We start from the raw sequence: 57,671 nt of genomic DNA on the forward strand, positions 1-57,671 counted from the left end.
CGACAGCTGGAAACCTGCCTCGTCCCCGGACTGGCCGATGCCCACGCGACCGGAACCGCAAATGACCTGGCGTGACGCGAAGAAGGGCGTCAAACCGGCAACGATGTCCGTGAACGGGGTCGCCCGGGAGCACAGGTAGTTCTCGTGGGTGCCGTACGAGGCCCCCTTGCCGTCGACGTTGTTCTTGTACAACTGCAGGCGCGGCGCGCCGGGAACACTCGAGGCGTGGCGAGCAGCTGCTTCCATGACCCGCTCACCGGCCTTGTCCCAGATCACCGCGTCGAGTGGATCGGCCACTTCAGGTGCCGAATACTCGGGATGTGCGTGATCGACGTACAAGCGGGCACCGTTGGTGAGAATCATATTTGCCGCACCGATTTCGTCGGCGTCGATCACCGGAGCCGGCCCGCTGAGTCGCCCCAGGTCGAATCCACGGGCGTCACGCAGGGGCGATTCCACCTCATAGTCCCAGCGTGTACGCCTCGCTCGGGGTACACCCGCGGCGGCGGCGTACGCCAGTACCGCCTGGGTTGATGTGAGTATCGGATTCGCCGAAGGCTCACTGGGTGAAGATATTCCGTACTCGACCTCGACACCGATAATCCGCTGCATACGTTCGAGACTATGCGATCGAGCGTCAGTACTTGCAGTGGTGGCACAGTAGGAGGAATGCAGCATCCACCTGACACCGACACAAAACGATCAGATGAGGGTGTTGCGGTGTACGACCAGTTCGGTAAACCGATCGGCCAGGCGCCTCGCAGCCTTGTCTATCGAGACGGACTCTGGCACGCCAGTTCAGGAGTTCTCGTGCGCTCCACGGACGGCGAGCGCGTGTACGTTCATCGCCGAACTACAAGCAAAGCGGTCTTCGGTGGCCATCACGACTGCATCGCCGGCGGCGTCGTCGACCCCGGTGAATCACCACTCGACACGGCTGTGCGTGAAGTCGGTGAAGAACTCGGAATCTTCGGCACCGAGGACACTCCACTTGCGCTGACGGAAATCGCCAGAATCTCCTGGGACGGAGAATGGGGCGGTCACGCATTGCGATGTCATTTGTTTGCCTTCGAGCTCCGCTACGACGGTCCCGTCATCCATCAACCGAGCGAAATTTCCGACGGAGGGTGGTGGACCCTGGCTGAGCTCGACGCGCATCTGAAGGACCCGTCGTGGCCCTTCGTCCCCGATACCCGGGTGTTGTTGGCCGACTACCGATGGAGCCAACTCAGCAGCGAATGATCGGGACAGGTTCGGGTTGGGCGTGCGTATCGGCACACGACCAGCGCTGAGATGTCACATCTGGCCATATTCGACGCGGTTGTGTGCAGTCAGGACCGAGTTGGCATGCGCTCGAATACAGATCGGGCCGGCACTCTTGCGAGTGCCGGCCCGATTCTGCTGCGGCGTCCTACAGGTACTGACCCGTGTTGGACTCGGTGTCGATAGCGCGGCTGGCACTGGCGTTCTTGCCGGTGACAAGGGTGCGAATGTAGACGATCCGCTCACCCTTCTTACCCGAAATACGGGCCCAGTCATCAGGATTGGTGGTGTTCGGCAGGTCTTCGTTCTCGGCGAACTCATCGACGATCGAATCGAAGAGATGCTGAACCCGCAATCCCGGTGCACCGGTATCGAGTACCGATTTGATGGCGTACTTCTTCGCCCGGTCGACGATGTTCTGGATCATGGCACCGGAGTTGAAGTCCTTGAAGAACAGGACTTCCTTGTCACCGTTTGCGTAGGTGACTTCGAGGAAACGGTTCTCCTCGCTCTCCGCGTACATGCGATCCACAACGCGAACGATCATCGCCTTGAGGCATGCTGCGCGATCGCCACCGAACTCGGCGAGGTCGTCGGCATTGATCGGCAGACCGTCGACCAGGTACTTCGAGAAGATGTCCTGCGCGGATTCGGCGTCGGGGCGCTCGATCTTGATCTTCACGTCCAGACGACCCGGCCGCAGAATGGCAGGGTCGATCATGTCCTCGCGGTTGGACGCACCAATCACGATGACGTTCTCTAGGCCTTCCACACCGTCGATCTCACTGAGCAACTGCGGAACCACTGTCGTTTCCACATCCGAGGAGACTCCTGAACCGCGGGTACGGAAAATGGAGTCCATCTCGTCGAAGAACACGATGACCGGGGTGCCTTCGGACGCCTTTTCGCGGGCCCGCTGGAAAATCATCCGAATGTGGCGTTCGGTTTCGCCGACGAACTTGTTCAGAAGCTCGGGGCCCTTGATGTTGAGGAAGTAGGACTTTGCGTCCTTGCTGTCCTGCCCGCGGGCTTCGGCGATCTTCTTCGCCAGCGAATTGGCGACTGCCTTCGCGATCAGGGTCTTACCGCAACCGGGCGGACCGTAAAGCAGTACACCCTTCGGTGGACGCAGTGAGTACTCGTGGAACAGGTCCTTGTGCAGGAAGGGCAGTTCGACGGCGTCCCGGATCTGTTCGATCTGCCGACCGAGGCCACCGATGTCGTCGTAATGCACGTCCGGCACCTCTTCGAGGACCAGATCTTCGACCTCGGCCTTGGGAATACGCTCGAACGCATAACCGGCTTTGGCGTCGACCAGCAGGGAGTCGCCCGGGCGCAGCTTCCTGGTCGGGGAATCGGCGTCATAGGCGATGATGTCGGCCTGGGGATCGGCGAACACCGCTGCCAGGGGCGCAGCGAGCCACACGATTCGCTCTTCGTCGGCGTGCCCGACTACCAGCGCCCGCAAGCCGTCGTCGAGTACCTCACGCAGAGTGCTGATTTCGCCGACCTGCTCGTAACCACCGGCTTCCACGATGGTGAGGGCCTCGTTGAGCCGCACGGTCTGACCCTGAGTGAGCGTGTCGGTGTCGATATTCGGTGAACACGTCAGTCGCATTTTGCGGCCGGACGTGAAAACGTCCACCGTTTTGTCTTCGTGAACTGCGAGCAGCACGCCGTAGCCACTCGGCGGCTGACCGAGTCTGTCGACCTCTTCGCGTAAAGCGATCAGTTGTTGACGGGCCTCCTTGAGAGTGTCCATCAACTTGCCGTTTCGGATTGCGAGCGAGTCAAGTTTCGACTCCAACTCCCGCACCTGCTCCGGCGACTGTGCGAGTTGACGCCGCAGAACCTGCAATTCCACTCGTAACGCGTGAAGCTCTTCTGCTGCCGCAACCGAATCCGGGTTCTCTGTCGAGCTCATATGCGTCTCCTCCCAGTGCGATAGATCAACGCTACCGGCATCGCGGCCCAAGTGTCGCCAGACACGGTGCGCGAGTTCGATTTCACAGCCGCGACTGCCACACCGAGACCGCTCCTGAACCAAAAGTAAGCCATGTTAGCCTTGCCTACAATGCCGAGACAGTGCCTGTCTCCCCCAACGAAAGGTCACGCTGTGATCATCCGCAAGACACTCGTCAGCGCCTGTGCCGTCGCCGCTGTCCTCGCTCTCGGAGCCTGCAGCTCGGACGACAGCTCCGATTCGTCGGCCACGTCCACCTCTGTTGCCGCTACGTCGAGCGCTTCTGCCGCCTCGAGTGCAACGACGTCCGCAGCCGCGGCCGCAGCAACTCCGACGGCAGACGAGCTGAATGCACAGCTGGTTGCGCTTATCGATCCGGCCAAGCCGATCGCCGAGAAGACCGCCCTTGTGGTCGACGGAACGAACCGTCAGGCCAACATCGAGACCATGGGTACCGCTCTGGGTGGCAACCCGGCGTACAAGATCACCTTCACCGTCGAGAACGTCAAGGTCGACGGCGAGACGGCCACCGCCGATGTTGCAGTGGTGAGCCCGCACGGCGCGATGCCTGCCGCTCCGTGGACGTGGGAGCTCGAAGACGGCACCTGGAAGCTGTCCGACACCTCCGCCTGCGTGCTCTTGGAAATGGGCCGCGCTTCCTGCGCCGGATAATTTCTCCGCAAACAAAACGAGCGGCGATCCGATTTTTTCGGATCGCCGCTCGTTTTGTTTGGAGTCAGTGGCTACTTGGCGGCAGTGTTCGAGCCCTTGCCGGCGCGGCGCTGAGGCTTCGGGGTCACAGTGCCCTCGGCCAGACGACGCGCACTGATCAGGAACGCGGTGTGCCCCTGCATGCGATGTTCGGGACGAACGGCCAATCCGACGACGTGCCAGCCGCGGACGATGGATTCCCACGAGCGCGGCTCGGTCCAGCATTCCTGCTCACGCATCGCCTCGACCACCTTGGACAGCTGCGTCACCGTCGCGACGTACACGATCAGAACGCCGCCGGGAACCAATGCCTTCGACACGGCGGGCAGAACATCCCACGGCGCGAGCATGTCGAGAACCACCCGGTCGACCTTGCCGCCGTGCGCTTCCGGATCGAACTCCGCGAGATCCGCGATCGTCAGTTCCCAGTTCGGCGGACGCTCACCGAAGAACGTCTCGACGTTGCGAACCGCGTGTTCGGCATGATCGTCGCGCACCTCGTACGAGATGACCTTGCCTTCGGGTCCGACCGCACGAAGCAGTGAACACGTCAACGCGCCGGAACCGGCGCCTGCCTCGAGTACCCGGGCACCCGGAAACACGTCGCCCTCGTGGACGATCTGCGCCGCGTCCTTGGGGTAGATAACCTGCGCGCCTCGTGGCATCGACAGCACGTAGTCGACGAGCAGAGGACGCAAGGCGAGGTACGGCGTCCCGTTGACGGACTTGACGACGCTGCCCTCGTCCGCGCCGATGAGGTCGTTGTGCACGATCCCCCCCTTGTGGGTGTGGTACTCGCGGTTGGCCTCGAGCACGATCGTGTAGTGCCGTCCCTTGCCGTCGGTCAGCTGGACGCGGTCGCCGACACGGAACGGCCCGGAGGGGCGCTTACCGGGTGCTGTTTCCTCGACCTCTGCAACGACCTCGGCTACTGCCTGGCCGTCTGCTACAGCTACTACAGCGTCGAGTTCCGGTTCGGTGACAGCAGACTGCGCAACCTCATCCAACTCGGTCGTGATTTCTTCGGGTTGCGTATCGTTCACCATGCGTGAGTAATCCCTGTTCGTTTTGCTCCGGCGTCCTCGCCACCGGCCCCGACGGAGTTGTCGGGCCAAGCGTCTAGCCTGCCAGGTGTGAGCTCTGTAGAACTGCCAGCCCCCTCGTTAGCGGGTGGAACATCACACGATCGCCCGCGTAGTCGGCCGGCGCTGTCGCCTTCTCGTGCGGGTGACTACAAACAGTGTCCGCTGCTCTATCGGTTCAGAGCCATCGATCGAATCCCGGAAACACCGACAAGAGCACAGGTCAGAGGCACTGTTGTCCATGCTGCCCTGGAAGCGTTATTTGCGCTACCCACCGGTCAACGGGTTCCGGATCGAGCTGCGGAGTTGGTTCGCCCCGCTTGGGAGCGGGTGAGCGCCGACTCCCCCGACGCGGCCGAGTTGATTCCCGACGAGGACCTCGACGGTTTTCTCTCCGAAGTGGGCAAGCTGGTTCAGACTTATTACAGCCTTATTACAGCCTCGAGGATCCGACGCGGTTCGACGCAGAAGCCTGCGAGGTCTACGTCGAGACCGAACTCGAGAACGGCGTTCGACTTCGCGGATTTGTCGATCGCATCGACGTCGCCCCCACCGGCGAAGTGCGCGTCGTCGATTACAAGACCGGCAAGGCCCCGCGAGAATTCACGGAGTCCAAAGCGCTGTTCCAGATGAAGTTCTACGCACTGGTCCTACTGCGTACTCGCAAGATCGTGCCCGCTCAACTCAAGCTGATCTACCTGGCGTCGGGATCGATCCTCACATACACCCCGGATCACGACGAACTGGTGCGTTTCGAGCGGACATTGTCCGCTATCTGGAAGGCAATACTGGCGGCAGGTGCAACGGGAGACTTCCGACCCAAGCCTGGCAAACTGTGCGACTGGTGCGATCACAAGGCCCTCTGCCCCTCGTTCGGCGGCACACCGCCGCCGTATCCTGGGTGGCCGGACTTGCGGGACGCAGAAGTTGTTGCGGCAAAGGAGAATACGTAATGGCAGACACTTCGTACTACCAGTTCTTGGGCACTACCGCGGAAGGCCACGAACGCTTCGCGACTACGCAGGCAACGGTCAGTATCTGGGGTCCGACGCTCCAACACGGCGCTCCCCCGTCGGCACTGTTGGTGCGTGCACTCGAGCGCTGTGGCGCCCGCGAGGGAACTCGTCTGACTCGGGTGGTCGTGGAGATTCTCGGGCCGATCCCGATCGCGGACATCGAGGTTCGCTCGTGGATCGAACGACCCGGTCGCAGAATCGAATTGATCGTCGCCGAATTGTGGGCAACCGCGCCCGACGGATCGTCACGGGCCGTGGCACGTGGTACGGCGTGGCGCATGGAAACCGCAGACACCACCGGCGTTCTCCACGTGGTCGATCCACCGCTGGAACCGCGCGAAACCGGCACGCCGGGTGTACTGGGTGGCATGTGGAACATCGGCTATCTCGAGACGCTCGATTGGTCGTGGATTGCCGAAATTGGTTGCGAGGGAACAGGAAAGGTGTGGGCACGGCCGAAGCCCGTATTGGTCGAGGGTGAAGAGATGACAGCCCTGGAGAGGCTGTTTGCGATTGCCGACATCTCCAACGGCGTCGGAGCGAAACTCGACCCCGCGCACTGGACGTTCCTGAACACCGATCTGACGGTGCACATCTTCCGGGTTCCCGAGGGCGAATGGGTCGGGGTTTCCGCGGAAACCACCACCGGACCCGATGGCGTCGGAATGTGCGCCGGAGTGCTCTATGACGAGCAGGGTGCAGTCGGGCGCATCGCCCAGACCTTGCAGATTCGTGCCCGCTCCTGATTGCCGCAGGCGAGACAGCAGCGCGTCGACTATCTACGCCGGTCGACTTCGACGGCCACACAAATTAGGGGACCGACGACGCCGGCAAAACGCCAACTGCAACATCGACACTTACACATCGATCATACATGTAAACATTGCGATGTGGTAACCAACTGGTCAGTAACCTCTGACGCCGGTCACTCCGTTCGGGAGCGATAGCGCAAAGTTAAGCGGGCGCAGCGGCAGCAAGACGTGCGAGCGAGTATTCAGTGACGGTGATCAATGCCTGCACCGCGGACGCGCGGTCGCGGGCATCAATCTCGATCATGGGGATTTGGTCGGATAACGCCAGCGCCTGACGAAGATCGTGTGCCGAGTGAATCGGGGCACCGTCGAAACGGTTGACTGCCACGATGAACGGCAATCCGCGGGCTTCGAAGAAGTCGACCGCGGCAAAGCTGTCTTCGAGGCGGCGTGTGTCGATGAGGATGACGGCTCCGATGGCGCCGGTGATGAGGTCGTCCCACATGAACCAGAAACGCCGCTGTCCTGGTGTGCCGAACAGATAGAGAACCAGGTCGTCGGCCAGCGTAATGCGGCCGAAATCCATTGCGACTGTTGTGGTGTCCTTGTTCGGTGTCGCGCCGAGGTGATCGATGCCGTCACTGGCGTCGGTCACCATTGCTTCCGTGCGCAGGGGGACGATTTCGGAGACCGTCCCGACAAGCGTGGTCTTTCCGACGCCGAATCCTCCGGCAACTACTATTTTTGTCGATGTGACGCGAGATGGCGCGTCAGAGTGCCCGAAGTCCACGGAGGGTCCTTTCGATCAGGTCGAGGCGTTCGACCGCAGTCGCATCGCTTCGCAGAGTGGCTTGCACTTCCAATGCCCCGGCAACAACAAGATCTGCGACCAGGACCCGAGCCACCCCGATCGGAACCCCGAGGTATGCCCCGATTTCCGCGATCGAGATTCGCTGCCCGCAGAGAGCGACAATCGACGCGCGAATGTCCTCGGGCGCAAGGCTTTGTGCGATGGCGTCCTCTACCGTTGCGACGATCGCTTCGAGCGGAAGGTCGATGGACGGCTTCGTTCTGCCTTCGGTGAGTGCGTACGGTCGAACGAGACTCGGTTCAGGATCAACCTGCTCGGAGTGATGATGTGGCATCGAGTTCACATATCCCGACCTGATCTGGGAGCGATGTCCATGGTTGTTCCGACGCGATCGACCAGGGTTGCCATTTCGTAACCGATCTGACCGATGTCGCATCCCGCAACGGCAAGTGCAGCGAGGTAGGCCCCGCTACCGACGCCCATGAGGAGGAGGTACCCGTTCTCCATCTCGACCACCGATTGCAGAACGGCACCGCCGTCGAACAACCGTGATGCACCGGCGGAGAGGCTGGCGAGTCCCGAAGTCACAGCGGCCAATTGATCAGCTCGATCGAGCGGAAGGTGGGTGCTCGCAGCACTCAACAATCCGTCGGCCGAGACGATGATCGCGTGGCTCACTCCCGGCACGTCTCGGGCGAAACCCGACACCAACCAGTCGAGTGCGCGAGGAGTTTCTGGGGCTCCGACAGTACTCACTGTTCTCCTTCGTCTTCCTGCACATGCGTGGTCGAGTGCAGGGATGTGGTGTTCTCACTGTTAGCGTGCCGCCGTCCGCGGCTGACGCCGGATTGGTAGTCGCTCCATCCCCGTCTGATGTTCTCCGGCTCGGTGCTCTTACGGTGGGATCCGGAACGGAAAGTGGCAGTAGTGGTTCCAACCGTTCCGGGAACCAACCGCGCACCGCGGTCCCTCATCGGGAGACCCGAATCGGAGATCCTGGTTACGGGCATGTCCGTTGACGCGCGGGCAGCAACCCAACCCTCGTCTGCTTCGGTTGTCCAGATGATTCCGCTTGCGGCACTGGAGTTGTCGTCTGTGGGATCGACCAGCCACTCGGACACCATCCGGGCAAAGATCGGGGATGCAATCGGTGGAGTCTCGGAGGTAGCGTCGGGAGCATCCGCGCCGAATACACCCACACGCGGCGGTGTCGAATCGCGCGGGCGGGAGGAGAAGAACGCCGCCGTGTTGGTCGGATTGGGGGCGCCGAACAGGTGCCTCGGCGCAGGTTCTCGGGCGGCGGACACGCTGGTATCCGGTTGAGTGGCAGTAGTTTCCGGGCCGGCTGGCGTTGTAGCTGCCGGTTCGGTGGCGAGGGTGCTACCAATGCCGGGTACCCCACTGTTCCCTGGAGTGCGGCGAGGAAGCGTATTCCCCGCGGGAAGCGCACTGGCGTGCGGCTGTGAAACGACTGCAGCGGGAGCGCCTGAAACAGGTGGCGGCAAGGTGACCGCACTGATGTTTCGAGGTTGGCTGTTTCGAGGTTGGCGCTGCGGCAACCCGCTCGCTGATACTGCCGGTGCATCAGCCGCCGGACTTTCGGGGCGATCGACAGTCACCTGAGAAGCTGTACGGACCGGAGCAACACGCGGCGCCATCGGCGTTCGAACCACATTGTCGCGTGGTGCGTCGAGCAGTGCCACCGGCAAGTGAACCATGGCGGTAATGCCACTGTGTTCGGATGTGCTGCCCGACGGGCGTAGACGCACTGAAATATTGTATCGACGGCTGATACGACTGATGACAAAAAGTCCCATGTGGCGGGCGGTATCTGGGCTCATCTCGCCTCCCGAAGACAGGCGCCTATTGGCGTCGAGTAGTTCGGCCGACGACATTCCGATACCGAGATCGGCAATCTCCACCAGCACGGAACCGTCGTTCGTGCGTGCGGCGTCGATCGTCACCGTTGTTTCGGGCGGCGAGTAGCGCAGAGCATTATCGAGGAGTTCGGTGATGAGGTGCACGACATCTGCACTGGCCTGGCCACTGACAACAGCAGACAGAATCTGTCCGAGTTCGACACGCAGATAGTCTTCGACTCCGGAAACCGAAGCGCGTAGAGCGTCGGCAAGAGCGATCGGTGCGGTTCGTACGCGTCGCCCTTCGGTGCCGGACAGGATCAGGAGATTATCGCTGTTGCGTCGCATTCGGGCGGCAATGTGGTCGAGACGAAAGAGATTCTCGAGGCGATTCGGGTCGTCTTCGTCTTGTTCAAGTTGCTCGATGAGACCGAGTTGCTGTTCGACGAGGGACTTGTTGCGGCGGGAGAGCGTTTCGAACATGTCGTTGACCTGGCGACGGAGTGTTGCCTGCTCGCCGGCCAAAGTGATGGCCTGCCCGTGCATGTCGTCTACAGCGCGTGCGAGTTGCCCGATTTCCTCGTGGGTGTCAACAGGTACTCGAGGTACTTCGAGGTCGCTTACCTTCTCGCCGGCGCGGATTCTTTCGATCGCCTCGGGTAGTCCCCGTCGCGCTGCGTGGAGAGCGGCAAATCGCAGGCGTCGGATGGGTTCGACCAGCGAGCGGCTGATGATGAGCGCGAGAACAAGGGCTGCGAGGACAGCGCCGAGAACGAGCGCGGTGTCTCGAAGGGCGGCGGATCGGGCTGAGTTGGCTTCGGTGCCCACTGTCGCGGCGAACTTGCTTGATGCCGCGTTGGCCAACGTGTCGTAATGATCACGACTTGTCTGCAGCCCGACGTCGATCTGGCTACTCAGCGGGGACGTCGATGCTGTGGCACCGATTTCGTCGACGCGCCCCTGTGCGGACGCGCGAAGTGCGTTCACAGCGGCGACGGTATTCAGAGAGCTCTCCGATTCATCGCGCGGGAGCACTACACCGCGCAGGGCCGCGAGTTCTGCGCCCGCAACGCCAACCAAAGCGGTTCGAGCTTGCTGATCGAGGCGCCCGGAACCGAACAGAATGCGCTGGTCGGCGAATGCTCGACGAGCTGACCACAAGGCAGAGAACTCGCCTCCACTCTGACGCATGACCGGCTGCGGGGAATCGCGCATGATGTCGGCGAATATGGTCCAGATGTCGATGGATGCTTCGTTGACGCGGGTGACCAGTCGAGCGGGTGCGACTGCGCCGGCGGAAACTTCGTCGATGATCGACTGGCTGTTCTCCAGAGCGCGGGTGACCTGGTCACCGATTGCCCCGTCAGTGTGGAACATTCGACCGGCCGCGGCGAACTCTGCCATGGCCGCTGTCGTTGCTGCCGTGGCGGTCTCGAGTTCGGTGCCGGAGGAGGACGCGACTGCAAGGTCGTCGAGCGCCTCTTCGAGCCGGAGAGCCGCGGGGGAAGCAAGCACGCGTTCCGAGGACGACGTCAGTTTTGCAGCAGTGGAAAGCTCGCCCTGGATCCGAAGTGCGCCGAGCAGGATGGCAACGAGCATCGGAACTGCAAAGACGGCGACAACCTTCCAACCTAGGCGCCATTCGCCGATCGACCACCACGAGGTTGTGTGTGCATCGTGTTTCATGCGGACCAATGCCTCTTCGCGTCTGCTATTAAAGTCTGTCAACCCCCCGATCAGGGAATCGCCCGAGCTCCTTCGACTACGTGCAATCGAAGGAAAGCGATTGAACGGTAACAGAATGATCTTTATCGCATTGCGCCGATAGTCCCTATTGTCCAGATTTTTTGTCTGCTATGTAGGTTTCATGTCGATTTTCAAGGCACGACGATAGGGATCAGCAGGCGACGCCGACATTGAGATTGAAATCAACCTCATGTCAGCACCGCCCGACTAAAGATGGATGAGGCCCGAAAAGTCACATCCGAAAATCTGTTCGGCGAGGCCCTGACCTGAATCCTTCGGTTCAGTCTCTCACTGCAAATTCCCGCGCTTCCGATGCCAATTCATCGGCAGCGGATTCCATATGTGCGGTCACAGGATCCGGAGCGGTCAAGACTGCCACAATCGGAATAGCCAGTGCCAAGAGACCGAGCACGAAGACGGGAAACAGAAACGAGAACACCTCGAGACCCTCGGGAGTAGTTGCCGACGGATCGTGAACAACTTCTACAGCGGCCATTCCCGTGTAGTGCATGCTGACTACTGCAACGCCCATGATCACGCCGGCGAATAAACGCAGCACCGTGGATTCCACAATCATCGTGAACCACAACGCAACGGTGCCGGCAACGACGGCAATCAGGAGCGAGAGTGCGACAAAGTACACGTCGTAGTGGATCTCGCCCTGAAAGCGCAAGGCGCGCATACCTGTGTAGTGCATGACATTGACCGCGACGCCCATGACGAGGCCACCGGCGAGGAGTCGACTCAACCGGAACTCGGTGCCGATGATCACCAATCCAACGAAAACCGCGGTCACGGAAATCAGTGCCGAGACCACTGTCCACATCAGGCTGTATCGAATGGGGCTTCCCGGCACGGAGAACCCGAGCATCGCGATGAAGTGCATCAACCATATGGCGACACCACCGATCGACAGTGCAGCCATGAACAACCAGCGCATCCGCGATTCGCGGGTCGTGGCATTCATGGAATGACGCGTGCACGCCAAGCCGATAACCGATCCGGCGACGGAAACAACGAAGGCGAGTGCGAGCAGCCAGATTCCCATCGAGAAGTGGTGCATTTCATCCGACATGCCAGATCCTTAGGATTGTTGTGGACACTTTCAATTGATGCACTCTCTCACAGAGATTTCAGGTGGCAGCAGTACCACTACCAGACGAGGCGCAGCGTGCAGGACAATCACGATGTGCTGATTCGATAAACGATTTTCGGAGAAACGAGCAATACCGATGCCGCTTCGTAACGACTTCGAGCCCACGCGGGCAAATTGCGGCGAATTCGCCCGCTACTCGTGGACTCAATGCTCGAATGCTTCAGTGTGATTGGCACCACATTCCGTTGTGGCTATCGAATTCCAATTTCTGCACGTATATCGAATCGTCCGAAGGCTATTACTCACGCCCGATTCTGCTCAACTGAAACGAAGGGCAACGACCATTTGTGATAACGACCGCCGCCATGATGGTGCGGCTAATTCAAACGACGGAAGAGAATTGGGGATGACCACGATAGAGACTGCGTCCACACGCCCACCACATCTATCGGGCGCTCGAACATGACATTGGCCAATTCGATCCTTGCTTCTCAACCCTTCCATCAACATCTTGAATTGCGTTCAGCCCCAGAGCGATTCGACGCCGATCATTGGTCTGGTTGGTCACATCCGGCAATGGGTGGCCGTGCCTACAGACCGGATGGCCGTTAGACAGCCACCGATCGACCCGGCAACGCGTCAAGTCTCGAACAGTGGGCGATGCAGACTCTCGGCGACCTCCGGATTCGAGTGGCGTTACCGCCTGCTCCACATCGCAAGCCTAGGATTGCGGGTCGAGTCGGATACGCCCAATGGCGGCAAGACCCATCGCCAGGCCGCGCGACGCGACAACGCACTGCATGCTTGTTGTAAGACCATTCTCGTAGACAAGATGGACGCTCTCAGTTTGCTGCGTTGAATGACCTGACACACACAGGCACTACAGACGAGGGCGGTATGCGTCCAGGCGATACAGATTCGCGCCCGTTCCCGATGTTCCGGAACGGGCGCGAATACACGAGAACTAACTGATCAGAACGCGCGTACCGAACGAATGTTGGACGCAAGAATGGCCCGGGCGCCAAGTTCAGCGAGAGCATCCATTACCTGGTTGTGTCCCTTGATGGGAACCATGGCGCGCACGGCGACCCATTCCGGATCGGCCAGCGGAGACAGAGTCGGAGATTCCATGCCCGGCGTCATCTTGATTGCTTCGTCGAGAATGCCGCGCGGGCAGTCGTAGTCGATCATCAGGTTCTGCTGAGCGAACACGATTCCGCGAACACGCTCGATCAACTGGTTACGGGCCGCGTCGTCCTGCGGGGCGCCGGTGCGCTCGATCAGGACACCTTCCGAGTCGCACAGAGAATCGCCGAAGGCAACAAGGTTGTGCTGACGCAGAGTGCGGCCGGAACCGACCACGTCGGCGATGGCGTCGGCGACACCGAGCTGGATCGAGATCTCCACGGCGCCGTCGAGGCGGATAACGGAAGCGTCGATGCCGCGAGCGGCGAGGTCACTGCGAACCAGGTTCGGGTACGACGTCGCAATACGGAGGCCGGCAAGATCTTCGACGGTCCAGTCCTTGCCGGCAGGTGCGGCGTAACGGAAGGACGAGCGACCGAAACCGAGCGCCAAACGCTCCGAAACCGGTGCACCGGAATCTCCGGCGAGGTCACGACCGGTGATGCCCAGATCGAGTTCACCCGATCCGACGTAGATGGCAATGTCCTTGGGGCGCAGGAAGAAGAACTCGACCTGGTTGGAGGGGTCCAGAACAGTCAGGTCGCGGGAATCGGTGCGACGACGGTAGCCCGCTTCGCTGAGGATTTCGGCGGCGGACTCGGACAGCGAACCCTTGTTGGGAACTGCGACGCGCAACATCAGTGAACGTCCTTTCGGAAGGTGTGGTCAGACGTGGGAAAAGGGAACCGGAATTGTCGGGTCAGATCCTCTTCACAGATGTCGGTACACGTCTTCGAGGGTCAGCCCGCGGCCGACCATCAACACCTGAGTCCAGTACAAGAGCTGAGAAATTTCTTCGGCTAGCTGCTCATCGCTCTGGTACTCCGCAGCGATCCACACTTCACCGGCTTCCTCGATGACCTTTTTGCCCTGTGCGTGAACACCGGCATCGAGGGCGGCGACGGTGCCGGACCCCTCGGGACGGGTGGCAGCACGCTCGGTCAACTCGGCGAACAAGGATTCGAAGGTCTTCACAGGTAGCTATTCTTTCACGAGTGCGGAACGGATTTTCACAGGCCTACAGGCTGGCCCGTCACAAGCCCTGATCGAGAGCGCGTGTGCTGACGAACCGGCGAGTGTGGCCGGTGATCGGGTCCGGGTATTCCAGTGCCCGGGCGAGGAGTCGCAACGGTGTGGAGAAGTCACCAGGTACCGCCGGACGGTAGTGCGGGTAGTAGTTGTCACCGACGATGGGAATGCCCATCGAGTTCAGATGCAGTCGCAGTTGGTGGGTGCGCCCGGTTTTCGGGAACATCCGGTATCGACCGAGCGTGCTACCAGCAGAATCAGTGAGTAGCTCGACCAACTCGACTCGGGTTTCACTGTTCGGTTCGCCCTCGACTTCGGTGGCGGTCATCTCCCCGTGCACCTTGTTGATCCGGCTACGGACGATGCGTGGAAACGTCAATTCGGGATCGAATCCCGCGATGGCTTCGTACTCCTTGACGATCTTCTGCTCCGCGAAGAGTTCCTGATAAGGCCGTCGCAGGTCCGGAGTCACGGTGAACACGATGACACCGGCGGTCATGCGGTCCAGTCGATGTACCGGCGCCAGATCAGGGAGATGAAGGTCACGACGCAGACGGACGACCGCGCTTTCGACGATGTGCGCGCCGCGCGGGATGGTCGCGAGGAAGTGCGGTTTGTCGATGACCAGGATCTGCTCGTCGCGGTACAGGATCTCGATCTCGTGCGGGACCGGGATTTCGGGTGGTGGTTCGCGGTAGAAGTAGACGAAGCGGGTGGGCTGATACGGAGTCTCGCTCGAAATGATCCGCCCGTGCTCGTCGACAACGTCACCAGCAGCGACGAGGGCGTTCCACAGCTCGTGCTCGCCGGGAAACTCACCGACCAGAAACTCGAGGACGGTACGCGCGTCGGATGTCCGGGGCATCCGCAACCGATCCGGCCCGAGCCCGTCTCGGATCGGTAGCGGAGCCTTTGGCACGCCTCTAGACCTGTTCGAGATCGGGTGAGCAACTCTCGCACAGCAATTCGAGGGTCCTTCCGTCTCCGTCGATTCTGTTACGGAAGCGCGGCGTCGGCGTTCCACAGTCGACACACACACCGAGAACCTTTGCCTCGGGCGAGAATTCGATGTTCATCCGCTTGTCGAAGACGTACAACGATCCGTCCCACAGGCCCTTGTCGCCGAACGTCTCGCCGTAACGCACGATCCCGCCGTCAAGTTGGTACACCTCACCGAAACCGCGTGAGCGCATCAACGACGACAACACTTCGCAGCGCACTCCCCCAGTGCAATAGGTGACCACTGCCTTGTCCTTGAGGTGGTCGTACTTGCCGCTGTCGAGTTCGCTGACAAAATCCCGTGTTGTTGTCACGTCCGGAACAACGGCGTCGCGGAAGCGTCCGATTTCGGCCTCGAAGGCATTACGGCCGTCGAAGAAGACAACATCGTCACCGCGGTTGTCGACCAGTTCGTGCAGTTCCTTCGGTGCCAGGTGGACGCCGCCGCCCACCACACCCTTCTCATCGACCGCGAGTTCGTCGGGCGCACCGAACGTCACGATCTCGCTGCGCACCTTGACGGACAAGCGCGGGAAATCGTTGCCGAGTCCGTCCGACCACTTGATGTCGGCCATGCGGAACGGTTCGTACCCGCGGGTGCCACGCACATACCGCTTGACGTCCTCGATATCGCCGCCCACCGTCGCGTTGATTCCGTGCTGCGAGATCAGGATTCGGCCGGTCAGATTGTTCGACTCGGCGAGGCTGTGCTGCCACAACCTGATCGCTTCGGGATCGGCCAACGGCGTGAACTGGTAGAACAGAACAATTTTCGGAATGGACACTTTTGCTACACCAGCCTAACGTGCCGCACGCGCATGAACGTCGTGGAGATGATGAATCGACAAGTCCGTCAACGACTCCCGGAAGATACGTCCCGGCCCCGCCGGAACATCGACTTCACAGGGAACAACAAGCACGCCGCAGCCCGCAGCGGTGGCCGCAGCCGTGCCTGTCGGCGAATCCTCGATCGCCAGACATTGTGACGGTTCCAAACCGAGAAGCGCAGCACCCCTCAGATACGGATCCGCGGCAGGCTTGCCGTTGGCTACCTCGTCGCCGCAGACGCTGTGGTCGAAGAACTCTCGTCCGAGCATCCCGAGTGCGCGATCGACCAGTACCCGCTCGGTATTGGTGACCAGAGCCGAGAGAAGTCCCCCGTCGCGAACAATCGCCAGTGCATCCTGCGCGCCGGGACGCCAGGTCACACCGTCCTCGAACAGATCGCCGACGCGGGCGTACATCCAGTCCTTGGCCTCGGCGACTGCCTCCGGGTGCTGCTCGAGCCCCAGCGAATCGAACACCGTTGCCAGGGCAAACGGACTCGACGCGCCGATGACGGCAACGCGCGTCGCCTCCGTCATCGGCCCGCCCAGGCGTAGCGACAGCTCACGCAGCGCAACGTCCCACAACTTCTCCGAATCGAGCAAGGTGCCGTCCATGTCCCACAGGACACCACCCAGCGTCGTCTCGGATACCTCGGTCAACAACTCAGACATTGAAGTACTTGGCTTCCGGGTGGTGCAGGACAAATGCGTCGGTGGACTGTTCCGGATGCAACTGCAGTTCCTCCGAGAGGTGGACGCCGATGCGCTCCGGCTCGAGCAACGCGACCAACTTGGCGCGGTCCTCGAGATCCGGGCAGGCCCCGTATCCGAAGGAGTAACGCGCGCCGCGGTATTCGAGGTCGAAGTAGCCGGACACGTCGGTGGGATCCTGCTCGGCAACCGAATGGCCGCCAGGCAGAACCAGTTCTTCACGAACCCGGCGATGCCAGTACTCGGCAAGCGATTCCGTCAGCTGAACTCCGATGCCGTGAACTTCGAGGTAGTCACGGTACGAATTCGACGCGAACAGCTCGTTCGCGAAGTCCGCGATCGGCTGCCCCATCGTGACCAACTGGAACGGGAGAACGTCGACCTGGCCGGTCGCTTCTGCTTCCTTACGCGAGCGCACGAAGTCCGCGATGCACAGGAAACGGTCCCGGTGCTGACGCGGGTACGTGAACCGGAATCGTTCCGGCGCATCCGGTTTCGGCTCGGTGAGCACGATGACGTCATCACCCTCGGACACCGCCGGGAAGTAGCCGTAGACCACGGCGGCGTGCGCGAGAATGCCCTCGGCCGTCAACCGGTCCAGCCAGTACCGCAGTCGCGGCTTGCCTTCGGTTTCGACCAACTCTTCGTACGTCGGACCGTCGCCCTTACGCTGACCACGAAGTCCCCACTGCCCCAGGAACAGTGCGCGCTCGTCGAGCAGACCGGCGTACTCGGACAGTGCCACGCCCTTGACGATGCGGCTCCCCCAGAACGGCGGGGCCGGAACAGGGATGTCGACTGCAACATCGGACCGTTCCGGCAGAACAACGGGAGCTGCTTCGGCCTTACGCTTTTCGGCGATCCGCTTGGAACGCTCATGACGAGCCTTCCGCTCGGCAACCTTCTCGCGCGCGGCGATCGCCTCAGGGCTGTCCGGCGCGGGTCCGCCGCCACGCTTTTCGGTCATGATCTGATCCATCAGATTCAAACCCTCGAAAGCGTCGCGTGCGTAACTCACGGTTCCGTCGTACACCTCTTGAAGGTCGTTCTCGACGTACGAACGCGTCAGCGCGGCACCGCCCAGCAACACCGGGAACTGTTCCGAGACACCGCGAGAGTTCAGTTCCTTGAGGTTGTCCTTCATGACCACTGTCGACTTCACGAGCAGTCCGGACATGCCGATGACATCGGCCTTGTGCTCGATCGCAGCATCGAGAATGGTCGCGATGGGCTGCTTGATGCCGAGGTTCACGACGTCGTAACCGTTGTTACTCAAGATGATGTCGACAAGGTTCTTGCCGATATCGTGGACGTCGCCCTTGACCGTCGCAATGACGAGGCGACCCTTGCCGTCGTCGTCCGTCGCTTCCATGTGGGGCTCGAGGAACGCAACTGCCGCCTTCATGACCTCGGCGGACTGCAGAACGAACGGCAACTGCATCTGTCCGGAACCGAACAGTTCACCGACGGTCTTCATGCCCGAAAGCAGTGTCTCGTTGATGATTTCGATCGGGGACTTGACCGTCATCGCTTCGGTGAGATCGTCGTCGAGGCCATTGCGCTCGCCGTCGACGATGCGACGCTCGAGGCGATCGAACAGTGGCAGACCGGCAAGTTCCTGAGCGCGTGACTCACGGGCCGACGCTGCCGAGACACCCTCGAACAGTTCCATCAACTTCTGCAGGGGGTCGTACCCTTCGCTGCGACGGTCGTAGACCAGGTCGAGTGCGGTTACACGCTGTTCTTCCGGAATCCGTGCCATCGGCAGGATCTTGGAGGCGTGCACGATCGCGGTGTCGAGGCCGGCCTCGGTGCATTCGTGCAGGAACACCGAGTTGAGCACCTGCCGGGCGGCGGGGTTCAAGCCGAAGGAAATGTTGGAAATACCCAGTGTGAAGTGCAGTTCCGGGTACGCAGCCTTGAGCTGACGGATCGCTTCGATGGTCTCGATGCCGTCGCGGCGCACTTCTTCCTGACCGGTGGAGATCGGGAAGGTGAGAGCGTCGACGATGATGTCGGACTCTGCGAGACCCCAGTTGCCTGTGATGTCCTCGATCAGACGCTTGGCGATCGCGACCTTGGTCTCGGCCGTGCGCGCCTGGCCCTCCTCGTCGATGGTCAACGCGACAACGGCAGCGCCGTGCTCCTTGACCAGCGTCATGATCTTGTGGAAACGAGACTCGGGACCGGCGCCGTCCTCGTAGTTGACGGAGTTGACGGCACAACGTCCACCGAGGTGCTCGAGTCCGGCCTGCAGAACTGCAGGTTCGGTGGAGTCGAGCATGATCGGCAGCGTCGACGCCGTTGCCAACCGGCTGGCGAGTGCGGACATGTCGGCAGCGCCGTCGCGGCCCACGTAGTCGACGTTGAGGTCGAGCATGTGCGCGCCGTCGCGAGTCTGATCCTTCGCGATGTCCAGGCACTTCTGGTAATCCTCGGACAGCATTGCTTCACGGAAAGCCTTGGAGCCGTTGGAGTTCGTGCGCTCGCCGATCATCAGGATGCTGGCGTCCTGTTCGAACGGAACAGCCGAGTACAACGACGACGTGCTGGCCTCGTGAATCGGGGTGCGCTGCGCCTTCTCCACGAGGCGAACCGCGTCGGCAACTGCCCTGATGTGGTCTGGGGTGGTTCCGCAGCAGCCACCCACCATGCCGAGACCGAATTCGGAGACGAATCCGCTGAGGGCTTCGGCCAATTCGTCTGCGGTCAGCGGGTACTCGGCACCGTTGGGGCCGAGCTGCGGCAAGCCGGCGTTCGGCATGACGGAGACCGGCAGCGTCGAGTACTTGGACAGGTGGCGAAGGTGCTCGCTCATCTCTGCCGGACCGGTTGCGCAGTTGAGTCCGATCATGTCGATGCCGAGCGGCTCGAGTGCCGTCAACGCGGCACCGATCTCGCTGCCGAGAAGCATGGTTCCGGTGGTCTCGACCGTCACGTGCGTGATGATCGGAATCCGCAAGCCCAACTGCTCCATCGCCCGCTGGCTGCCGAGAATCGCAGCCTTGACCTGAAGGAGGTCCTGGCAGGTCTCGACGAGGATGGCGTCGGCGCCGCCTTCGATCATGCCGAGGGCGGATTCGGTGTACGCGTCACGCAGGATGGCAAACGGGGCGTGGCCCAGGCTGGGCAGCTTGGTTCCCGGGCCCATCGAGCCGAGAACAAAGCGGGCCATACCGTCGCGGCCTGGCCCCATCTCGTCAGCTACCTCACGAGCGAGGGCAGTGCCCTTCTCGGAAAGCTCACGGATTCGATGCGAGATGTCGTAGTCGGCGAGGTTGGGCAGGTTGCACCCGAAAGTGTTGGTCTCGACAGCATCGGCACCGGCGGCAAAGTACGCGCGGTGGATGTCTTTGAGCACGTCGGGGCGGGTGTCGTTGAGGATCTCATTGCACCCCTCGAGTCCGAGGAAATCATCTAGTGTGAGGTCCGCGGCCTGCAACATGGTGCCCATCGCTCCGTCGCCGATGACAACGCGCTGATTCAACGCATCAAGCAGGGCAGAGTTAAATGGGGCAGACATGCCGTCCAGAGTAGTGGGCGCTCTCCGATGCTCTGGCCGTAGGCTGGGTGGGTGAGTCCAAGTGAGTTCCCCGTCACTCCCGACGGCCCGGTCGATTTCGATGATTCCGCGGCCTTCGAGAGCCCTGATCGCCCCCAAGGCGATATCCCCGTGCTCCGCGATCCCATTCTCGTGGCAGCCTTCGAAGGCTGGAACGACGCAGGTGACGCCGCCAGCGGCGCCGTCGAGCACCTCGAACTGATCTGGGATGCCCAACCGCTCGCGGAACTCGATTCGGAGGACTACTACGACTATCAGGTCAACCGCCCGACCGTACGGCAGGTCGACGGCGTCACCCGAGAAATCGTGTGGCCTGCCACACGTTTGTCCGTCTGCTCACCGCCTGGCAGCGAGAGCGACATCGTTCTGCTTCACGGTATCGAGCCGAACATGCGTTGGCGCAGCTTCTGCGAGGATCTCCTCGAGCTGATCGACCAACTGAACGTCAAGACGGTGGTCATCCTCGGAGCACTTCTCGCGGACACACCGCACACCCGTCCGGTACCGGTGACCGGAACCGCATACAGCAGCGAATCCGCAGCTCGATTCAACCTCGAGCAGACTCGCTACGAAGGCCCCACCGGTATCACCGGAGTTCTTCAGGACGAGTGCGTCCGGGCCGGCGTACCAGCCATCTCGTTCTGGGCAGCGGTGCCGCACTACGTGTCTCAGCCGCCCAACCCCAAAGCCACGGTGGCACTGCTGCAGCGCGTCGAAGACGTTCTCGACATCGAGGTTCCCCTGGGCGAACTCCCCTCTCAATCCGAAGACTGGGAGGAAGCGGTCAACGAAATGACTGCAGACGACGAGGAGATCGGCGAATACGTACGGACTTTGGAAGAGCGCGGCGACGCTGAGACAGACATCACAGAAGCAATCGCCAAGATCGACGGCGATGCGATCGCTGCCGAATTCGAGCGTTACCTGCGGCGGCGAGGCCCCGGTAGCTTCGGGCTGTGAGCAACACTTCTCCCGACGAAAACACGCACAACCCCAGACCGCTTCGCCTTCGCCTCCAGTTGATCGCGCTGTACGCCGGCGGGTTTCTCGGCCCGTTCGGCGGCGGCGTGGTGGCGTCCGTTCTCCCCGAGATCGGCGACGACCTGGGGGTCGGGGCGTCCGCGGCCGCGTCGTCGCTCACTGCGTACCTTCTACCTTTTGCGGCATTGATGTTGGTGTCGGGAACTCTCGGCTCCCGGTGGGGCAAAGTGCGGACCGTCCGCATCGCGTATGGCGTGTACGTGGCCGCGTCGTTGGCATGTTTCCTGGCTCCGACGCTGGACATCTTCCTTGCAGCTCGGGTCCTGCAAGGTAGCGCCAATGCCTTCACAACTCCCCTCTTGCTTGCATCATTGGCAGCAGCGACGCCACAGGCCCGACTCGGCCGCGCACTGGGCGCCTTCGGTGCGTTTCAGGCCGCCGGCCAGTCGTCCGCTCCCCTGATCGGCGGCCTCGCAGCCGAATTCGATTGGCGCCTCGCATTTCTCGTCATCGCGGTTGTAGCTGGAGTTCTGGGCGCCGTCGGGTTACCCAAAACCACGGCGCCTCCGTCTGCCGCGCCCGCCAGACTCCGTGACGCACTGCGTCCGGAAGTGCTGCGGATCGGCGTTGCCGCCCTCCTCGGTTGGGGCGCACTCGGCGGTCTGAGCTTCCTCCTGGCATTCCGGTTCGAGGACGAGTTCGGTCTCTCGCCCACAGCCCGCGGTCTGATGCTGACGCTGTTCGGTTTGGCCGGCATTATCGCCGCCCGACGAGCGGGAATCCTGATCGACCGCATCGGCGCCCGGAAGGCAGTGACCATCGGCGCAATCAGCGGCGCTGTACTCGTTGCAGTCGTAGGACTCGCATCCGCCATCCCGGCCATCGCCTTCGCCTGGTTTATTGCCGGTGTGTCCAGCCAGTTCGTACTCGTCGGCGTCAACGCGGCGGTGCTCGGCTCGCAGGGTCCGAATCGCGGCGGTGCGGTATCCGTCGTCCAGGCAATGCGCTTCGGCGGCGCGGCACTCGCTCCCCTCGCTCTCACCCCGATCTACGACGCCTCGTCCATCGCAAGTTTCCTGATACCCGCCGCTCTACTTGCTGTTGTGGCTCCGCTGATCATGCCTCGGCAGAAACCGTCGAATACCGCGGAGGCTTAGCCCCCTCCGTCGATGATTTTATGATCGTTTGGGTTGCTGAAGTGCGGCGACTTGGTGAATTGAGGTCGTTGGTTCGGATAGAACTGACGACAAATATTCGGAAAATTTGGTGTTTCCGTCAACGACAGATATTGATACAATGGAACAATGAGCGAATCCGAGTCGGAACCCGAGCGCCCCATCGACATTTTTCGGCGATCCGTCGCGATCATCGAAGAAAATCTGCCCGCCACCTGGTCACTGTCGACGCAACGCTCCCCCGATCTGTCCGAAGCACCCATTCGCCTCGACCTGCGCTCCCCTGACGGGTCGGTCGCGAAGTTCGGCGTCTACGCCGCACATGGAGTTCTCAGCAGCGACGTTCCCGGTATCGCCGACCGCTTCCCCACCGGGCAAACCGGATTCGTCTGCGCCAAATATCTGTCCGAACCGGTGCGCCGCCAACTCGACGCCCATGCACTCTCCTACGCCGATGCGACGGGCAACGTCTCTCTCACCGCCGATCGCCCTGCCGTCTGGGTGCGAGGCAGGGGCGCCGACGCCGATCCGTGGCGCGGCCCCGGCCGGCCGTCGGGCCAACTGGCCGGCGATCCGTCGGCGCGGGTCGTGCGGGCGCTCGCAGATTTTGCTCCGCCCCTGGCGATCACCGCTCTGGTCCGTTTGGCCGGGGCATCAACGGGCGCAACGTATCGAGTAGTGCAAACCCTCGCGGATCGGGAATTGGTGACCAGACTCCCCCGCGGCGGCATCGCCGACGCCAACTGGCAGAAAATGCTCCGGGAGTGGGCACAGGAATCCATCGCCAAAGCACCCACACCGCACGGCTTTCACGCTCCAGACGGACTTGAAGCGCTCTTCGATCAGCTCCGCCAACTCAGCGGACACATCTATGCGGCAACGGCATCCGTCGCTGCCGCGCCGTTCGCCCGGTATGCGCCCACTCAGCGGGCTCATTTCCACGCCGACAACGTCGACCAATTTGCCGACGCGTTGGGCCTGCGGCGCGTCGAGACCGGTGCCGATGTGTGGGTCACCGCTCCCCTGTCTCCGTCGGTGTTCGACCGAATTCTCACCCGCGACGGCATCCGGATCGTGTCTCCGAGTCAGGCCTACGCCGATCTTCTCGTCGGTCCGGATGCCGACGAAGCAGCGGCCGATCACCTCATGGGCTGGATGATCGAGAACGAATCGCAGTGGCGACGCGCCGCCTCCCCAGCCAAGGATCGACCGTAGGGAAATTCGGACGACACTCTCGCCTACGCTGTCATGGTGAATGAAACGCATATCGCGGGCGTAGCGACGGCGTACGCGGATACCCATCGACTGAAATTGTTTTCGTTCACGGTCGCCGAGAAGCGCGCCGAGTACCTGTGGGTACTTCGCGCATTCGACCACGCCCGCGCCAATTACACAGTCCTGCTCCATGCGGGGACGGTCGCTCAGATCCTCGAGAAGATCGGTGGCTCGGATCCCGCCGCTCAGCTGTCGTCGACCGAGATTGCGCCTCTGCTGGACCAGTTGCACGTGTGGGAGATTCTCGAACGCAGCTACGACGGCACACGCGCCGCGTCGTTGGCCGAGTATCGGAACCGCCATTTTGTGTACCAGTTCGGCCAGGCCGGGTATCAGGTGTACCGGTCCGTCGAGGACGTACTTGCCGCCAGGCTCGACAATTCGTCCCTCTCACGACTGGCGCTGGCGGACCTTCTGGCCGACATGTCGGAACTGGCCGAAGCCAATCGAACGGCAGACGGCGACCTCATCTTCCGCAAACTCAAACGCCTCGACTCGACACTGTCCGACATGGCCGATCGTGCCGCGCACTTCTATCTCACGCTCGGCGATCTGGTTCGGACGACGGAAGTGACGCCGCAGGCATTCCTGAACCACAAGGACGCCCTGCTGACGCACATGCGCGAATTCAGCTCCGACCTCGCGCGGTACGCCCCGAAACTCAAGGAAGCCATCGAGCACGTCGAATCGACAGGGGTCGACCGGATGATCCGGCTCGCTGCCGCCAGCGACGAGCGAGTGTTCGTTCCGATCGCCGAACGCGAAGACGACTGGATGGCCCGCTGGCGCGGTTTGACCGCGTGGTTCGTCTCCGCCGAGACCGGGATCAGCGAGTCCGAGCGACTGCGCGAAGGCACCATGAGCGCGATTGCCGCAGTGCTTGCTCTGTTGCGCCGCGTCACGGAAACCCGTCGAGGCGGGGTCAGCCGCGAAAGTCAGCTGCGCCATCTCGCGGGGTGGTTTGCCGCCACACCGTCCGAAGACGCGGCTCATGCACTGTTCCAGGCCGTGTTCGACCTCGGTCGCCCGCGCCACCTGTCGATGGTCCACCCGGACGCCGACATCATCTCGCACCACCGATCCTGGTGGGAGGCACCGCCCGTCGAGATCGCCCGCACCCTGGCGGAAACAGGGCGCCCACCGTCGCCCGGCTTGCCCAGCAAGGTCGCCCGCAACGACGGAAGTATCCGACGGCTGCGCGAAGAACAGCTCGCGGCGCAGCGAACCCGCAGTGCCGCAGCACAATCCCTGGCCACCAACGGTGTGTATCAACGTGAGCTCAACGAGCAGGAGACCGAAGTTTTGCTGAGTTTGCTCAATGCCGCACTCACGGCCCGCGTGCCGGTCGTCGGCCGCGTCAAGAGTTCCACCGGTAGCGAGAACGGGGTGAAATTGACGCTGAGCCCGTCGGACGGTTCCACCACCATCACCACCGCACGTGGCCGGATGCACCTCGACGGCATCGAGGTCAGCGTTCGATGAGAGCTCGCGAGATCACTCCCCTTGCGCTCGATTCGTATCAACGCGCGGCAAGGGTCATCCTGTCGAATCACCTGGTCACCACGTCGTATCCGGATCGGGCGGCGTTGCCACTGCTACGCCGGTGGGCCACCGAACTGCGAGATGACCTCCTCGACCTCTTCGGTTACCGCCTCGAGGTCACCGAGACAACGGCTCGGTTGTTCACGGTCTCCGATCGCCTCAACCCGTCGGCACCCGCCCAGACGGCAACCGAGCGCACGTTCGACCGCACCCGCTATTCGTACCTGGCCCTGTGCCTCGCCGCCTTGGGCCGCGCCGGCAACCAGATCACGTTGTCGGAGTTGGCAGATCACGTGGCCGCCGACGCCGCACAGGTGGACGGCGTCGAACTGTCCACCGATCGCGGCGCCGATCGCGACGCGTTTGTCGACGCCGTCGGCTGGCTCGGTGTGCGCGGCGCCATCGCACTCGCCGACGGTGACGCCAACGGCTGGGCATCCAATCCCGAAGCGGGAGAAGCGCTCTACGACATCGACCGATCCGTCGTCGTGGCACTGTTCCGCCCACCGCGCGCGCTGCAGCACCTGCATTCCATTCGCGGACTCCTCGCTGCCGAAACATCCCAGGCGGCTGAGGAAGACGGGGTTCCCGTGGACGCCAAGGCAATCGGGCGGCGAGTGCGTCGGGCTCTCGTCGAACGCCCAGTGGTGTTGGCCGGTGAACTCGATCAGCATGAACTGATCGCGTTGGCCCAACCCAAGACCGCGTCCGACGTCGAAATGTTGACCGGACTCGTTGCCGAGCGCCGGGCCGAGGGAATCGCGATGATCGACCCCACCGGGCGCCTGTCTGACGTGCGTTTTCCCAGCACCGGCACGATCGCCCAGGTCGCACTGCTGCTGGCCGGCGAAATCGCCGATCGGATACTCGACGTCGACGCGCCGGAACTGCCGAAACTCCCGCTTCCTCCCGAGTCCGACGACCACCTCATCGAGCAACTCGATGCAGCGATCCCCGAGGCCGGAATCTTCGAGGATCTTGCCGACGAGGATGCCGAACCGGTCGAACCTGCTGCGGAGCCTGCCGATCCCGAGGAACCGGCGACATATCCCCTGATCGACGACACGTGGCTGGCTGACAAGATCACCGAATTGGTGGATCAGTTCGGCCGAACGTTTGCGGCCCAGTGGCAGGCGGACCACAACGGACTGCGTAAACAGTCACTCGGCCTGCTACAGCGACTGCGCCTGACACACGCGGTACCCGGCGGAGTGCTCGTTCTGCCCGTACTCGCGCGCTACCGCGACGTTGTGGTCAATGTCCGCGAACGCGATCCCCTCATCGACTTTGCGGTCGACAACTCCGCGCCCGAGCCCAGTTCCGAATTTTCCGGCAGCACAGAAGAACCAGAGGTAGAAAACGCATGAACAGCGCCCGTTTCCGACCTACCCGGGCCGGCATCATCAACCTCTGGGATTACCGCGACCAGGAATTCTCCTTCGCCGACGGCCGCCTTGTCCTGCGCGGACCCAACGGATCCGGCAAGACCAAGGCACTCGAGGTGTTGTTCCCGTTTGTCTTCGACGGCCGCATCGAACCGCGTCGCCTCAATCCGTTTGCCGGCGAAGAACGCACCATGAAGTCGAACCTGCTCTATCGCGGGCAGGACACCGCACACTCCTATGTGTGGATGGAGTTCTGCCGCGGCTCACTCGACGACCCCGAAGCCGTCACCGTCGGCATCGGCATGCGTGCGAGCCGAACCAACGACAAGGTCACACGCTGGTACTTCGTCGCCGACGGCCGAGTGGGTGTCGACTTCTCGCTGATCGGCGCCGACGATCGCCCGCTGACAAAGAAGCAGTTGGCCGAGCAACTGGGCAGCGACGCGATCACGGACCGTCCCCTCGACTACCGCACCGCCATCGACGCGCGCATGTTCGGCCTCGGCGTGCAGCGTTACGACCAGCTGATCAACCTGATCCTGACGCTGCGCCGGCCGCAGCTCGCGAAGAACCTTGACCCCAAGGGTCTTTCGCAGGCGCTCACCGACGGACTGCGCCCCCTCGACGATCAACTGGTGCTCGAAGCTGCCCGCTCGTTCAGCGACATGGAAGAAGTGGGCCGCGCGCTCGAGGGGCTGGCCGCTGCCGACGGCGCGGCCCAGACTTTCATCGGCGTCTACACCAAGTATCTGCGCCAGCAGTCGCGGGGCGAGATCGAACAGGTCGGGGCCCGTCTGGCCGCGGTCACCAAAGGTGTTGCCGCCATGGACGAATCGGCTGTTGCCCAGCTGCGGAGCCGAGAAGCGCGCACAGCAGCCGAAGAACGGTTCAATGCCGCCGAACAGGCACTCGATCACGCACGCGCCAATGTCGAAGCGCTGCAACGCTCGAGCGCGTACGAAGGCAAGCAGCAGCTCGACGACCTCGCGCAGGCCGTCGCAACGCTGAAACTGTCCACCGAGCAGCAGGCCGACAAGTCCCGCAAGGCGCAGGCAACATTGGCGCAGCGCGGCGACGAAGCCGAAAAGGCCACCGCATCGGTACGCCGCGGTGCCGAAGCACTCTCGCGGGCCGAGGACGAACTGCGCGTCGCCGCCGAAGACGCCGGTATCGTCTGGACACCGCTGCCGGACGGTTCCCGCAGCGATCAGATCACCGCTGCCGTGCGTGGCCACGCCGAAGAGCGCGACGGAGACGTTCGTGTTGTGCGCGCCGCCCTCGCCACCGTGGAGAAAGCCACCACCGAGCGGACCCGCGCCGAGAATTCGTCGCGTCGTGGCCAAGAGCTGCTGGAATCAGCCAAGGCTGCAGTCCTCGAGGGCGAAGCCGCCGTCGAATTGGCTCGCAGTGAATGTGCGACCGGCCTTCGCTCGTGGTGGACCGGGCATTCGGAGCGCTACGCCGCTGCCGGCGCCGATACCTCACTGTTCGAGGCACTGGACGGTGCACTGTCGGCAGTCGGTGACGAAGACGCTCCGACGCTGGCTGCCGTACTCTCCGAACACACCGAGGCCGGAATCGAAGCCTTGCGGGAGCGTCGACGCAGTGCGGAAGCGGAAATCTCAGCCGCCCGCGCCTCCGTCACCGCACTGAAAGCCGAACGCAAGGCCGTCTCGGCCGAGCACGACGATGCTCCGCCCGCATTCCACGCCCGCACCGACAGCCGCAAGGACCTGCTAGGTGCGCCCTTCTGGAGCCTTGTTCGGTTCGCCGAGTCTGTCGAACCCGACGTGGCCACGGGAATCGAATCCGCACTACAAGCGGCAAATATGTTGGACGGCTGGGTAGTGCCCGGCGAGCAACTGCCCGAATTCGTCAGCGAGCAATTCCTCACAGCACTCCCGACAAAGCAGCGGCCCAAGGGACGCACCCTCGCCGATGTTCTCGAGGTCGAGGGCAACTCCGACGTCCCCGACGCACAGGTCAGGGGAATTCTCGCCTCGATCAGCCTGGTCGAGAACGCGGACACCACCACCGCCGCAGTTGCTATCGGCGTCGACGGCCGATTCTGGCAGGGTGTTGTCCACGGACGGCACGTCAAGACCGATGCCGAGTACATCGGCACAACGGCTCGCGCGCGTCGTCGCGCTGCCCGGATCGCCGAAATCGACGTTGCCCTCGACGAACTTGCCACGGCAATCGACACCGGCACAGCACTCGTGGCGCAGACCAACGAGCAGTTGGCTCAACTTGCCGCGGCCGCAAAGGAACTCCCCAAGACCGGCTCGATTCTCCGCGCACTGAAAGCTGTCGCCGAATCGGCGGGCGCCCTGCGCACACGGTCCGAAGCAACAGACAGCGCGCAGCGTGAACTCGACGCGGCGATAGCGGATCTCGCGGCCAAGGAAAAGCAGTTGCGCGCGACGGCGTCGACGCATCGCACCCCGCACGCCGGCCGGGAACTCGACTCGTTGGCGGCGGCGATCCGTCACTTCGAGAAGCAAGGCGACGTCGCCCTGCGATGCCGACGCGAGTACGCCAAAGAGGTGGAACTCGAACGCGAATCGATCGACCGCCTCGACGAATCACGCACCAACGCCGAGGAATTTGCCGAAGAAGCGGCCATCGCGGAGGAGAGTCTGCTCCAGCAAGTCCAACGCCTGGAAACCCTGCGCGACACCCTCGGCGCGAGTGCCGAGCAAATCGATCTCGACCTCGCCAAGGCGCGCGCAAAGATCGAGGAATGCAAAGTCGACCAACGCGCCGCCCGTAAGGCCTACGACGCGGCCGTACTCCACATCGGCACCGCCGAAGGCGCTTACAACACCGCCGTCGAGACCTTGCGGCACACCCTCACCGAAACGCGCAGCGACGCCGAGCAACTCGCGCCGTACGCGCGACCCGATCTGCTCGAGCTGCTCGGCATCACCGAACCGCTGAGCTGGCCTGCCAGTTCCGCAGCGTGGATGAGCCCCGATCAACTCGTCTACCGGATCCAGAACGAGGACCGGACCGACGACGCCCCGCACCCGCCGGTACTGCCCGAAGACGTGGACAAGCTGTACCGGGCACTCGACGCGGCGACCTCGACGGTTCGCGTCACCGACGGTGCGCGCAAGGCAACCCGCACGGCCCTGACGTCCGCGCTGCAGGAATTCGACGCCCAACTCGCTGCCGCCGGCCAGGATTACCGCCTGCAGTGGGACGCACCGGACGGGCTCACCGTCGTCCGCGTGCAGGACGAGCAGGGACACTCTTCGATCGGCGAGTTCGCAACCCGCATCCACGAAGCGCGCGGAGATCAGGAGCAACTGCTCACCGAATCCGAGCGTCGCATCCTCGAAGATGCCCTGCTCACCGGACTGGCCCAACAGATCCACGAGCGTACCGTCGACGCCCGCGAACTCATCGCGCAGATGGGCACCGAGATGCGCGAGCGGCACATGTCGTCCGGCAACACCATCGGCGTCCACTGGGTTCTGGCCGACAACCTCGACGACAGCTCCCGCGCCATCTCCAAACTGCTCGATCGAGACGCGTCGGCGCTGGGCGTGGACGAGTTGGCGACACTGCGCGCACATTTTGCGACGCAGATTCGCACTGCCCGGGCGGCGCACCCCGAGCGGTCGTACCCGGAGATCCTGTCGTCGGCACTCGACTACCGGCAGTGGCGGTTCTTCTCCTTCACCCTCATCAGCGGCGAAGGCAAGGAAGACAGACTCACCGTCGCCCGGCACAGCGCGCTGTCCGGCGGCGAGCAGTCGGTGTCGCTGCATCTGCCACTCTTCGCGGCAGCGCACGTCATGCTCGATTCAGCCGATCCGCATGCGCCGCGGCTACTTGCACTCGACGAGGCATTTGCCGGCGTCGACGACAATGGTCGAAGCGAGTTGTTGGGATTGAGCGTCCAGTTCGATCTCGACCTCTTCATGACGGGATACGACCTCTGGATCACGTACGCCGACGTCCCCGGGTGCGCACACTACGACCTGGCTCACTCGACGGCCGAGCAAGCCGTCAGCGCCGCGCTGCTGGTGTGGTCGAACGGTGAACTGCTCGCCGAACACGACGGAACGGACTTGGCCAGAGCGCTCGGATCTCCGCTGCGCCGTAGGGTGCCCACCCCGGCCGAAGGTGCGCTCGACTACGCCTAACACCGTGCGCCTCGAGGTCGATGGAATGGGAAGCGCCCGGGTTGGGTACCACCGCACCACCCGCGCTTTTCATCCATGGGCCGAAACTTGCGAGCGGAGACGACATGAAGAAAGCCATCGCGACAATCATGATCGCGGGCGCAGCGTCGATGATGTGCGCCTGCGGAAACGACGACGGTGACCAGAACCAGGGCAACGGTCACACCACCGGTCAAGAAACCATGCGAATGCCCGCCGGAACGTCGACGGGCGAGATGAGCGCTGTCGATCAGGGAAAACTGACTGCATTTGTTGTGGCGTTTCGCACCCGCTACCCGGATCTTTCACAGGATCGAGACGATGCTGACATCAAAGAGATCGTGCTCGATACGTGCGACGACATCGCCGAGGGTGCCTCGGAGCAACAAGTCAGCGACGAAATCCGCGATCAGGCCGAACACAACGGCGTTATCCCGACCCAAGCCCAGGTCGACGAGATCTACGACATGGTGACGCCGGCGTGCCCGTGAAAGCACTGTGCGCCTTTGTTAACCGCCCGCGGTTGACAAAGGCGCACAGCTAGTACATCAGCGCAGCGAAATCCCCAACAGGGCGTCGACGGCATCGGCGAACTCGCCCGGTGCCTGTGCGTCGGATCCGCCACCTTCGAGTGCACGACGCGCCCAACCGTCGAGGGCGTCAAGAGCCTTCGGGGTGTCGAGGTCGTCGGCGAGATGCTGACGCAACCGTGCAACTGTGTCGGTGACGGACGCAGCGGAACTCAGGGCCGCGGCAGCACGCCACACCTTGAGACGATCCTGCGCATCCTCGAGGACCTGTTCGGTCCACGCCCGGTCCTGACGGTAATGGCCGGACAGCAGTCCGAGACGGATCGCTGCGGGGTCGACCCCTTCGCCACGAAGCTTCGAGACGAACACGAGGTTGCCGCGACTCTTCGACATCTTCTCGCCGTCCAGACCGATCATGCCGGTGTGAACGTAGTGACGCGCGAAACGACGGTCACCCGTGGCACATTCGGCGTGCGCTGCCGAGAACTCGTGGTGCGGGAAGATGAGGTCGCTGCCGCCGCCCTGGAGGTCGAAACCGGAGCCGATGCGGTTGAGTGCAATGGCCGCGCACTCGATGTGCCACCCGGGGCGGCCCGGTCCGAACGGTGACGGCCAGGACGGCTCACCCGGGCGCACAGCCCGCCACACCAGTGCGTCGAGCGGATTGCGCTTGCCGGCGCGATCCGGATCGCCGCCGCGCTCGGCGAAGAACTTCTCCATGGTCTCGCGGTCGTAGCCGGACTCGTAACCGAACTGTTCGGTGGCGTCGGCCCGGAAGTAGACGTCGGGGAAGTCGGCGTCGTCGACGATGTAGGCCGCGCCGGATGCGACGAACTTCTCGACGAGTTCGACAACTTCGTTGATCGATTCGACAGCGCCGATGTAGTCCTTGGGAGGAAGCACGCGCAGCGCCTCCATGTCTTCACGGAAGAGCGCCGTCTCGCGCATTCCGAGAACAACCCAGTCTTCACCGTCGCGGTTGGCGCGTTCGAAGAGCGGGTCGTCCACGTCGGTCACGTTCTGGACGTAGTGAACGTCGTGTCCGGCGTCGCGCCAGATACGGTTCACGAGGTCGAAGGTGAGGTACGTGGCGGCGTGCCCGAGGTGGGTCGCGTCGTACGGTGTGATGCCACAGACGTACATCGTGGCGGTCTTCCCGGGGGTGACTGGACGAACCTGACGGTCGGCCGTGTCGTACAGCCGCAACGGCGGCCCCTGACCGGGTACGGACGGGAGTGCGGTATCGGACCAAGACTGCATACTGGCGAGCCTAGTGGAGACTGGTCGAGGGCTCGGAAGGTGCTGGCTGATCCGGTGTCGGTTCCGGCGTGGACGCCAGCTTGCTCGGCCACCAGATCTTCTGCCCGATGTCGTACGTCAACGCCGGGACCAGCAGTGATCGGACAATCAACGCGTCGAGCAGCACACCGAACGCAACGATGAAGGCAATCTGCGCGAGGAACAACAGCGGAATCACAGCCAACGCCGAGAAGGTTGCTGCCAGAACAACTCCGGCTGAGGTGATGACGCCGCCGGTGACGGTCAGTCCCCGGAGCGCGCCTGCCCGTGTACCGATCTTCTGTGCCTCCTCCCGAACCCGGGTCATCAGGAAGATGTTGTAATCGATCCCGAGTGCGACGAGGAACACGAACGCGAACAACGGCACCACCGGATCTGCGCCGGGGAATCCGAAGACATGCTCGAATACGAGCGACGAAATACCCAGTGTCGCAGCAAAAGAGAGCACTACGGTGCCCATGAGCAGCAGCGGCGTAAGGAGTGATCGAAGCAACAGCGCGAGGATCGCGAAGACCACGAGCACTACCACCGGGATGATCAGCGTGCGGTCGCGCGTCGACGTGGTCTTGGTGTCGAGATCCGTAGCGGTGACACCACCGACCAAGGCGTTGGCCCCCTCGACGGAGTGGACTGAATCACGTAGTCGCACAATCGTGTTTTCGGCCTCGATCGAATCAGCGGCATCGGTCAGCGTCGCCTCGAGCGAGACACGGCCGTCGACGACAAGCGGCACTCCCCCGTTCTGAACAACAGTGACGTCACTGACGCCGTCGACTCGGCTTGCCGCGACAACGGCATCCATCTGGTCTGCATCAGCGATCACAATCGCCGGGGAACCTGATCCGGCGTCGAAATGCTCGCCGAGAATCTCCTGACCCGCAACCGAGTCGACCTCGAGCAGAAAGACGTCAGACGACGCCACTCCGCTGGCCTTGAACTGCGGCATCATCAGCGCGAAGATCACCAGCACCAGCGTCGACGCCACCCAGAAACGACGCGGATGCCGCCCGATGCGAGCGGCAAGTCCGGCCCAGAAACGGTGATCGTCTGCCTCGTCGTGGTGGGCGACGTCGGCGTCGAATTTCGGCTTGGTCGGCCAGTACGCGGTACGGCCGAACAATACGAGAATGGCAGGCAGGAACGTCATCGATGCGAGGAACGATGCGGCGATACCGATGGCCGCGACGGGTCCCAATCCGCGGTTCGAGTTCAGATCCGACAACAGCAGGCACAGAACGCCCGCGATCACGGTACCGGCTGACGCTGCGACGGGTTCCAGCGTGGCACGCCACGCCACCCGCATCGCCGAGTATTTGTCCTGCTCGATGCGCAGTTCCTCGCGATAGCGTGAGACCAGAAGCAGCGCATAGTCTGTCGCGGCGCCGAACACCAGGATGAACAAAATGCCCTGGCTCTGACCGTTCAACGCGATGACGTCGGCGTCGGCCAGCGCGTACACCAACAGACTCGACAAGCCGAGCGCAAAGACCGCCGAGAAAATAACCACGAACGGCAGGATGGGACTGCGATACACCACGATCAAGATCAGAATCACCACTGATCCGGCCACCAGCAACAAGAGACCGTCGATGCCCGCAAAAGCGGCGGACAAGTCGGCGACCTGACCGGCCGGACCGGTCACCAGGACGGTCATTCCCTCCGGCGCGGATTCGAGCGCGGCACGCAGTTCCTTCACCGAGGTCTTGACCTCGACTGTGCTGTCGATCGGGAGGAACAGCTGCAACGCCTGACCGTCCGCCGACGGAATCGCGGGCGAGCTCGCGTCACCGAATCCTTCGGTTCCGACAAACTCTGCGACCGTGTCCGTCAGGAAGGCACTGTCGCCGCCCTGCAGCCCACCCGAACGTTCTGCGACGATGATCGCCGGAACAAATCGTGTGTCGGTGAAACCTTCCTGGAGCTTGCCGACCTCGGTCGCTTCCGCCGATGCGGGCAGGAAGGACGTGTTGTCGTTCTGCTGCACTGTGCTCAGTTTTCCGGCAAACGGTCCACCGAAGCCGCCGATAGCCAACCAGCCGATTACCAGCAGAGCTGGCACAATCCATCTCAGGCGACGACGCGTACTCGTGGGTGTGCTCACGGTTTCTCCAGAGTTCGGTTTGGCTGATGCGTGATGGTCCCCTATTTTGTTCAGCAAGCTGAACAATTGCAAACGGAAGGCAGGAGCGTGACCGAGGATGGGCTCGAAAACTGGCCGACAGGCCGCTTGCTGTCGACTGCGGCGCGCCTCGTCGAACACTCGTGGGAGCAGGTCCTACGCAGCCAGGACATGACGCACGCCGGACTTATCGTCTTACATTCCATCGCCATGTCCCCCGCGTCGCAGCGAGACATCGCCAAGAAGGCTCGGGTAACCGACCAGACCATGAGTCGGACCGTCGATCGCCTCGAGCGTGCCGGCTACGTCACCCGGGATACCGATCCGCGCGACGAACGACGACGCCTCATAGCCATCACGGCGTCCGGGCAAGCGACCTATGAACGCCTACTCGAACTCGAAAAGGACGAAGCCGCTCTGGCCTTCGGCGCCGGAGATGTGTCGGCATTGCGCGAACAGCTACTACGGCTGGTTCGGTCACCGGAACTCAATCCCAAGTACAACGAAAACTAGTACAACGAAAACTAGAAAGCCGGCCACGGGATCGTTCGATGCCCGTTCGGCACAGGCATGACTGCTGACAACGTCAGCTCACGCGCCCGCTGCGCCAGCGCCGCAATTTCGTCGTCGGTAACCAGTTCCGACAGTTCATCACCGAAACTGCCGTCGACAGTTGCCGCAAATTCCGCGACATCCGCGATCAAGGGCCCGGGAACTTGTTGGCCTGCCCATCCCCACAGGACAGTGCGTAGTTTGTTGTCCGTGTGCATGCAGATTCCGTGATCCACGCCGTAGACGGAGCCGTCGATCCCTTCGAGTGCATGACCACCCTTGCGATCCGCGTTGTTGATGAGGACATCGAGCACTGCCATCCGCTGAAGCCGCGGATCATCGGCGTGAATGAGCGAAACCGGTTCCCCCGCAGAATCGAACGCCTGAAGAACCTCGAACCATCCTGACGGGACATTGTCCGGGCTGCAGAGATCGACGATGTCCGGCGTACCGAGCACGTCAGCGTGGCGGTCGACGGTGTCGATCCATTTCTGCACCATTCCTGGCCCAAAAGGTCCGTCGCGCAACACTGTTCGCGGGATGACACCCCACCCCAGCGCCTCCGACACCCGATACGACGCCACTTCGCGCCCCGCCAAGGTGCCGTCCGGGAAGTCCCACAACGGGCGCTCGCCGCGCACCGGCTTGTAGACGACCCGCATCGACTCGTCGCCGAGAACAGCGTCGCAGACCAAAGTTGCGTTGCTGGCAGTGGTGATCTGACCGATCACCGTCAGCTCACCTTCGAGCTGGACATCAGGGCCAGGCGAGCTCGACACCGCTCAGTCCTCGTCGGTGTCGGCGTCGTCGATCGCGAACCCGAACGAATCACCGCGGCGATATCCGTTGGTCCGGACACAGATATGTCCGTCCGGAGCGAGGGGTTCGCCGCACAGCGGACATGGCGCACGGCCGGCGGCAATCACTCGCTCGGATCGCAGTGAGAATTCGCGCGCCTGCTCCGGAGTCAAGAACACGCGGACCGCGTCGGGTCCGTCGTCCGAATCGTCGAGCACGACCGACTCGTCGAACTCGGTTTCGCTCACTGCAAGAAGTTCCACCACAACGGCGCCGGCATCTGCATCCCAGCCCAAACCCATCGTCCCGACCCGGAATTCGGCATCCAACGGAGTAACAAGCGGACTGAGGTCGGTGATATCACCGGCTTCCGGCGGAACCTCGGTGCCGAAACGGCGATGTACCTCTTCGAGGAGTAGACCCATCCGGTCTGCCAGTACCTGAACCTGCTGCTTTTCGAGCAGCACGCTCACTACTCGCGCCTCGTGCACGGCTTGGAGATAAAAAGACCTGTCACCGGGTTCTCCCACGGTCCCTGCGACAAATCGGTCAGGGGTGCGAAATACGTGAATCGCGCGCGACATTGCACCTCCTCGAATTCGAGCGGAACTTCCCTGGGTACCCATTATCCGTCACGATCACACTCCGACCTCGCCGCCAGGCACGGATTCCTGTTCGGGAGCGGAGCCATTGGTCGACGCCTTGGCCTGACCGATCGCCGCCAGCGCATCTCCGGTGTCGTTGACCCGCAGCACGAAGGGCGAGGTCGCGGAATATCGGATCACACTCATCGACGCCGGTTCGGCAACGATGCGCTGGAACGAATCGAGATGCATCGCGTACGCGTCCGCCAGTACGGATTTGATGACGTCGCCGTGTGTACAGGCAATCCACACGACGTCTTTGCCGTGCTCCTCGGCAAGCCTTCTGTCGTGTTCACGAATCGCGGCAACGGCCCGCGCTTGCACTTGCGCCAGCCCTTCACCATCGGGGAAGACGGCACCCGACGCGTGCCGCTGCACAACTTTCCACAGCGGTTCCTCGAGCAAATCCTTGAGGGGGCGGCCCGTCCACTGCCCGTAGTCCACCTCGACGAGGCGTTCCTCGACAACGGGAGTCAATCCACGGTCCGCAGCGATGGGACCCACCGTCTGCTCACATCGCAGCAGCGGAGACCGCACGATCTCGGCAATGTCGAGACCCACCAACCTGTCTACGACGGCCGCTGCCTGTTTCCGGCCGTGATCGTCGAGTTCGACGCCCGGCGTGCGACCGGCAAGTGTGTGGGCCGTGTTGGACGTCGACCGCCCGTGCCGCAGAAGGACAACTGTCATGCCATAACCCTAATGGGGCGGCGCAGAGCGCGGCGGGCGGTCGACGTCGAAACCGGCGTTATGTCGCGGACACAACCCCTGTGGCCAGCAACGCAAGGACGACTACGCCGAGAGCGATTCTGTAGCCGACAAACCAGTACATCGAGTGATTGACCACAAACTTGAGCAACCACGCGATGGCCGCATAGCCGACCGCAAACGCGATCACCGTCGCGACGAACAGCTGGGGGCCACTGGCGTTCAGTCCCTCACCCGCAGGTTCGAAGGCATCGGGAAGGCTGAACAGTCCCGACGCCAGCACCGCCGGGATCGCCAGCAGGAACGAATAGCGTGCGGCGGCCTCACGTGTCAGTCCGAGAAACAGACCGGCGCTGATGGTTCCACCAGAACGCGACACTCCGGGGATGAGGGCGAGCGCCTGCGCCGAACCCATGATGATGCCGTCACGCGCTGTGAGGGACTCGATGGGTCGGGACTTACGTCCGTAGTACTCGGCGGCGGCGATCACGAGCGCAAACACGATCAGCATTGTGGCGATCAGCCACAGATTTCGTGCGCCGGTACGGATTTGGTCCTTGAACAGGAACCCGAGAATACCGACGGGCAGCGTGCCGATGATGACGTACCAGCCCATCCGGTAGTCGAGGTCGCCGCGATGCTCGGCGTGGAACAACCCTCGGAACCACGCGGTGATGATCCTCACGATATCGCGCGCAAAATAGATCAGGACCGCGAGTTCGGTGCCGAGCTGAGTCACCGCGGTGAAGGACGCACCGGCATCACTTCCGAAGAAGATCTCCGAGACGATGCGCAGATGCCCCGACGACGAGACGGGAAGAAATTCGGTCAATCCCTGCACGAGCCCCAGGACCATGGCCTGTAGCCATGTCATCGCCTCACCCATCAGAGAACCGCCCGGACTGATGCGAACTGCACTGATTCGAATGGGATTACTACACAACAGTTTCGTGGGGCGAGTTCACTTTTCACTGGCGTCACGCTACCGGTGCACCGCCAGACGTGCCGCGCCCGGCACGCTGATGCCCGAATCCCCCGAGTTCGGTCGGGTGACCACTAGTCTGCACGTGGTGAGAACTCCCGGGTGCGACGTACGCTCCCGGGTCGGGCGTGAGATGGACGGCATTGATGAAACACAGATCAGTCGGAACGAGCGGACTTCGGGTGTCGCGACTTGGACTCGGCACGCTCACCTGGGGACGCGACACCGACGGGGACGAGGCCGCCGCACAACTTCTGGCATTTGCGGAAGCCGGCGGAACCCTGGTGGACAGCTCCCCCGCGTACGGTGACGGCGCGGCTCAACGACTCCTCTCCGAACTTCTCGACGACGTCGTCCCCCGCGACGAACTGATCGTCAGCTCGAGCGCGGGGATCCATCCCAACCCGATCGGCACGGATCGCGTCGACTGCTCGCGGCGAGGCCTGCTCCGCCAATTGGACGCCACACTGCGCGAACTCGGCACCGACTACCTCGACATGTGGCAAGTCGCGACTTGGGATCCGCTGACCCCGGTCGACGAGGTCGCTGCAACTCTCGACTACGCGGTCTCGAGCGGCAAAGTGCGCTATGTCGGCGTGCGCGGCTACCTCGGGTGGCAGTTGGCTACGGCCGTCGGCGCCTGTGGCACAACATCTCTCACCGCCACTCAGGCGGAGTACTCCCTTTTGGCGCGAGGCGTCGAAGAGGAATTGTTTGCTGCCGCATCACACCACGGCGTCGGAGTCTTTGCCGCTGTCCCCCTCGCCGGCGGTGTCCTCACCGGTAAATACCGCGGCGGGATTCCCGTCGATTCCCGCGGCGCCGACGACGCTCATTCCCACCACGTGCAGAGCTACCTCACGGATTCGTCGGTCCGGGTTGTCGACGCCGTCGTTACAGCCGCCGACGGTCTGGGTACCTCACCGTTGGCTGTTGCTCTCGCCTGGGCTCGCGATCGCCCCGGAGTTGCCAGCGCCGTCGTCGGTACTCGGGATCTCGCGCAATTGACGGGTGTACTGGTAGCCGAGGAGTTGGAGTTGCCTGCGGCGATCGCTGCTGCACTCGACGACGTGAGCGCGTAACTTGCGGTCTCACTCGACGAAATACCCGAATTACCCATTTAGCGAGGGCAGGCTAACCTAGTAGATAACACGTTCCTTAGCTAGAGGAGAACCTATGACCACGCTTGACGTAGACCACAGTCCCGCCGACGCGTCGGCCTTCTCCGAACGCATCAAGGCGGAGACCGATGCAGCGCACCGCGAAACCGAGCAGTCACGGTTTGTCGGCGCTCTCCTCGGCGGCGAACTGACCACCGCCGGATACGCGGCGCTACTGGGACAGACGTACCTGGTCTACACAAGCCTCGAAGAAGCCGGCCGTGCACACGCGGACAACGCGCTGGTCAACCCGTTCCTCTCCGACGATCTTCTCCGCGTCGCGGCGCTCGAAGCCGATCTCGAGTTCCTGAGCGGACCGAACTGGCGTGAGAGCCTGGAGGCCCTGCCGGCAACGCAGCGTTACGTGGCGCGTTTGCAGGAAGTTGCCTTCGACTCGCCGGCCGACTTCGTCGCGCACCACTACCTCCGGTACATGGGCGACCTGTCCGGCGGCCAGATCATCCGCCGCATGCTCGAGCGTGCGTACGGTTTCGAGACCGACGGCCTGCGTTTCTACATCTTCGACGGCATCCCCAAGCCCAAGCCGTTCAAGGACACGTACCGCGCAAATCTCGACGCGCTCTCGATTTCTCCCGAAGACCAGCAGAAGTTCATCGACGAGGTCAACCTGGCCTACCGCCTCAACGGTGATCTGTTTGCCGACCTCGAGGGCAACATCGAGAGCTACCTCGTCAAATGAGCAAGCGGTGGGCCGCTGCCGCACTGGTTGCGGTTGCCGGTTTCGGATTGGTCGCATGTGGGTCGGCGGAAAACGACGGGGACGGCTCGACGCAGGCCCGCACGGCGGTACTCGAGGATTCCAGCCCCACACCGGTAAGTGAAAATCCGGTCGCCGCGTTGCCCACCACAGTCACCGGCTTCGACGGCGTCCCCGTCACGATCACGGACAACAGTCGAATCATCGCTGCCGACAGGTACGGAACCTTTGCCGCAACCACGGTCGCACTCGGACTCGGGGACAACCTGGTCGGGCGTGACACGTCCGCCAAGTTCCCGGCTGTCGAAGACGTACCGGTAGTGACCGTAGGTGGTTCGTCGCTCAGCGCCGAAGCGATCCTCGATCTCAACCCGACCGTCGTTCTCACCGATACCAGCATCGGCCCACAGAGTGTGCAGGACCAACTGCGGGCAGCCGGGATTCCGGTCGTCTTCTTCGATCCCACCCGCACCCTCGAAGGTGTCCCGGCACAAATCCAGGCAGTCGCCGACGCCCTCGGTGTACCGGAACAGGGCAAGGCCTTGGTCAACCGGACCGAAGGCGAAATCGCCGCTGCGCGCGACCTGGTCCCCGATGACAGAGATCCCCTGAAGATCGCGTTCCTCTACCTCCGCGGATCGGCGATCACCATGATCGGCGGTGACGGATCCGGAGCCGATTCACTCATCGAAGCACTCGGCGCCGTCGACGCCGGAACAGCGTCGGGCATCACGCAGAAATTTGCTCCCATCACCAGCGAAGCACTCATCGCGGCAGCGCCCGACGCGTTCTTGATGATGACCGACGGTCTCGCGTCCATCGGCGGGATCGACGGTCTCGAGAAGATCCCGGGCATCGCCCAGACCCCGGCCGGAAAGAACCAGCGGGTCGTCGACATGGAAGACGGCGTGCTGCTCAGCTTCGGCCCCAACACCGGGCGAGTGATGCAATCGCTCGCCGAAGCAATCTACGGACCCGCTGATTCGTGAGTACAGAAACAGATAAAGCAGTCGAGAAATCGGCACCACGACCGACATCGCGCTCACGGGTGAGCGGGGTGTTGATCGGGCTCACAGTCGCTTTGGTTATCGTCGCCGTGCTCTCCGCGTGTATCGGTCAGGTGCCGACCTCGCCGCTCGAGGTACTCGGCAGCATCATGCACCGCATCGGTCTGGACATCGGCCCGATGCCCGCCCACCCCAGCGGTGAAGTCACGCTCTGGGAAGTGCGCTTCCCTCGCGTCGTTCTGGCTATTTGCGTCGGCGCAGCTCTCGGATGTTCCGGCGCCCTGCTTCAAGGCGTCTTTGCCAATCCACTGGCCGAACCAGGTGTGATCGGCGTGTCCTCCGGCGCAGCGGTAGGCGCCAGCGCGGTCATCGTGGTCGGCGGCAATTTCGTCGCAGGCTGGGCCATTGCAGCCGCAGCGTTTGTCTGCGGACTCCTGACCACGGCAATCGTCTACCTGTTCGCGCGCCACGAAGGCCGGACCGAAGTGGTCACCCTGGTCCTGACCGGTGTGGCGGTCAACGCGTTTGCCGGCGGACTCATCGCCTTCTTCACCTTCATCGCCAGCCCGTCGGCACGCGATCAGATCGTGTTCTGGCAACTAGGCAGCCTCAACGGCGCCACATGGAATTCGGTCTTGGTGGTCGCACCGATGACCGTTGTCGGAATCGCCGCGACTATGGCGATCGCATCGCGTCTCGATCTCCTCGCCCTCGGCGAACATGCCGCCAGGCACCTGGGCGTCAACGTCGAACGGCTGCGGCAGCTGGCGGTCTTGATCGTCGCCCTACTGGTGTCGGCGAGCGTTGCCTTCACCGGCATCATCCTGTTTGTCGGACTGGTTGTCCCCCACCTCATGCGCATCGTCGTCGGTCCAGGTCACCGCGCGCTCATCCCGGCAAGCGCACTGACCGGCGCGTTGGTTCTCCTACTTGCCGACCTCGGATCCCGGTCCCTGATCGACAACGCCGACCTTCCGCTCGGCATGCTCACGGCACTGGTCGGCGGACCCTTCTTCTTCTGGCTCCTCCGACGCACCCGTTCACAGCAAGGTGGGTGGGCATGAGCAGCATCGCCCGGAACTGGCGCGAACTGTTCGGACGAACGTCACCCGAACCGTCGAGTCCGCAGAGCGGTGACATCACGCTGCAAGCGCGGGACATCACCGTCGAGCGCGGTGGCAGGAACATCCTCGAAGGCGTCAGCGTCGACGTTCGCGCCGGCGAGGTCGTTGTTCTCGTGGGCCCGAACGGCGCAGGCAAGTCGACGCTCCTCGCGGCACTGTCGGGCGATCAGCCCGTCGTCGCCGGCCGCGTCGACGTCGATGGAACCGACCTGAATCACTGGACACCCTTGGACATGGCCAGGCGACGCGCCGTACTCCCCCAGAAACACACCATTGGCTTCTCGTTCACCGCTGCGCAGGTTGTCACGATGGGCAGGGCGCCGTGGGCCGGCACCGCCCGCGAGGAACGCGACGGCGACGCCATCGCGGCGGCAATGAAAACCTGTGACGTCGAAGCGTTTGCCCATCGGCCGTTTGCGGCGCTGTCCGGCGGCGAACAGGCGAGGGTTGCACTCGCCCGCGTTCTGGCGCAGGAAACGTCGACTGTTCTCCTCGACGAGCCTACGGCCGCACTTGATCTCGGGCATCAGGAAGCCGTCATGTCCGTTGCACGCAGCCGCGCGGCCGACGGTGACGCCGTCGTTGTCGTTCTCCACGATCTGGCGTTGGCCGCCGCCTACGCGGACCGGATAGTCGTCCTCGAGAACGGCCGCATTGCCGCCGACGGTCCACCCGCGTCGGTTCTACGTGAGGATCTACTCACCCGCGTCTACGGCTATCCCGTCGAAGTGTTCGCCCACCCACGGAGCGGCGCGACGCTGGTGATACCGCGGCGCGATTCCCGCAGCACGCAACGTCAGCAAGCCGGCGTCAACGAACGGAATCGATGATCGAACCGAGCCGATCGAGCACTCCGCGCAACGTGGTCACACCGGAACCACGAGCCGGAGAATGTGACGAATCCGACTCGGCGGAATGTACTGCGTCTCGCACCACAGCAGAAATGCTGCGTTCATCGGTCAGGTCGATATCCGTCACCGAACGATTAGCCGTGGCAATTACGTCGTCAGAACTCGGCACGGTGCGCTCGCAATAATCGCGATACACCTCGACGTACAGCACACTCTTGCGGACCCGAAACGCAAAAGTTCTCCCCTCTGACCTGCCGAAACCGTGGGCATAGGGTCCTACCGAAATATCTTCGATCTCGAAATCGCCGAAAGATCCGCCAGGTCGTTCCGCAGCGGATTCGGTGGGTTCGACAGGAATCACAGTGATCTCCTCGAGGATTACCGCGTGGGCGGAAATCCGTATTTGTACGGTATCGCGTGCGAACAGCAGACGGAATGACCGTTGCACTTCGATGCAATGAAAACCGATTCGCAGCGATCAGGGATGATCGAGTGCAGGCGCGTTCCGCTGAAACACCGTCTCGAGTAGAAAACGAGGATTCAACACCATGACTCGCATTGGGCTCCGCACCACCACAGCAGCGATGGGGGCGGCGTTGATGCTGGTGACAGGATGTTCTTCCGAAAGCGACGGCACCAAGCTCCAGACAATTGATCCGGCCACCGCCGTCGTATCGCCTGCCACGACAAGTTCTCTGGACGGCGTCGTTCATCCGTATTCGGGTCGGATCGATTCCATCACATTTGATCCGGTTACGCGCAACGTACTTCTCGTATCGCAGGATCCGCCCGCCGTTCGGATCGTCGCGGCCGACGACGTCGAGTCCGTGGGCGCGGCTGCGGCCGGCCGCGACATCAGCATCGACGGCAACATCCGGGACGTGTCGATCGCGTCCGACGGAAACGCACTGCTGTCCATGGACAATCAGGTTGTGAAGCTGAATCTGACGTCCGGCGAACAGACGTCCTTCGACTCCCCCGACCCGGCCAACTCCGCTGTCGAGTTGCCCGACGGCCGCATCGCGATCGGAACCGAGCGAGGCACAGTTCACGTTGTCGATCCGAGTTCTGATAAGTCACAAACTATTTCAGGCCTTGCATCGGTCGACGAACTGGCCGTCACGGGCGACAACCTGAGCGCCCTCGATCATCGTCAGACCTCACTGACGGACATCAACCTCGACGAAGACCGACTCGGCGCAGCACTGCGCGCCGGAGAAGGTGCGACGCACCTCGTGACCGACCATTTCGGTCGCATTCTCGTCACCGACACCACCGGCGACGAACTGCTGGTCTTCACCGCCGATTCTCTCATCCTGCGCCAGCGATTCCCGGTCGGCGATTCGCCGTACGCAGTGGCATACGACGAGACCGCCGATCGTGTGTGGGTGAGCTTGACCGGGACCAACGAAGTTGTCGGACTCGACCTCTCGTCGGGCATTCCGGTCGAAACGAACCGATTCAACACCGTTCGTCAGCCCAACTCTCTCGCGGTCGATTCGAGCACCGGAACTCTCGTCGTCGGTTCCGCAACCGGGGACGGCGTGCAGGTCATCCCCACTCGGAACGGCTGACGATGCAGCGGCACAACGGTGGATCGCCACATCTGCGACGCACTCCGTCACCACAGTGGGACATGTCCGACGATGTGTTCGACTATCTGCCGCTGCAACTACCGCCCCACGTCTCACGAGTGACGGCATCTATGCGCCTGGCCATTTCCGCGGAGTTCGGCGGTTGGGAACTCTCGCAGGTGCGGCTCTATCCCGACGGCAGCCGTCGGGTCCTTCTGCGGCGCAAGAAGACACCATTGCACGTGGACAACCCGGACGGCATTGCTCACTGAGCCGCCCGTTTCATCGAAGATCTCACCAGACAAGCAGGAGAATCGTGTACCAACTGCTCTTGAGCCTGATGTTTCGGCTACCCCCGGAGCGCATCCACCACCTGGCCTTCACCGCGATGAAACTGGTGACTCGGTTTGCACCGATCCGGTGGCTCGTGGCGAAGGTTCTTGTTCTCGACGATCCGGTACTACGTAGTCAGGCATTCGGACTGACATTTCCCGCCCCACTCGGTTTGGCCGCGGGCTTCGACAAGGATGCAACCGGCGTCGACGCCTGGGGTCCGCTCGGTTTCGGATTCGCTGAAATCGGCACCGTCACCGCTCAGGCTCAGCCCGGCAATCCGCAGCCACGACTGTTCCGCCTGCCTGCCGACCGTGCACTGATCAACCGGATGGGATTCAACAATCACGGCGCCGGACATGCCGCGAACTTCCTCCGTCAGCGCCGAGTCACTGTGCCGATCGGCGCGAACATCGGCAAGACCAAGATCGTCGACGCCGCGGACGCGCCCGCCGACTACACCGCCAGCGCCCAATTGCTCGGGCCGCTCGCCGATTTCATGGTCGTCAATGTCAGCTCACCGAACACCCCCGGGTTGCGTGACCTGCAAGCCGTCGAGTCGCTGCGCCCGCTCCTGCAGGCCGTGCTCGATACGGTCCATATCCCGGTGCTGGTGAAGATTGCGCCTGATCTGTCCGACGAGGACGTCGACGCCGTCGCCGACCTGGCTATCGAACTCGGGTTGGCCGGCATCGTGGCCACGAACACCACAATTCGCCGTGACGGTTTGAAAACCCCGGACGCGGAGGTAGCCGCGATCGGCGCCGGTGGACTCTCGGGCGCTCCCGTCGCAGACCGTTCACTCGAGGTACTTCGCCGGCTGTACGCGCGGGTTGGCGACAAGCTCACCATCATCTCTGTCGGCGGTATCGAAACAGCTGATCAGGCGTGGGAGCGGATTCTTGCAGGTGCAACCTTGGTGCAGGGCTACACCGGCTTCATCTACGGCGGCCCGTTCTGGGCGCGCAGCATTCACAAGGGAATCGCGAAGCGTGTTCGCGCGGCTGGTTTCTCGTCGATCAGCCAGGCCGTCGGGGCGGAAAACCCCCGCTGAACGCTGTGCGCCTTTGGTAACCGCGGGCGGTTAACAAAGGCGCACAGTGCGTTATGCGACCTCGAACGTCCCGGTCAGCGTTGCCCGCGCAATTGCGTGCTGGAACACGTTGAACCCGAGGAATGCCGGCGAGGAATCAGCCGTGACTCCGTCGAGCTTGTCCACGTCGAGCGCGTGTACCGCGACGATGTAGCGATGCGGGCCGTGCCCGGGAGGCGGGCCTGCACCGATGAAGCCGAATCCGCCGCCGTCGTGGCGCAGAGTCACGGTTCCCGCGGGAAGGTCAGTGCTGTCCGCACTGCCGATACCGGCAGGCAGTTCGGTGACCGAAGCGGGAATGTTCGCTACGGCCCAATGCCAGAATCCCGACGCCGTCGGAGCATCCGGATCGAACACGGTGACCACAAAGCTCTTCGTCTCAGCGGGGAAACCCGACCAGGAGAGCTGCGGCGAGATGTCCTGCCCGCCGGGGACGCCGAAAGCGCCACTCGCCTGCGCAAGTTTCAGCGGCTCACCGGCCGTGATGTCTTCACTGGTCAGCTCGAAGCTCGGGAGCTTCGGCAATGGTTCGTACGGATCGTAAGCCATGCGAATCCTCTCTGTTTCTTGTACTCGGTGACTGTCCACGCGTTCAGGAATTGCGGAGAAAATGTTCCAGCACGCGTGTTCCGAACAGTAGTGCGTCCACCGGCACCCGCTCGTCGACGCCGTGGAACAGCGCGGTGAAATCGAGTTCCGGCGGCAACTGCAGCGGCGCAAACCCGAAGCACCGAATCCCGAGCTTCGCGAAGGCCTTTGCGTCGGTGCCCGCGGAGAGCATGTACGGCACAGTGCGCGCGCCTGGGTCATGGGCCAGGATTGCGTCGTTCATCGCGTCGACAAGATGACCGTCGAACGTTGTCTCGTACGAGTCGAGTTTCGTGATCCACTCTCGGGTGACGTCGGGTCCGATAAGGGCGTCGACGGTGCGCTCGAACTCGGCTTGACGGCCGGGAAGCACACGGCAGTCGAAGACAGCCTCGGCTGTCTGAGGAATGACATTCGCCTTGTAACCGGCTTTGAGCATGGTCGGATTGGCGGTGTCGCGGAACGTTGCACCGATGATGTTGGAGATGCTCCCCAGCTTCGCGAGTGTCCCGTCGATGTCCGGTGACGTCGGGTCGAAGTCGAGCCCGGTTTCCTCGCCGACCGCGGTCAGGAACTCCGCGACCGAATCGGAGATCACGATCGGGAATTCATGCGCGCTCAGGCGGGCCACCGCACCGGCCAACGTTGCCACGGCGTTGTCGTCGTGCAGGAAGGAGCCGTGTCCGGCTCGGCCTTTTGCGGTGAGCCGCATCCAGCCAAGTCCCTTTTCCGCGGTCTCCACGACATACAGCCGACGGTCGGTTCCGTCCGGACGCGGAACGGTCAGCGAGAATCCGCCCACTTCACCGACTGCTTCGGTGACGCCCTCGAACAGATCCGGACGGTGCTCCACAAGCCACTGGCAGCCGTACTTGCCGCCTGCCTCTTCATCGGCGACGAAGGCAAACACAAGATCACGCGGCGGCACTGTTCCCTCTGCCTTGAACTGCCGCGCCAGGGCCAGGATCATCCCGACCATGTCCTTCATGTCGACGGCGCCACGTCCCCAGATGTAACCGTCCTGCACGGTGCCGGAGAAGGGGTGAACACTCCAGTCGGCGGGCTCGGCCGGGACGACGTCCAAGTGCCCGTGCAGCATGAGAGCCCCACGGCCGGACTCGGCGCCTTTCAACCGGGCAAACACATTGCCGCGTCCGGGCGCGCCGGATTCGACGTACTCGGTCTCGTATCCCACTTCCTGAAGTTGAGCGGCGACCCATTCCGCGCACGCCCGTTCACCCTTGGTTGTTTCGAGTTCTCCCGTATTGGATGTGTCGAACCGGATCAGTGAGCTGACAAGTTCGACAACTTCGCTTTCGGCGCGAGAAGGGCCTGAGTTATTCGGCGATAAGGACATGTCACTTTCCTACCACCGAAACACCCGCCGCGGCGGCATGGACGTGGTCCGACCTGGCGATTTGGGCAACCTCACCGAATCGGATACTCTTTCCCAGCACCGAGAAATCGGGGCCGAGTCCGAGTGGCGGAATGGCAGACGCGCTAGCTTGAGGTGCTAGTGTCCTATTAACGGACGTGGGGGTTCAAGTCCCCCCTCGGACACTCGAATAAACAACCAATGACTCCAGCTGATGAAGCTGGGGTCATTTTTTGTTCACTATGTACCGAATGCCGGAAATCCGGACATTCCGTGTGCTTGACTCGTTTATGCGCAAATCACTGCTGGTCGCAGCGTTGCTCGGTACGTCCGTGATTGTCACGGCAATGCCGGCGGGAGCCGCTACGCAGACCTGGGACGGTGACTACTCGGTCAAGCGGTTCGCAGCCTCGAAAACGGGCACCAGTCTCGCGGCGAGTCAGTGGGAACCGGACTTCTCCGATATCTACACTTTCGAAACCGATTGCTCCGCCGAACCCTGTGTCGCCACCGTGATCGCCGGGCCGGCGCCGGCTAATCCGACTTTGCCTCAGCCTGCGCAATACACGTGGGACGGCACCAGTTGGGTTCATCCGTACGACTGGGAATGGGACTGCTATCAGGGTGAGGGTGTACCCAAAGTGATGGCGCCGGCTCATTCCTTGGCCTATTACACGCCGCAGCCAGACGGCACCCTGGTCGGTTCGTGGCGCACCGACATCTACGGCGGGCCCTGCGACGGTTCGGTGATCATGGACGTCGCGGCCTACCCCGTCGCTCCGAATCCGGGACCATTCGGCAGCGGCAGCTGACACGCCTGAACAGGACAAACGTCCACATCGCCGACGCGATTTGGGAGAGCGGGACAGCATCGGATACTCTTTCCCAGCACCGAGAAATCGGGGCCGAGTCCGAGTGGCGGAATGGCAGACGCGCTAGCTTGAGGTGCTAGTGTCCTATTAACGGACGTGGGGGTTCAAGTCCCCCCTCGGACACTCTGTGTTGAGACAGACAGGAAAAGCTCCGGTTCATTGAACCGGAGCTTTTCTCGTAAAAGGCCAAGTTCCCACACCGGGAACAGACCGCGCGAGCGGCGATCGAGATGGAACAGAAGTTCACGTGGATACAGACACACGGCAGTTCGACGTAACGGATACAGAATCTGCGGGAGCAGAACTGGCCGGACTCGACCCCGCAGAACTCGAAATCTGCTTGAAGGTTCTGCGCGAAGCAGCCGAACTCGACGACGAGCATCCCGACTCGATCATCATGCAGCGTGCCGTCGGCCATCTGTTCAAACGACTCAAGAAGAAGCGTCGCCTCGCCTCGCGTGCGGCGGTCAACGAAGCCGACCGCAGTGTCGTCGCCGCAACGGCGACGGGATCACCGGACCGAATCGACGACGAAACCGCCGGCATCCCCATCACGTCCAACACTGCCGGGGCAATCGCCGGCACCCTTATCAAGGCGCGTCCCTGCTACATCTGCAAGCAGCGCTACACCCAGGTCGACGCGTTCTATCACCAGTTGTGCCCGGACTGCGCCGCAACTTCCCGCGCCAAGCGTGACGCCAGCACAGACCTGACCGGACGCCGCGCACTCCTGACCGGTGGCCGCGCCAAGATCGGCATGTACATCGCGCTTCGCCTCCTGCGCGACGGCGCCCACCTGACGATCACCACGCGATTCCCCAACGACGCGATCCGGCGCTTCAAAGCGATGGAAGACAGCGCCGACTGGATTCATCGCCTTCGCATCGTCGGCATCGACCTCCGCGACCCTGCGCAGGTAGTCGCCCTTGCCGATTCCGTTGCAGCACAAGGCCCTCTCGACATCCTGATCAACAACGCCGCCCAGACCGTGCGCCGCTCCCCCGGCGCGTACGGCGCTCTGGTCGACGCCGAATCCGGCGCACTGCCGGCGGGCGAACTCCCCGATGTCGTGACCTTCGGCAAAACCAGCGACGCGCATCCCGCAGCGCTCGCAGGCTCACTGTCCGACGTCGCAGCCATCACGTCCGGAAATCTCTCCGCCGACGCAGTCAGCTCGCTCGCGCTGGTCGCGAAATCCGCGTCACCCGATCGCATCGAGCAGGGCATCGCCATCGATGCCGGCGGACTCCTCCCCGACCTCGCACACACCAACAGCTGGGTTCAGACCGTCGAGGAAGTTGATCCGATCGAGCTTCTCGAAGTGCAACTCTGCAATTCGGTTGCTCCGTTCATTCTGGTCTCGCGCCTGCGCCCGTCGATGGCGGCAGCAGCAGCGCGTCGTAAGTACGTCGTGAACGTCTCCGCGATGGAAGGCCAGTTCAGCCGCGCGTACAAGGGTCCTGGTCACCCGCACACCAACATGGCGAAAGCAGCACTGAACATGCTCACTCGCACCAGCTCCAAGGAAATGCTCGAGGACGGCATCCTCATGACTGCCGTCGACACCGGGTGGATCACCGACGAGCGCCCCCACTTCACCAAGATGCGCCTCGCCGACGAGGGTTTCCACGCTCCGCTCGACCTTGTCGACGGCGCCGCCCGCGTCTACGACCCCATCGTTCAGGGCGAACTGGGCGTCGACATCCATGGCTGCTTCCTCAAGGACTACAAGCCCTCACCCTGGTGAGAGAGGTGACCGCACACACCTCACCGTCTCGATGTGGCGATCTCGACACCCCGTATACGCCGTGTCGAGTACCGCATTTGAGGTAGTGCCCGGCGATACCGCGCGATAATGGACCCCGACACTGCCCACTGCCTCGGAGGAACCATGACGATTGCCGTCGTACACAAGGACAGCCCGGAGGGCCGCGCGGCAATTGTCCACGGAGCACGAGAATCTGTGAATCGGCGTGAGCAACTTGTCGTGCTGCACGTACTCGACGACGTCAATGTCCCGGACACTGACGAAGACAGCGCGGCTTTGCGCGGCGAGATCCAATCGGCACTGGACGCCGGAGGATTCGCGCAGACTCCGTGGGAGCTCCGCACCACAGAACACGACGGCGATCCGGTGACCGCGCTGGTCGAGTTGGTCGATGCCGTCGAAGCCGATCTGTTGATCGTGGGAACGCGTCGTATGTCCCCGATCGGCAAGTTCCTACTCGAGCGCCCGCTGCAGCGGCTACTGCTCGAAGTCGAGGTTCCGATCCTCGTCGTGAAGGAACCACTACCTGCGGAGTGAGCTCACTCACACGCATTCGGGTCCCGCATTTGTAGGCTGACTACATGACCGGACCCGTGAGTGACCGCAATATCGACAGTCGACCCGAGCGCGAACTCGACATCATCGTCTACGGAGCTACCGGCTTCGTCGGCAAACTCCTTGCCGAATACCTCGTTCAGCATGCACCCGCCGGAACGAAGATCGGCCTCGGCGGGCGTTCCCTCGAGAAGCTGACCGCCGTGCGGGCCGGATTGGGTGCTGCGGCAGCCGAACTCCCCCTCGTTGTCGCCGACGCCGATGATTCGACCGCCTTGAAGGCGCTTGCCGAACGAACGCGCGTCGTAGCTACGACGGTCGGTCCGTATGCCAAGTACGGCCATCAGTTGGTTCACGAATGCGCCGCCGCGGGAACCCATTACGTCGACCTCACCGGTGAGGTTCTCTTCCACCGCGAGAGCATCGACGCCAATCACGAACTTGCCGTGTCGACAGGTGCCCGCATCGTCCATTCGTGCGGCTTCGATTCCGTCCCTTCCGATCTTGGGGTCCATGTTCTTCACAAGCTGATCGAAGCGGACGGCGCCGGGGAGTTGACGGACACCACGCTGGTGGTCACGTCACTGCGCGGCGGCGTCAGCGGCGGGACCATCGATTCACTCCGCACGCAGATCGACGTGTCGAAACACGATGCACGGTTGCGGAAACTCGCGGCCTCGCCGTACTCGCTGAGCCCCGATCGCGCCAGCGAACCCGATCTGGGCAAGCAGAGTGACGCCACGGTGGTCGACGGCCGAAAGATCGATCCGTCGCTGCACGGCTGGAAGGCGCCCTTCTTCATGGCGTCCTACAACACCCGAGTCGTGCGACGCAGCAATGCCCTTCGCGAGTGGGCCTACGGCCGAAAGTTCAAGTACACAGAGGTGATGAACGTCGGTTCGTCGGTGGTCTCACCGGTGATCGCCGGCGGCGTTGCCGTGGGACTCGGCGCCTTGATCGCAGGCCTCGCACTGCCGCCGACGCGCTTCCTCCTCGACAAGGTTCTGCCGTCCCCGGGCGAGGGGCCAAGCGAGGACACCCAGAGCAAAGGCCACTTCACCCTTGACGTATTCACGGTGACCACCACGGGCGCGCGCTACACCTCGCGTGTCCGGGCCAAAGGCGACCCGGGATATAGTGCTACCGCAGTGATGCTCGGCGAATCAGCGCTGAGTCTTGCTGTCAGTAACGCAGAATTGCCCGATAACGCAGCATTACCCAACGCTGCAGGCGTCCTCACCCCGGCCACAGCCTTGGGGGATGTCCTGGTCGAACGTCTGCGTCGTAGCGGTTTCGAGATCTCCGCAGGCCGGTTGTGATGTATCCATCGAGGCTCTGTCCACCTGCGGGATACTCACGAGTAACATTGATTGTGGTTCATGGCACCCGTCGTGGTGCTCCGATTTCGGAAAAGTGAGGCTATTCATGACTGAGCGCGTTCAGGTCGGCAGTCTGCAGGTTGCCAAGGTTCTCTACGACTTCGTGGTCGAGGAGGCTCTGCCAGGCACCGGCGTAGATGCCGAGACCTTCTGGGCCGGCGCTGACAAGGTCATCACCGAGCTCGCGCCGAAGAACCGCGCCCTGCTTGCCAAGCGCGACGATCTGCAGGCGCAGATCGATCAGTGGCATCGCAACCAGGCCGGCGCTCCCATCGACGCCGCCGCATACAAGGCGTTCCTGCAGGAAATCGGATATCTCCTGCCCACACCCGCCGAGTTCTCCGTGACGACCACCAACGTCGACACCGAGATCACCTCAACCGCGGGCCCGCAGTTGGTCGTCCCGATCCTCAATGCCCGCTTCGCGCTCAACGCCTCCAATGCTCGCTGGGGTTCGTTGTACGACGCGCTCTACGGCACCAACGCCATCTCCGAGGAGAACGGCGCCGAGAAGGGTTCGGGCTACAACAAGGTCCGCGGCGACAAGGTCATCGCGTGGGCTCGTGAGTTCCTCGACGCGGCAGCACCTCTCGCGTCGGGATCGCACGCCGATAGCGTGAAGTACGCGATCGACGGCACTGACGTCAAGGTCACCCTCGCGGACGGCACTGTCACCACGCTCGCCCAGCCGGAGAAGTTTGTCGGCTACCTCGGTGAGAAGGACGCGCCCACCAGCATTCTGCTGCGCAACAACGGACTGCACGCCGAGATCCAGATCGACGCGTCCTCCCCGATCGGCAGCACCGACGCGGCCGGCGTCAAGGACGTCGTTCTCGAATCCGCGGTCACCACGATCATGGACTTCGAGGATTCGGTCGCCGCTGTCGACGCCGACGACAAGGTCGTCGGTTACCGCAACTGGTTGGGCCTGAACCGCGGCGACCTGTCCGAGGAGATCAAGAAGGGCGCCAAGTCCTTCACCCGCACGCTCAACGGCGACCGTAAGTACACGGCCGTCGACGGCAGCGAACTCAGCCTGCACGGTCGTTCACTCCTGTTCGTCCGCAACGTCGGTCACCTCATGACCAACCCGGCGATCCTCGACGCCGACGGCAACGAGGTTCCCGAGGGCATTCTCGACGCGTTGATCACCAGCGCCTGTGCTGTCCACGGCTTGTCGATCAGCGACGCCAACGGCCCACTGGACAACAGCCGCACCGGCTCGATCTACATCGTCAAGCCCAAGCAGCACGGTCCCGAGGAAGTTGCCTTCACCACCGAACTGTTCGGCCGTGTCGAGCAGGTCCTCGGCCTGCCGGAGAACACGCTCAAGGTCGGCATCATGGACGAAGAGCGTCGTACGACGGTCAACCTTGCAGCCTGCATCAAGGAAGCCGTCGACCGCGTTGTCTTCATCAACACCGGCTTCCTCGACCGCACCGGCGACGAGATCCACACCTCCATGGAAGCCGGCGCGATGGTGCGCAAGGCCGAGATGAAGAAGCAGAAGTGGATCGGCGCGTACGAGGACTGGAACGTCGACACCGGCCTGGCCTGCGGTCTGCAGGGCAAGGCTCAGATCGGCAAGGGCATGTGGGCCATGACCGAACTGATGGCGGACATGCTCGAGCAGAAGATCGGCCACCCCAAGGCCGGCGCCAACACCGCCTGGGTGCCTTCGCCCACCGGCGCCACCCTGCACGCGACGCACTACCACCGCGTCGACGTGTTCGCGGTTCAGGACGGCCTGAAGGGTAAGCCGCGCGCGAGCGTCGACGACATCCTGACCATTCCGCTCGCCCCCAGCACCGACTGGACGGACGCGGAGAAGAAGGAAGAACTCGACAACAACTGCCAGTCCATCCTCGGCTACGTCGTCCGGTGGATCGACGCGGGCGTCGGCTGCTCCAAGGTTCCCGACATCCACGATGTCGCCCTCATGGAGGACCGCGCAACGCTACGCATCTCGAGCCAGCTGCTCGCCAACTGGCTGCGTCACGGCATCGTCAGCGAGACCGATGTCGTGAGCGCACTCGAGCGCATGGCACCGGTTGTCGACCGCCAGAACGAGGGCGACGCGGAATACCGGAACATGGCACCTGATTTCGATTCCAACATCGCCTTCCAGGCCGCGAAGGAACTGATCCTCGAAGGTGCGAAGCAGCCCAGCGGATACACGGAGCCGATCCTGCATCGCCGCCGCCGCGAGTACAAGGCCGCCAACGCCTGATTTCACCTCGCTCAACTCGAACAGCCTCGACGCCGCTCCCGGTGTCGAGGCTGTTCGCGTTGGCCCCGAAGATTCGTCACTAGACTGGCTCTCGGCAGAGATCGTCGAGTGAGCAAGGTAGGGCAGCGTACGTGGGCGAACATCGCGGCGGGTCAGGCGCCAGAGGTATCAGTAAGGGGCCGATCCTTGTTGTCGTGGCGGTCGTCCTGATCGTGGCCGGATTCTTCGGGTGGAAGGCCCTCGGTAATCGCATCGACGATCAAGGTCAGCAAGCAGCGGGGACGTGCGTCGAGGGCAACCGGACGCTCGACATCACGGTTGATCCGTCGATTGCCCCACAGGTCGAGCAGTTGGCCAAGCGATTCACCGACACTTCACCGGTGATCCGAGATCATTGCATCACCACTGCAATCAATGCGGTTCCATCGCCATTAATCGCAAATGCCCTGGCAGCAGCCGCCGAATGGGATTCCGCCGCGCTCGGACCGCGCCCAAATCTGTGGATTCCGACCAGTTCTTTCGAACTCGCCCCACTGTCCGGTAAAGCCGTGATCAACGGAGAGCCACGGTCCATCGCGAACTCGCCGGTTGTGCTGGCGGTTGCGCCGGAGACAGCAACTTCGCTGGAGTCCGCGAACGCGGGATGGCAGTCCCTCGGTGACACAACACTCGCACTTCCGGTTGGCAGCCCGCAGACCGTCATGGCAACGCAGGCAATTGCCGCGGCCGTGGCCGGCGCGGGTTCCGGACCGGTCACCCTCGAACAGGCTCAGTCCAGCCAAGTCACATCGGCATTGAGCGCTCTGGCGTCACAGTTTCAATCCCTCCCGGCGCCGCCCGCCACAACCGCCGACGCATTAGCCGCCCTCACCAGCGGCGCCCCTGCCACTGTCACCGCCGTCCCGGCCATCGAACAGTCGATCGCCCAGTCGGCCAACGCTGACATGACGGCATTTTCCCCGAGCGGCGCAACTCCGCTCGCGGACTATCCGGCGGTGATCGTCGCGGGCGGCGGAATCGACGAAACCGCCGCACGCGCCGCCGCACAGTTCTCCGAGTTCATGCGCGATGCGGAGCAGTCCCAGATCTTCGTCGACGCCGGATTCCGCGTCGAGGGTAAGAGTGTCCCAGATCTGGGTGCACTCGAACCCGCGCAGATCACCTCAACCCTGACGCCCGCATCGGCGGAAACTGCCACTGCTCTGAACGCTGTTGTCGCCAACCCTGTTTCCGTTCGCAGCGCAACCATCCTGCTGGATACCTCGACGTCGATGAGCGCCAACTTGTCCGCAGCCGGTGCGGCGATCGAGTCTCAGTTGGTCCGCAGCCCGGACGCCTCCGACGTCGCGGTGCACGCGTTCCCCGGTTCCGACGCCGCGGCAGCGGAGCGTGTAATCGTTCCCGGCGCACCCCTCGATGCTGATCAACGAACCAAACTCACCGCCGCTGTGAGCAGTCTCAGCGCTGAAGGAAAATCATCGAAGTACCCCGCGCTGGCCGCAGCGTACAAAGACGCGGCAACCGGATACGACGCCGATCGAACCAACTCCGTTCTGCTGGTCACCTCTGCTGCCACCGACGAGTCGACGATGACACGCGCCGAACTCCTCAGCGCCATCGCTTCGGCAACCGATCCAGCTCGCCCGGTGCGGGTCGACATTCTGGTTATCGGTTCCAGTGGCGATGCCGCCACGCTGCAAGATGTCTCCGACAGAACTGGTGGAACATTGATTCGCGTGAACCCGGATGACTCCGCCGCGATGTCGGCTGCAGTCGCGGAACTGCTGTCCTGATGGCGCGGATCGCAGTATTTGCCGTTGTTCTCGCGCTTCTCACCTGGTTTCTACACCGCAGGCTGGTCCGGGCAACCGGCATGCCGACGCGGTGGGCCCGCATCACCGACACCGCATTGGTGCTGTTGGCCGTTCTGACGCTCATCGGCATGGGCAGCGGCGAGGTCTTCGCCACGTCGTGGGCCCGCCCGGTCGGGTTTCTCGGGTGGGTCTGGTTGGCTTCGTGGTTGTATCTGATTCCGGGGCTGCTGATCATCGGAGTGTGCGCCGGGGTCAATCGTCTGGTGCGTAGACGCCGTGAGGAACCTGAGGTGGATCCGGCGAAGCGTCGTACTTTGCAGTTGGCAACCGCTGCAGTCACGGTTGCGGCGTTGGGCACTGCCGCATACGGGGTGTACGAGGCGTCGAACCCGAAGGTCTCCCGGATTCGGGTGCCGTTGGCCCGCCTGCCCGAAGGCTTCAACGGCTACCGGATTG

49 protein-coding genes, 2 tRNA genes and 1 pseudogene (2 of these 52 only partly in view) are annotated in these 57,671 nt (G+C 62.8%); 29 read left to right on the forward strand and 23 right to left on the reverse strand.

Features of this window, described 5'->3' with window-relative positions; translation table 11 throughout:
- Positions 1 to 612 carry the 5' end (the start) of a depupylase/deamidase Dop gene (gene dop / locus FEZ60_RS04160; protein ID WP_033231953.1) on the reverse strand. The gene continues 888 nt to the left of window position 1, outside the view, so 612 of the gene's 1,500 nt are visible here — the first part of the coding sequence; it begins with the start codon at positions 610 to 612; its stop codon lies off the left edge, out of view.
- Positions 613 to 669: 57 nt separating this feature from the next.
- Here dop and FEZ60_RS04165 point away from each other — a divergent pair, with 57 nt between their 5' ends.
- Complete coding sequence (locus FEZ60_RS04165; protein ID WP_172935569.1) at positions 670 to 1,242, forward strand: NUDIX domain-containing protein; 573 nt, start codon at positions 670 to 672, stop codon at positions 1,240 to 1,242.
- Between the two features lie 169 nt (positions 1,243 to 1,411).
- On the opposite strand, the gene arc is transcribed toward FEZ60_RS04165, so the two are convergent.
- A complete protein-coding gene (arc, locus tag FEZ60_RS04170) occupies positions 1,412 to 3,187 on the reverse strand; it encodes a proteasome ATPase (RefSeq protein WP_033231951.1) in 1,776 nt (591 codons plus the stop codon).
- A gap of 192 nt (positions 3,188 to 3,379) precedes the next feature.
- Between arc and FEZ60_RS04175 the strand changes: the two genes are divergently transcribed.
- A complete protein-coding gene (locus tag FEZ60_RS04175; RefSeq protein ID WP_172935570.1) occupies positions 3,380 to 3,898 on the forward strand; it encodes a hypothetical protein in 519 nt (172 codons plus the stop codon).
- A gap of 71 nt (positions 3,899 to 3,969) precedes the next feature.
- Here FEZ60_RS04175 and FEZ60_RS04180 read toward each other — a convergent pair whose 3' ends face one another.
- On the reverse strand, positions 3,970 to 4,983 hold the full coding sequence (locus FEZ60_RS04180; RefSeq protein WP_172935571.1) for a tRNA (adenine-N1)-methyltransferase: 1,014 nt from the start codon (positions 4,981 to 4,983) through the stop codon (positions 3,970 to 3,972).
- Positions 4,984 to 5,085: 102 nt separating this feature from the next.
- On the opposite strand from FEZ60_RS04180, the pseudogene FEZ60_RS04185 reads away from it, so the two are divergent.
- Positions 5,086 to 5,972, forward strand: a pseudogene (locus FEZ60_RS04185) (RecB family exonuclease).
- Entirely contained in the window at positions 5,972 to 6,781 is an 810-nt protein-coding gene (locus tag FEZ60_RS04190) for a thioesterase family protein (RefSeq protein WP_172935572.1), read from the forward strand. The pseudogene FEZ60_RS04185 and the gene FEZ60_RS04190 overlap by 1 nt, the downstream one beginning before the upstream one ends.
- 208 nt (positions 6,782 to 6,989) lie before the next feature.
- Here the strand turns inward: FEZ60_RS04190 and FEZ60_RS04195 are convergent, their stop codons facing one another.
- The 11 genes from FEZ60_RS04195 to metH all read right to left on the reverse strand — a co-directional run bounded on the left by FEZ60_RS04195 (position 6,990) and on the right by metH (position 20,573).
- Positions 6,990 to 7,577, reverse strand: coding sequence for an ATP/GTP-binding protein (locus tag FEZ60_RS04195; RefSeq protein WP_172935573.1), 588 nt, complete (start codon positions 7,575 to 7,577; stop codon positions 6,990 to 6,992).
- Positions 7,558 to 7,932 (reverse strand): DUF742 domain-containing protein, encoded by a 375-nt coding sequence (locus FEZ60_RS04200; RefSeq protein WP_172935574.1) that lies wholly within the window; start codon positions 7,930 to 7,932, stop codon positions 7,558 to 7,560. Before FEZ60_RS04200 ends, FEZ60_RS04195 begins: the two co-directional genes overlap by 20 nt.
- 5 nt (positions 7,933 to 7,937) lie before the next feature.
- Positions 7,938 to 8,354 (reverse strand): roadblock/LC7 domain-containing protein, encoded by a 417-nt coding sequence (locus FEZ60_RS04205; RefSeq protein ID WP_033231946.1) that lies wholly within the window; start codon positions 8,352 to 8,354, stop codon positions 7,938 to 7,940.
- Positions 8,351 to 11,143, reverse strand: coding sequence for an ATP-binding protein (locus FEZ60_RS04210; protein ID WP_242484380.1), 2,793 nt, complete (start codon positions 11,141 to 11,143; stop codon positions 8,351 to 8,353). The genes FEZ60_RS04205 and FEZ60_RS04210 overlap by 4 nt, the downstream gene beginning before the upstream one ends.
- 340 nt (positions 11,144 to 11,483) lie before the next feature.
- Positions 11,484 to 12,278 (reverse strand): MHYT domain-containing protein, encoded by a 795-nt coding sequence (locus FEZ60_RS04215; protein WP_172935575.1) that lies wholly within the window; start codon positions 12,276 to 12,278, stop codon positions 11,484 to 11,486.
- A 993-nt stretch (positions 12,279 to 13,271) separates the two neighbouring features.
- Positions 13,272 to 14,123, reverse strand: coding sequence for an ATP phosphoribosyltransferase (gene hisG, locus FEZ60_RS04220; protein ID WP_033231943.1), 852 nt, complete (start codon positions 14,121 to 14,123; stop codon positions 13,272 to 13,274).
- A 72-nt stretch (positions 14,124 to 14,195) separates the two neighbouring features.
- On the reverse strand, positions 14,196 to 14,459 hold the full coding sequence (locus tag FEZ60_RS04225) for a phosphoribosyl-ATP diphosphatase (RefSeq protein ID WP_003944933.1): 264 nt from the start codon (positions 14,457 to 14,459) through the stop codon (positions 14,196 to 14,198).
- A 58-nt stretch (positions 14,460 to 14,517) separates the two neighbouring features.
- Positions 14,518 to 15,432, reverse strand: coding sequence for a pseudouridine synthase (locus tag FEZ60_RS04230; protein ID WP_033231942.1), 915 nt, complete (start codon positions 15,430 to 15,432; stop codon positions 14,518 to 14,520).
- A gap of 4 nt (positions 15,433 to 15,436) precedes the next feature.
- Positions 15,437 to 16,297 (reverse strand): rhodanese-related sulfurtransferase, encoded by an 861-nt coding sequence (locus FEZ60_RS04235; protein WP_033231941.1) that lies wholly within the window; start codon positions 16,295 to 16,297, stop codon positions 15,437 to 15,439.
- 15 nt (positions 16,298 to 16,312) lie between these two features.
- On the reverse strand, positions 16,313 to 17,011 hold the full coding sequence (locus tag FEZ60_RS04240) for an HAD family phosphatase (RefSeq protein WP_033231940.1): 699 nt from the start codon (positions 17,009 to 17,011) through the stop codon (positions 16,313 to 16,315).
- The gene (gene metH / locus FEZ60_RS04245) at positions 17,004 to 20,573 is read right to left on the reverse strand and encodes a methionine synthase (protein WP_072782539.1); all 3,570 of its coding nucleotides are present in this window, start codon (positions 20,571 to 20,573) and stop codon (positions 17,004 to 17,006) included. The genes FEZ60_RS04240 and metH overlap by 8 nt, the downstream gene beginning before the upstream one ends.
- 144 nt (positions 20,574 to 20,717) lie before the next feature.
- Here metH and FEZ60_RS04250 point away from each other — a divergent pair, with 144 nt between their 5' ends.
- The 7 genes from FEZ60_RS04250 (at position 20,718) to FEZ60_RS04280 (ending at position 31,633) form a co-directional block, all read left to right on the forward strand.
- Positions 20,718 to 21,572: a PAC2 family protein gene (locus tag FEZ60_RS04250; RefSeq protein WP_230590043.1), complete on the forward strand. Its 855-nt coding sequence runs from the start codon at positions 20,718 to 20,720 to the stop codon at positions 21,570 to 21,572.
- Between the two features lie 59 nt (positions 21,573 to 21,631).
- Entirely contained in the window at positions 21,632 to 22,750 is a 1,119-nt protein-coding gene (locus tag FEZ60_RS04255; protein ID WP_202025730.1) for an MFS transporter, read from the forward strand.
- 147 nt (positions 22,751 to 22,897) lie between these two features.
- Complete coding sequence (locus tag FEZ60_RS04260; RefSeq protein WP_033231937.1) at positions 22,898 to 23,983, forward strand: helix-turn-helix domain-containing protein; 1,086 nt, start codon at positions 22,898 to 22,900, stop codon at positions 23,981 to 23,983.
- Between the two features lie 36 nt (positions 23,984 to 24,019).
- Entirely contained in the window at positions 24,020 to 25,525 is a 1,506-nt protein-coding gene (locus FEZ60_RS04265) for a TIGR02677 family protein (protein WP_230590020.1), read from the forward strand.
- A complete protein-coding gene (locus FEZ60_RS04270) occupies positions 25,522 to 26,952 on the forward strand; it encodes a DUF2398 family protein (RefSeq protein WP_033231936.1) in 1,431 nt (476 codons plus the stop codon). The genes FEZ60_RS04265 and FEZ60_RS04270 overlap by 4 nt, the downstream gene beginning before the upstream one ends.
- Positions 26,949 to 31,124, forward strand: a complete 4,176-nt coding sequence (locus FEZ60_RS04275) for a TIGR02680 family protein (protein ID WP_172935577.1) — start codon at positions 26,949 to 26,951, stop codon at positions 31,122 to 31,124. Before FEZ60_RS04270 ends, FEZ60_RS04275 begins: the two co-directional genes overlap by 4 nt.
- Before the next feature lie 104 nt (positions 31,125 to 31,228).
- Entirely contained in the window at positions 31,229 to 31,633 is a 405-nt protein-coding gene (locus tag FEZ60_RS04280; protein ID WP_033232187.1) for a hypothetical protein, read from the forward strand.
- A gap of 57 nt (positions 31,634 to 31,690) precedes the next feature.
- Here the strand turns inward: FEZ60_RS04280 and mshC are convergent, their stop codons facing one another.
- Positions 31,691 to 32,932 (reverse strand): cysteine--1-D-myo-inosityl 2-amino-2-deoxy-alpha-D-glucopyranoside ligase, encoded by a 1,242-nt coding sequence (gene mshC, locus FEZ60_RS04285; RefSeq protein WP_172935578.1) that lies wholly within the window; start codon positions 32,930 to 32,932, stop codon positions 31,691 to 31,693.
- A 10-nt stretch (positions 32,933 to 32,942) separates the two neighbouring features.
- Positions 32,943 to 35,072: an MMPL family transporter gene (locus FEZ60_RS04290; RefSeq protein ID WP_172935579.1), complete on the reverse strand. Its 2,130-nt coding sequence runs from the start codon at positions 35,070 to 35,072 to the stop codon at positions 32,943 to 32,945.
- 87 nt (positions 35,073 to 35,159) lie between these two features.
- Between FEZ60_RS04290 and FEZ60_RS04295 the strand changes: the two genes are divergently transcribed.
- A complete protein-coding gene (locus FEZ60_RS04295) occupies positions 35,160 to 35,603 on the forward strand; it encodes a MarR family transcriptional regulator (protein WP_033231932.1) in 444 nt (147 codons plus the stop codon).
- 11 nt (positions 35,604 to 35,614) lie between these two features.
- Here the strand turns inward: FEZ60_RS04295 and FEZ60_RS04300 are convergent, their stop codons facing one another.
- From FEZ60_RS04300 to FEZ60_RS04315, 4 genes are read right to left on the reverse strand one after another with little or no spacing between them, the layout of a single operon-like run.
- Entirely contained in the window at positions 35,615 to 36,421 is an 807-nt protein-coding gene (locus tag FEZ60_RS04300) for an SCO1664 family protein (protein ID WP_033231931.1), read from the reverse strand.
- A 3-nt stretch (positions 36,422 to 36,424) separates the two neighbouring features.
- Entirely contained in the window at positions 36,425 to 37,024 is a 600-nt protein-coding gene (locus FEZ60_RS04305; protein ID WP_033231930.1) for a DUF3090 domain-containing protein, read from the reverse strand.
- A gap of 54 nt (positions 37,025 to 37,078) precedes the next feature.
- Positions 37,079 to 37,774 carry a histidine phosphatase family protein gene (locus FEZ60_RS04310; RefSeq protein WP_033231929.1) on the reverse strand — a complete coding sequence of 232 codons (696 nt, stop codon included), beginning with the start codon at positions 37,772 to 37,774 and terminating at the stop codon, positions 37,079 to 37,081.
- Positions 37,775 to 37,832: 58 nt separating this feature from the next.
- Positions 37,833 to 38,678, reverse strand: a complete 846-nt coding sequence (locus FEZ60_RS04315; RefSeq protein WP_080711626.1) for an undecaprenyl-diphosphate phosphatase — start codon at positions 38,676 to 38,678, stop codon at positions 37,833 to 37,835.
- 242 nt (positions 38,679 to 38,920) lie between these two features.
- Here FEZ60_RS04315 and FEZ60_RS04320 point away from each other — a divergent pair, with 242 nt between their 5' ends.
- From FEZ60_RS04320 to FEZ60_RS04340, 5 genes are all read left to right on the forward strand, one after another.
- Positions 38,921 to 39,856 carry an aldo/keto reductase gene (locus tag FEZ60_RS04320; RefSeq protein WP_033231928.1) on the forward strand — a complete coding sequence of 312 codons (936 nt, stop codon included), beginning with the start codon at positions 38,921 to 38,923 and terminating at the stop codon, positions 39,854 to 39,856.
- Between the two features lie 94 nt (positions 39,857 to 39,950).
- Positions 39,951 to 40,634, forward strand: coding sequence for a biliverdin-producing heme oxygenase (locus FEZ60_RS04325; protein ID WP_033231927.1), 684 nt, complete (start codon positions 39,951 to 39,953; stop codon positions 40,632 to 40,634).
- Positions 40,631 to 41,641 carry an ABC transporter substrate-binding protein gene (locus tag FEZ60_RS04330; protein ID WP_116103398.1) on the forward strand — a complete coding sequence of 337 codons (1,011 nt, stop codon included), beginning with the start codon at positions 40,631 to 40,633 and terminating at the stop codon, positions 41,639 to 41,641. Before FEZ60_RS04325 ends, FEZ60_RS04330 begins: the two co-directional genes overlap by 4 nt.
- Positions 41,638 to 42,723, forward strand: coding sequence for an iron ABC transporter permease (locus FEZ60_RS04335; protein ID WP_033231925.1), 1,086 nt, complete (start codon positions 41,638 to 41,640; stop codon positions 42,721 to 42,723). The genes FEZ60_RS04330 and FEZ60_RS04335 overlap by 4 nt, the downstream gene beginning before the upstream one ends.
- Positions 42,720 to 43,613: a heme ABC transporter ATP-binding protein gene (locus tag FEZ60_RS04340; RefSeq protein WP_172935580.1), complete on the forward strand. Its 894-nt coding sequence runs from the start codon at positions 42,720 to 42,722 to the stop codon at positions 43,611 to 43,613. Before FEZ60_RS04335 ends, FEZ60_RS04340 begins: the two co-directional genes overlap by 4 nt.
- Here FEZ60_RS04340 and FEZ60_RS04345 read toward each other — a convergent pair.
- The gene (locus tag FEZ60_RS04345) at positions 43,594 to 43,995 is read right to left on the reverse strand and encodes a hypothetical protein (RefSeq protein ID WP_033232184.1); all 402 of its coding nucleotides are present in this window, start codon (positions 43,993 to 43,995) and stop codon (positions 43,594 to 43,596) included. The two genes, FEZ60_RS04340 and FEZ60_RS04345, sit on opposite strands and share 20 nt — an antisense overlap.
- A 187-nt stretch (positions 43,996 to 44,182) precedes the next feature.
- On the opposite strand from FEZ60_RS04345, the gene FEZ60_RS04350 reads away from it, so the two are divergent.
- The 3 genes from FEZ60_RS04350 to FEZ60_RS04360 all read left to right on the forward strand — a co-directional run bounded on the left by FEZ60_RS04350 (position 44,183) and on the right by FEZ60_RS04360 (position 46,595).
- A complete protein-coding gene (locus FEZ60_RS04350; RefSeq protein WP_172935581.1) occupies positions 44,183 to 45,208 on the forward strand; it encodes a hypothetical protein in 1,026 nt (341 codons plus the stop codon).
- Positions 45,209 to 45,270: 62 nt separating this feature from the next.
- Entirely contained in the window at positions 45,271 to 45,480 is a 210-nt protein-coding gene (locus FEZ60_RS04355) for a DUF5703 family protein (protein WP_138873227.1), read from the forward strand.
- A 44-nt stretch (positions 45,481 to 45,524) separates the two neighbouring features.
- Complete coding sequence (locus tag FEZ60_RS04360) at positions 45,525 to 46,595, forward strand: quinone-dependent dihydroorotate dehydrogenase (RefSeq protein ID WP_033231922.1); 1,071 nt, start codon at positions 45,525 to 45,527, stop codon at positions 46,593 to 46,595.
- A 51-nt stretch (positions 46,596 to 46,646) separates the two neighbouring features.
- Here FEZ60_RS04360 and FEZ60_RS04365 read toward each other — a convergent pair whose 3' ends face one another.
- Entirely contained in the window at positions 46,647 to 47,183 is a 537-nt protein-coding gene (locus FEZ60_RS04365; RefSeq protein WP_045067848.1) for a YbhB/YbcL family Raf kinase inhibitor-like protein, read from the reverse strand.
- A gap of 43 nt (positions 47,184 to 47,226) precedes the next feature.
- Positions 47,227 to 48,579, reverse strand: coding sequence for a M20/M25/M40 family metallo-hydrolase (locus tag FEZ60_RS04370; RefSeq protein WP_045067849.1), 1,353 nt, complete (start codon positions 48,577 to 48,579; stop codon positions 47,227 to 47,229).
- 117 nt (positions 48,580 to 48,696) lie between these two features.
- On the opposite strand from FEZ60_RS04370, the gene FEZ60_RS04375 reads away from it, so the two are divergent.
- From FEZ60_RS04375 to FEZ60_RS04415, 9 genes are all read left to right on the forward strand, one after another.
- Positions 48,697 to 48,782, forward strand: a tRNA-Leu gene (locus tag FEZ60_RS04375).
- Positions 48,783 to 48,887: 105 nt separating this feature from the next.
- Positions 48,888 to 49,409, forward strand: a complete 522-nt coding sequence (locus tag FEZ60_RS04380) for a hypothetical protein (protein WP_072782541.1) — start codon at positions 48,888 to 48,890, stop codon at positions 49,407 to 49,409.
- A 97-nt stretch (positions 49,410 to 49,506) separates the two neighbouring features.
- A tRNA-Leu gene (locus FEZ60_RS04385) sits at positions 49,507 to 49,592 on the forward strand.
- Positions 49,593 to 49,773: 181 nt separating this feature from the next.
- Complete coding sequence (locus tag FEZ60_RS04390) at positions 49,774 to 51,216, forward strand: SDR family oxidoreductase (protein ID WP_084702887.1); 1,443 nt, start codon at positions 49,774 to 49,776, stop codon at positions 51,214 to 51,216.
- Positions 51,217 to 51,360: 144 nt separating this feature from the next.
- Entirely contained in the window at positions 51,361 to 51,774 is a 414-nt protein-coding gene (locus tag FEZ60_RS04395) for a universal stress protein (RefSeq protein ID WP_033232182.1), read from the forward strand.
- A gap of 44 nt (positions 51,775 to 51,818) precedes the next feature.
- Positions 51,819 to 53,111, forward strand: coding sequence for a saccharopine dehydrogenase NADP-binding domain-containing protein (locus FEZ60_RS04400; protein ID WP_172935582.1), 1,293 nt, complete (start codon positions 51,819 to 51,821; stop codon positions 53,109 to 53,111).
- Between the two features lie 106 nt (positions 53,112 to 53,217).
- On the forward strand, positions 53,218 to 55,401 hold the full coding sequence (locus FEZ60_RS04405) for a malate synthase G (RefSeq protein ID WP_172935583.1): 2,184 nt from the start codon (positions 53,218 to 53,220) through the stop codon (positions 55,399 to 55,401).
- Between the two features lie 131 nt (positions 55,402 to 55,532).
- The gene (locus FEZ60_RS33055) at positions 55,533 to 57,194 is read left to right on the forward strand and encodes a VWA domain-containing protein (protein WP_045067853.1); all 1,662 of its coding nucleotides are present in this window, start codon (positions 55,533 to 55,535) and stop codon (positions 57,192 to 57,194) included.
- Positions 57,194 to 57,671, forward strand: the beginning of a protein-coding gene (locus FEZ60_RS04415) for a metallophosphoesterase (protein WP_045067854.1). 668 nt of this gene lie beyond the right edge of the window; the window shows 478 of its 1,146 coding nt (coding positions 1–478); the start codon lies at positions 57,194 to 57,196; its stop codon lies off the right edge, out of view. The genes FEZ60_RS33055 and FEZ60_RS04415 overlap by 1 nt, the downstream gene beginning before the upstream one ends.

It is taken from the genome of Rhodococcus sp. MS16 (assembly GCF_013277795.1).
In the GTDB taxonomy this organism is placed as follows: Bacteria; Actinomycetota; Actinomycetes; order Mycobacteriales; family Mycobacteriaceae; genus Rhodococcus_F; species Rhodococcus_F globerula.

Bases quoted from the DNA above. Each gene is read 5' to 3' on its own strand.
- FEZ60_RS04165 (WP_172935569.1), top strand. From the start codon at position 670: ATGCAGCATCCACCTGACACCGACACAAAACGATCAGATGAGGGTGTT.
- arc (WP_033231951.1), bottom strand. From the start codon at position 3,187: ATGAGCTCGACAGAGAACCCGGATTCGGTTGCGGCAGCAGAAGAGCTT.
- FEZ60_RS04180 (WP_172935571.1), bottom strand. From the start codon at position 4,983: ATGGTGAACGATACGCAACCCGAAGAAATCACGACCGAGTTGGATGAG.
- FEZ60_RS04190 (WP_172935572.1), top strand. From the start codon at position 5,972: ATGGCAGACACTTCGTACTACCAGTTCTTGGGCACTACCGCGGAAGGC.
- FEZ60_RS04200 (WP_172935574.1), bottom strand. From the start codon at position 7,932: ATGCCACATCATCACTCCGAGCAGGTTGATCCTGAACCGAGTCTCGTT.
- FEZ60_RS04210 (WP_242484380.1), bottom strand. From the start codon at position 11,143: ATGAAACACGATGCACACACAACCTCGTGGTGGTCGATCGGCGAATGG.
- FEZ60_RS04215 (WP_172935575.1), bottom strand. From the start codon at position 12,278: ATGTCGGATGAAATGCACCACTTCTCGATGGGAATCTGGCTGCTCGCA.
- hisG (WP_033231943.1), bottom strand. From the start codon at position 14,123: ATGTTGCGCGTCGCAGTTCCCAACAAGGGTTCGCTGTCCGAGTCCGCC.
- FEZ60_RS04240 (WP_033231940.1), bottom strand. From the start codon at position 17,011: ATGTCTGAGTTGTTGACCGAGGTATCCGAGACGACGCTGGGTGGTGTC.
- metH (WP_072782539.1), bottom strand. From the start codon at position 20,573: ATGTCTGCCCCATTTAACTCTGCCCTGCTTGATGCGTTGAATCAGCGC.
- FEZ60_RS04260 (WP_033231937.1), top strand. From the start codon at position 22,898: ATGAGCGAATCCGAGTCGGAACCCGAGCGCCCCATCGACATTTTTCGG.
- FEZ60_RS04270 (WP_033231936.1), top strand. From the start codon at position 25,522: ATGAGAGCTCGCGAGATCACTCCCCTTGCGCTCGATTCGTATCAACGC.
- FEZ60_RS04275 (WP_172935577.1), top strand. From the start codon at position 26,949: ATGAACAGCGCCCGTTTCCGACCTACCCGGGCCGGCATCATCAACCTC.
- FEZ60_RS04280 (WP_033232187.1), top strand. From the start codon at position 31,229: ATGAAGAAAGCCATCGCGACAATCATGATCGCGGGCGCAGCGTCGATG.
- mshC (WP_172935578.1), bottom strand. From the start codon at position 32,932: ATGCAGTCTTGGTCCGATACCGCACTCCCGTCCGTACCCGGTCAGGGG.
- FEZ60_RS04305 (WP_033231930.1), bottom strand. From the start codon at position 37,024: ATGTCGCGCGCGATTCACGTATTTCGCACCCCTGACCGATTTGTCGCA.
- FEZ60_RS04310 (WP_033231929.1), bottom strand. From the start codon at position 37,774: ATGACAGTTGTCCTTCTGCGGCACGGGCGGTCGACGTCCAACACGGCC.
- FEZ60_RS04315 (WP_080711626.1), bottom strand. From the start codon at position 38,678: ATGGGTGAGGCGATGACATGGCTACAGGCCATGGTCCTGGGGCTCGTG.
- FEZ60_RS04320 (WP_033231928.1), top strand. From the start codon at position 38,921: ATGAAACACAGATCAGTCGGAACGAGCGGACTTCGGGTGTCGCGACTT.
- FEZ60_RS04325 (WP_033231927.1), top strand. From the start codon at position 39,951: ATGACCACGCTTGACGTAGACCACAGTCCCGCCGACGCGTCGGCCTTC.
- FEZ60_RS04330 (WP_116103398.1), top strand. From the start codon at position 40,631: ATGAGCAAGCGGTGGGCCGCTGCCGCACTGGTTGCGGTTGCCGGTTTC.
- FEZ60_RS04340 (WP_172935580.1), top strand. From the start codon at position 42,720: ATGAGCAGCATCGCCCGGAACTGGCGCGAACTGTTCGGACGAACGTCA.
- FEZ60_RS04350 (WP_172935581.1), top strand. From the start codon at position 44,183: ATGACTCGCATTGGGCTCCGCACCACCACAGCAGCGATGGGGGCGGCG.
- FEZ60_RS04355 (WP_138873227.1), top strand. From the start codon at position 45,271: ATGTCCGACGATGTGTTCGACTATCTGCCGCTGCAACTACCGCCCCAC.
- FEZ60_RS04365 (WP_045067848.1), bottom strand. From the start codon at position 47,183: ATGGCTTACGATCCGTACGAACCATTGCCGAAGCTCCCGAGCTTCGAG.
- FEZ60_RS04370 (WP_045067849.1), bottom strand. From the start codon at position 48,579: ATGTCCTTATCGCCGAATAACTCAGGCCCTTCTCGCGCCGAAAGCGAA.
- FEZ60_RS04380 (WP_072782541.1), top strand. From the start codon at position 48,888: ATGCGCAAATCACTGCTGGTCGCAGCGTTGCTCGGTACGTCCGTGATT.
- FEZ60_RS04395 (WP_033232182.1), top strand. From the start codon at position 51,361: ATGACGATTGCCGTCGTACACAAGGACAGCCCGGAGGGCCGCGCGGCA.
- FEZ60_RS04400 (WP_172935582.1), top strand. From the start codon at position 51,819: ATGACCGGACCCGTGAGTGACCGCAATATCGACAGTCGACCCGAGCGC.
- FEZ60_RS04405 (WP_172935583.1), top strand. From the start codon at position 53,218: ATGACTGAGCGCGTTCAGGTCGGCAGTCTGCAGGTTGCCAAGGTTCTC.